The organism is Pseudacidovorax intermedius, from assembly GCF_003350475.1.
Taxonomy (GTDB): domain Bacteria; phylum Pseudomonadota; class Gammaproteobacteria; order Burkholderiales; family Burkholderiaceae_C; genus Xenophilus; species Xenophilus intermedius.
The window spans coordinates 167,202-224,144 of record NZ_QQAV01000001.1 but is presented as its reverse complement, the minus strand read 5'-3'; the positions used below and the strand labels follow the sequence as shown (position 1 = coordinate 224,144).

The 56,943-nt window shown below is 68.5% G+C and carries 50 protein-coding genes (2 of these 50 running past the window's edge); 36 read left to right on the top strand and 14 right to left on the bottom strand.

Annotated elements, in window-relative coordinates; translation table 11 throughout:
* Positions 1-65, top strand: the final stretch of a protein-coding gene (locus DFR41_RS01010; RefSeq protein ID WP_114801396.1) for a DUF1840 domain-containing protein. It extends 265 nt beyond the left edge of the window; only the last 65 of its 330 coding nucleotides appear in the window; the start codon falls outside the window, past its left edge; the stop codon is at positions 63-65.
* Between the two features lie 72 nt (positions 66-137).
* Here the strand turns inward: DFR41_RS01010 and DFR41_RS01005 are convergent, their stop codons facing one another.
* Positions 138-1,148, bottom strand: coding sequence for a Bug family tripartite tricarboxylate transporter substrate binding protein (locus DFR41_RS01005; RefSeq protein WP_114801395.1), 1,011 nt, complete (start codon positions 1,146-1,148; stop codon positions 138-140).
* A gap of 267 nt (positions 1,149-1,415) precedes the next feature.
* Between DFR41_RS01005 and DFR41_RS01000 the strand changes: the two genes are divergently transcribed.
* Positions 1,416-1,853 carry a hypothetical protein gene (locus DFR41_RS01000; RefSeq protein WP_114801394.1) on the top strand — a complete coding sequence of 146 codons (438 nt, stop codon included), beginning with the start codon at positions 1,416-1,418 and terminating at the stop codon, positions 1,851-1,853.
* A gap of 102 nt (positions 1,854-1,955) precedes the next feature.
* Here DFR41_RS01000 and DFR41_RS00995 read toward each other — a convergent pair whose 3' ends face one another.
* The 3 genes from DFR41_RS00995 to DFR41_RS00985 all read right to left on the bottom strand — a co-directional run bounded on the left by DFR41_RS00995 (position 1,956) and on the right by DFR41_RS00985 (position 5,348).
* Entirely contained in the window at positions 1,956-2,957 is a 1,002-nt protein-coding gene (locus DFR41_RS00995; protein ID WP_425326674.1) for an alpha-ketoacid dehydrogenase subunit beta, read from the bottom strand.
* Positions 2,948-3,940 carry a thiamine pyrophosphate-dependent dehydrogenase E1 component subunit alpha gene (locus DFR41_RS00990; RefSeq protein WP_114802130.1) on the bottom strand — a complete coding sequence of 331 codons (993 nt, stop codon included), beginning with the start codon at positions 3,938-3,940 and terminating at the stop codon, positions 2,948-2,950. Before DFR41_RS00990 ends, DFR41_RS00995 begins: the two co-directional genes overlap by 10 nt.
* A 208-nt stretch (positions 3,941-4,148) precedes the next feature.
* The gene (locus tag DFR41_RS00985; protein ID WP_114802129.1) at positions 4,149-5,348 is read right to left on the bottom strand and encodes a helix-turn-helix domain-containing protein; all 1,200 of its coding nucleotides are present in this window, start codon (positions 5,346-5,348) and stop codon (positions 4,149-4,151) included.
* A 148-nt stretch (positions 5,349-5,496) separates the two neighbouring features.
* Between DFR41_RS00985 and DFR41_RS00980 the strand changes: the two genes are divergently transcribed.
* Positions 5,497-7,578 carry a PQQ-dependent dehydrogenase, methanol/ethanol family gene (locus DFR41_RS00980; RefSeq protein ID WP_114801393.1) on the top strand — a complete coding sequence of 694 codons (2,082 nt, stop codon included), beginning with the start codon at positions 5,497-5,499 and terminating at the stop codon, positions 7,576-7,578.
* 146 nt (positions 7,579-7,724) lie between these two features.
* Here the strand turns inward: DFR41_RS00980 and DFR41_RS00975 are convergent, their stop codons facing one another.
* Positions 7,725-8,699, bottom strand: a complete 975-nt coding sequence (locus tag DFR41_RS00975) for a tripartite tricarboxylate transporter substrate-binding protein (RefSeq protein ID WP_114801392.1) — start codon at positions 8,697-8,699, stop codon at positions 7,725-7,727.
* A gap of 158 nt (positions 8,700-8,857) precedes the next feature.
* On the opposite strand from DFR41_RS00975, the gene DFR41_RS00970 reads away from it, so the two are divergent.
* Positions 8,858-9,652: a type III pantothenate kinase gene (locus DFR41_RS00970; protein ID WP_017760190.1), complete on the top strand. Its 795-nt coding sequence runs from the start codon at positions 8,858-8,860 to the stop codon at positions 9,650-9,652.
* Between the two features lie 69 nt (positions 9,653-9,721).
* Here the strand turns inward: DFR41_RS00970 and DFR41_RS00965 are convergent, their stop codons facing one another.
* A complete protein-coding gene (locus DFR41_RS00965; RefSeq protein WP_017760191.1) occupies positions 9,722-10,816 on the bottom strand; it encodes a M14 family metallopeptidase in 1,095 nt (364 codons plus the stop codon).
* A complete protein-coding gene (locus DFR41_RS00960) occupies positions 10,816-12,021 on the bottom strand; it encodes a M20 aminoacylase family protein (protein ID WP_017760192.1) in 1,206 nt (401 codons plus the stop codon). Before DFR41_RS00960 ends, DFR41_RS00965 begins: the two co-directional genes overlap by 1 nt.
* A 153-nt stretch (positions 12,022-12,174) precedes the next feature.
* Here DFR41_RS00960 and argE point away from each other — a divergent pair, with 153 nt between their 5' ends.
* From argE to DFR41_RS00940, 4 genes are all read left to right on the top strand, one after another.
* On the top strand, positions 12,175-13,356 hold the full coding sequence (argE, locus tag DFR41_RS00955) for an acetylornithine deacetylase (RefSeq protein ID WP_017760193.1): 1,182 nt from the start codon (positions 12,175-12,177) through the stop codon (positions 13,354-13,356).
* Between the two features lie 11 nt (positions 13,357-13,367).
* Positions 13,368-14,621, top strand: a complete 1,254-nt coding sequence (locus DFR41_RS00950) for a DUF445 domain-containing protein (RefSeq protein ID WP_244917611.1) — start codon at positions 13,368-13,370, stop codon at positions 14,619-14,621.
* A 78-nt stretch (positions 14,622-14,699) separates the two neighbouring features.
* Positions 14,700-16,772, top strand: a complete 2,073-nt coding sequence (locus DFR41_RS00945; RefSeq protein ID WP_114801390.1) for a molybdopterin-containing oxidoreductase family protein — start codon at positions 14,700-14,702, stop codon at positions 16,770-16,772.
* 104 nt (positions 16,773-16,876) lie between these two features.
* Positions 16,877-17,929 (top strand): aminopeptidase, encoded by a 1,053-nt coding sequence (locus DFR41_RS00940; protein WP_114801389.1) that lies wholly within the window; start codon positions 16,877-16,879, stop codon positions 17,927-17,929.
* A gap of 64 nt (positions 17,930-17,993) precedes the next feature.
* On the opposite strand, the gene DFR41_RS00935 is transcribed toward DFR41_RS00940, so the two are convergent.
* From DFR41_RS00935 to DFR41_RS00925, 3 genes are all read right to left on the bottom strand, one after another.
* Positions 17,994-18,254 carry an acyl-CoA-binding protein gene (locus DFR41_RS00935; RefSeq protein ID WP_017760979.1) on the bottom strand — a complete coding sequence of 87 codons (261 nt, stop codon included), beginning with the start codon at positions 18,252-18,254 and terminating at the stop codon, positions 17,994-17,996.
* Between the two features lie 62 nt (positions 18,255-18,316).
* Positions 18,317-19,123, bottom strand: coding sequence for a tetratricopeptide repeat protein (locus tag DFR41_RS00930; protein ID WP_052383645.1), 807 nt, complete (start codon positions 19,121-19,123; stop codon positions 18,317-18,319).
* Between the two features lie 14 nt (positions 19,124-19,137).
* Positions 19,138-19,812 (bottom strand): TetR/AcrR family transcriptional regulator, encoded by a 675-nt coding sequence (locus DFR41_RS00925; protein ID WP_017760977.1) that lies wholly within the window; start codon positions 19,810-19,812, stop codon positions 19,138-19,140.
* A 236-nt stretch (positions 19,813-20,048) separates the two neighbouring features.
* On the opposite strand from DFR41_RS00925, the gene rfbB reads away from it, so the two are divergent.
* The 10 genes from rfbB to DFR41_RS00875 all read left to right on the top strand — a co-directional run bounded on the left by rfbB (position 20,049) and on the right by DFR41_RS00875 (position 31,771).
* Positions 20,049-21,125 (top strand): dTDP-glucose 4,6-dehydratase, encoded by a 1,077-nt coding sequence (gene rfbB, locus DFR41_RS00920; RefSeq protein ID WP_114801388.1) that lies wholly within the window; start codon positions 20,049-20,051, stop codon positions 21,123-21,125.
* Positions 21,122-22,012 (top strand): dTDP-4-dehydrorhamnose reductase, encoded by an 891-nt coding sequence (gene rfbD / locus DFR41_RS00915; protein WP_114801387.1) that lies wholly within the window; start codon positions 21,122-21,124, stop codon positions 22,010-22,012. Before rfbB ends, rfbD begins: the two co-directional genes overlap by 4 nt.
* Positions 22,013-22,087: 75 nt before the next feature.
* Positions 22,088-22,978, top strand: coding sequence for a glucose-1-phosphate thymidylyltransferase RfbA (rfbA, locus tag DFR41_RS00910; RefSeq protein ID WP_017757208.1), 891 nt, complete (start codon positions 22,088-22,090; stop codon positions 22,976-22,978).
* Complete coding sequence (rfbC, locus tag DFR41_RS00905; RefSeq protein ID WP_114801386.1) at positions 22,975-23,523, top strand: dTDP-4-dehydrorhamnose 3,5-epimerase; 549 nt, start codon at positions 22,975-22,977, stop codon at positions 23,521-23,523. Before rfbA ends, rfbC begins: the two co-directional genes overlap by 4 nt.
* A 60-nt stretch (positions 23,524-23,583) precedes the next feature.
* Positions 23,584-26,808 carry a glycosyltransferase gene (locus DFR41_RS00900; protein ID WP_280525147.1) on the top strand — a complete coding sequence of 1,075 codons (3,225 nt, stop codon included), beginning with the start codon at positions 23,584-23,586 and terminating at the stop codon, positions 26,806-26,808.
* Positions 26,805-27,857 carry a GHMP family kinase ATP-binding protein gene (locus DFR41_RS00895; RefSeq protein WP_114801385.1) on the top strand — a complete coding sequence of 351 codons (1,053 nt, stop codon included), beginning with the start codon at positions 26,805-26,807 and terminating at the stop codon, positions 27,855-27,857. Before DFR41_RS00900 ends, DFR41_RS00895 begins: the two co-directional genes overlap by 4 nt.
* Positions 27,842-28,438, top strand: a complete 597-nt coding sequence (locus tag DFR41_RS00890) for a D-sedoheptulose 7-phosphate isomerase (RefSeq protein WP_425326683.1) — start codon at positions 27,842-27,844, stop codon at positions 28,436-28,438. The genes DFR41_RS00895 and DFR41_RS00890 overlap by 16 nt, the downstream gene beginning before the upstream one ends.
* Positions 28,438-29,151: a nucleotidyltransferase family protein gene (locus DFR41_RS00885; RefSeq protein ID WP_114801383.1), complete on the top strand. Its 714-nt coding sequence runs from the start codon at positions 28,438-28,440 to the stop codon at positions 29,149-29,151. The genes DFR41_RS00890 and DFR41_RS00885 overlap by 1 nt, the downstream gene beginning before the upstream one ends.
* The gene (gene gmhB / locus DFR41_RS00880) at positions 29,148-29,717 is read left to right on the top strand and encodes a D-glycero-beta-D-manno-heptose 1,7-bisphosphate 7-phosphatase (RefSeq protein WP_114801382.1); all 570 of its coding nucleotides are present in this window, start codon (positions 29,148-29,150) and stop codon (positions 29,715-29,717) included. Before DFR41_RS00885 ends, gmhB begins: the two co-directional genes overlap by 4 nt.
* A 122-nt stretch (positions 29,718-29,839) precedes the next feature.
* Entirely contained in the window at positions 29,840-31,771 is a 1,932-nt protein-coding gene (locus DFR41_RS00875; RefSeq protein ID WP_147284302.1) for a hypothetical protein, read from the top strand.
* On the opposite strand, the gene DFR41_RS00870 is transcribed toward DFR41_RS00875, so the two are convergent.
* A complete protein-coding gene (locus DFR41_RS00870) occupies positions 31,768-32,499 on the bottom strand; it encodes an ABC transporter ATP-binding protein (RefSeq protein WP_114801380.1) in 732 nt (243 codons plus the stop codon). The two genes, DFR41_RS00875 and DFR41_RS00870, sit on opposite strands and share 4 nt — an antisense overlap.
* A 7-nt stretch (positions 32,500-32,506) precedes the next feature.
* Positions 32,507-33,313 carry an ABC transporter permease gene (locus DFR41_RS00865; protein WP_017757218.1) on the bottom strand — a complete coding sequence of 269 codons (807 nt, stop codon included), beginning with the start codon at positions 33,311-33,313 and terminating at the stop codon, positions 32,507-32,509.
* A gap of 154 nt (positions 33,314-33,467) precedes the next feature.
* On the opposite strand from DFR41_RS00865, the gene DFR41_RS00860 reads away from it, so the two are divergent.
* The 3 genes from DFR41_RS00860 (at position 33,468) to DFR41_RS00850 (ending at position 38,417) form a co-directional block, all read left to right on the top strand.
* Positions 33,468-35,489 (top strand): acyltransferase family protein, encoded by a 2,022-nt coding sequence (locus tag DFR41_RS00860; protein WP_114801379.1) that lies wholly within the window; start codon positions 33,468-33,470, stop codon positions 35,487-35,489.
* Between the two features lie 289 nt (positions 35,490-35,778).
* Positions 35,779-37,377: a glycosyltransferase family 2 protein gene (locus tag DFR41_RS00855; protein ID WP_244917666.1), complete on the top strand. Its 1,599-nt coding sequence runs from the start codon at positions 35,779-35,781 to the stop codon at positions 37,375-37,377.
* 74 nt (positions 37,378-37,451) lie between these two features.
* Positions 37,452-38,417: a glycosyltransferase gene (locus DFR41_RS00850; RefSeq protein WP_244917610.1), complete on the top strand. Its 966-nt coding sequence runs from the start codon at positions 37,452-37,454 to the stop codon at positions 38,415-38,417.
* 47 nt (positions 38,418-38,464) lie between these two features.
* On the opposite strand, the gene DFR41_RS00845 is transcribed toward DFR41_RS00850, so the two are convergent.
* On the bottom strand, positions 38,465-39,238 hold the full coding sequence (locus tag DFR41_RS00845; protein ID WP_114801377.1) for a glycosyltransferase: 774 nt from the start codon (positions 39,236-39,238) through the stop codon (positions 38,465-38,467).
* Between the two features lie 71 nt (positions 39,239-39,309).
* Between DFR41_RS00845 and DFR41_RS00840 the strand changes: the two genes are divergently transcribed.
* From DFR41_RS00840 to DFR41_RS00775, 14 genes are all read left to right on the top strand, one after another.
* Positions 39,310-40,407 carry an MraY family glycosyltransferase gene (locus tag DFR41_RS00840; protein WP_114801376.1) on the top strand — a complete coding sequence of 366 codons (1,098 nt, stop codon included), beginning with the start codon at positions 39,310-39,312 and terminating at the stop codon, positions 40,405-40,407.
* A gap of 49 nt (positions 40,408-40,456) precedes the next feature.
* Entirely contained in the window at positions 40,457-41,350 is an 894-nt protein-coding gene (gene argB / locus DFR41_RS00835; protein WP_114801375.1) for an acetylglutamate kinase, read from the top strand.
* Between the two features lie 80 nt (positions 41,351-41,430).
* On the top strand, positions 41,431-42,108 hold the full coding sequence (slmA, locus tag DFR41_RS00830) for a nucleoid occlusion factor SlmA (protein ID WP_114801374.1): 678 nt from the start codon (positions 41,431-41,433) through the stop codon (positions 42,106-42,108).
* 213 nt (positions 42,109-42,321) lie between these two features.
* Positions 42,322-44,565 carry a catalase/peroxidase HPI gene (gene katG, locus DFR41_RS00825; protein ID WP_114801373.1) on the top strand — a complete coding sequence of 748 codons (2,244 nt, stop codon included), beginning with the start codon at positions 42,322-42,324 and terminating at the stop codon, positions 44,563-44,565.
* A gap of 120 nt (positions 44,566-44,685) precedes the next feature.
* Positions 44,686-45,534, top strand: a complete 849-nt coding sequence (locus tag DFR41_RS00820) for a fumarylacetoacetate hydrolase family protein (RefSeq protein ID WP_114801372.1) — start codon at positions 44,686-44,688, stop codon at positions 45,532-45,534.
* 129 nt (positions 45,535-45,663) lie between these two features.
* The gene (locus tag DFR41_RS00815; protein ID WP_017757123.1) at positions 45,664-46,344 is read left to right on the top strand and encodes a TetR/AcrR family transcriptional regulator; all 681 of its coding nucleotides are present in this window, start codon (positions 45,664-45,666) and stop codon (positions 46,342-46,344) included.
* Between the two features lie 73 nt (positions 46,345-46,417).
* Positions 46,418-48,214 carry an acyl-CoA dehydrogenase C-terminal domain-containing protein gene (locus tag DFR41_RS00810; RefSeq protein ID WP_114801371.1) on the top strand — a complete coding sequence of 599 codons (1,797 nt, stop codon included), beginning with the start codon at positions 46,418-46,420 and terminating at the stop codon, positions 48,212-48,214.
* Between the two features lie 44 nt (positions 48,215-48,258).
* Positions 48,259-48,693, top strand: a complete 435-nt coding sequence (locus tag DFR41_RS00805; protein ID WP_017757121.1) for a DUF2147 domain-containing protein — start codon at positions 48,259-48,261, stop codon at positions 48,691-48,693.
* 129 nt (positions 48,694-48,822) lie between these two features.
* Positions 48,823-51,234 carry a 3-hydroxyacyl-CoA dehydrogenase/enoyl-CoA hydratase family protein gene (locus DFR41_RS00800; RefSeq protein WP_114801370.1) on the top strand — a complete coding sequence of 804 codons (2,412 nt, stop codon included), beginning with the start codon at positions 48,823-48,825 and terminating at the stop codon, positions 51,232-51,234.
* 17 nt (positions 51,235-51,251) lie between these two features.
* Positions 51,252-52,451 (top strand): acetyl-CoA C-acyltransferase, encoded by a 1,200-nt coding sequence (locus DFR41_RS00795; RefSeq protein ID WP_114801369.1) that lies wholly within the window; start codon positions 51,252-51,254, stop codon positions 52,449-52,451.
* A gap of 120 nt (positions 52,452-52,571) precedes the next feature.
* On the top strand, positions 52,572-53,402 hold the full coding sequence (locus DFR41_RS00790; RefSeq protein WP_114802126.1) for an acyl-CoA thioesterase: 831 nt from the start codon (positions 52,572-52,574) through the stop codon (positions 53,400-53,402).
* Positions 53,403-53,437: 35 nt separating this feature from the next.
* The gene (locus DFR41_RS00785) at positions 53,438-54,181 is read left to right on the top strand and encodes an SDR family oxidoreductase (protein WP_114801368.1); all 744 of its coding nucleotides are present in this window, start codon (positions 53,438-53,440) and stop codon (positions 54,179-54,181) included.
* Between the two features lie 73 nt (positions 54,182-54,254).
* On the top strand, positions 54,255-54,857 hold the full coding sequence (locus tag DFR41_RS00780; protein ID WP_114801367.1) for a 2-hydroxychromene-2-carboxylate isomerase: 603 nt from the start codon (positions 54,255-54,257) through the stop codon (positions 54,855-54,857).
* Between the two features lie 25 nt (positions 54,858-54,882).
* Positions 54,883-55,647: an enoyl-CoA hydratase gene (locus DFR41_RS00775; protein ID WP_114801366.1), complete on the top strand. Its 765-nt coding sequence runs from the start codon at positions 54,883-54,885 to the stop codon at positions 55,645-55,647.
* 79 nt (positions 55,648-55,726) lie between these two features.
* Here DFR41_RS00775 and DFR41_RS00770 read toward each other — a convergent pair whose 3' ends face one another.
* Entirely contained in the window at positions 55,727-56,149 is a 423-nt protein-coding gene (locus DFR41_RS00770) for an acyl-CoA thioesterase (RefSeq protein ID WP_017757113.1), read from the bottom strand.
* Positions 56,150-56,226: 77 nt separating this feature from the next.
* Between DFR41_RS00770 and DFR41_RS00765 the strand changes: the two genes are divergently transcribed.
* Positions 56,227-56,943 carry the 5' end (the start) of an ABCB family ABC transporter ATP-binding protein/permease gene (locus tag DFR41_RS00765; protein ID WP_114801365.1) on the top strand. It continues 1,173 nt past the right edge of the window, so 717 of the gene's 1,890 nt are visible here — the first part of the coding sequence; the start codon lies at positions 56,227-56,229; its stop codon lies beyond the right edge, outside the window.

The window sequence follows — 56,943 nt, the reverse complement described above, 5'->3', positions numbered from 1 at the left end:
CGCCGCTGCTGCACATGCTCAAGGAGTCGCACGGCGAGGGCAAGGACATCGTCTGGGGCGCCTGAGCCCGTTCGATCCCCCACTCACAGGAAATCGGGCCGCATGCATCGCATGCGGCCTTTTTCATGGCGGCGCGATCAGTCGACCTTGGCGCCCGAGGCCTTCACCACCTGGGCCCACTTCACATGCTCGCGCTCGATGTGCTGCGCGAAGGCCGCAGGCGTGTTGCCGCCAGGGATGGCACCCTGGGCCAGCATCTTCTCCTTGACGGCAGCGGTGGCCAGCGACTTGGCGACTTCCTGCTGGATGCGCTGGACGATGTCGGGGGAGGTGCCCGCCGGCGCGAGCAGGCCGAACCAGGAACTGGCTTCATAGCCTTTGAGCGAGGGTCCGCCAGCCTCCTCCACGGTCGGCACGTCGGGCAGGGCGGCCGAGCGCTGGCTGCTGGTCACAGCCAGCGCCTTGAGCTTGCCGGCCTTGATCTGCTGCATGGACGAAGGCAGGTTGTCGAACATCACGTCGGCATTGCCGGCCACCATGTCGAGCAGCGCGGGGCCGGAGCCCTTGTACGGGATGTGCGTCATGAAGGTGCCGGTCATGCTCTTGAACAGCTCGCCGGCCAGATGGATGGAGGTGCCGCTGCCGCTCGAGGCCATGTTGAGTTGCCCCGGATGCGAGCGCGCATAGCGGATGAAGTCCTGCACGTTCTGGATGCCGTACTGCCTGGCCTTGTCGGCGTTCATCTCCATGACGTTGGGCACCGAGGCCACCAGCGTGATGGGCACGAAATCCTTGATCGGGTCATAGGGCAGCTTGGGATACAGCGCGCGGTTGATGCCGTGGGTGCCCACGGTGCCCATCAGCAGCGTGTAGCCATCGGGCGCGGAGCGGGCCACGATCTCGGCACCGACGTTGCCGCCCGCGCCGGCGCGGTTGTCCACGATGAACTGCTGACCGAAAGCCTTGGAGAGTTCCGGGGCCACGGCGCGGGCCAGGATGTCGGTGGTGCCGCCCGGTGCGAAGGGCACGACGATGCGCACCGTCTTGGTGGGCCACGTGTCCTGCGCCTGGGCGATGCTGCCGGCGCCAAGCAGCGCTGCAGCGAGGGAGGCCACGGCCACGAGGCGCCGACGCGGAATGGAATGCATGAAGAATGTCTCCTGACGGGGGAAGCCCGGGGGCCGCCTGCGGGATGAGCAGCTGCTGCACGCCTTCATGCGAAGGCGCAGTCCCGGGAAAAGGTCAAGACCTGGTTTTAACTGCGCAAGATCTTGCCTCGATGGGTGAAAACCCCTCTCGCCTGCGTCGTGAATACGCGTCGGCTCGCCAGGAGTCGGCACAATCTCGGTCTTTCGCCCGCATCCCTTTCCGGCCGGCCCCATGCCGCAGCGACTTTGCTTCCGAATTCCCGCTCGATGACCGTTGCCTTCCGCCTTCGCGCAGTCGCCGCCTGCCTGCTGGCCGCCGCCTCCTGCCTGTTGGTGGCGGGGTGCATGGACGGTTATCCGACCGAGGATGTGATGGCGCTCGACGCCATGGGGCCCGCCGAACATGTGCAGGCCCTCAACCGGCGCCTGGGGGAGGGCGGCGGCTCTCCGATGCGCGTGGCGATGAGTGCCGACTGCCGGCTGCAATGGCAGGGCGCGGCGGAACCCGCCTCATTGGCGCTGCCGGCGATCTCGGTGCGTTTCGACACCGACCCCGACACCGGGCGCTATCTCGTGCTGGTGGCCGAACAGGCGGGGCAGCCGCCCCGCACGGCCTTCGAGGTCAGGGACTGGGTGGCGGCGGTCGCCTTCCGCTCGCATCTGCAGCAGCTGCAGCACCTGTGCATGGCGCAGGCCGACGCCTGATCCGCGGGCGATCGCGCGGCCCGTTGCTTCCGGGCGCGTCGTGCGTCCGCCCTGAGTCCACGCAACCCGCCCGCCCGCTCGCACGACCGCGCCAGGAGCGCTTCAAGCGACTCGGCCCACCAGCAGAAGCGCCGCCGCCTCGATCGCCTCGGCCCCCACCCGGGACTGCGCCTCCAGCACAGGCGCATAGCCCACTGGGATGCGCGGCGCCCCGAGGCGCGCGATGCGACAGCCCGTCGCCTCGGCCGCCGTGGCGGCGACTTCCGCGCCGAAGCCGGCCGCCTGCACCGCCTCGTGCACCACCAGCAGCCGTCCGGTGCGGCCACAACTGTCCAGCACCGTCTCCCGGTCCCAGGGCCAGAGCGTGCGCAGGTCGATCAGGTCGACGGCGACGCCTGCGGCCGCGAGGCGGGCGCAGGCGGCTTCGCACACCTGGACCTGTCGGCTCCAACTCACCATCGTGAGGGCGTCCCCATGGCGCCGGTGCGCCGCGCGCCCCAGCGGAACGGCCAATTGCGGATCGACGGCGCCGCGCTGGCCCCACAGCGTCTTGTGCTCGATGTAGACCACCGGGTCGCCGCAATCCAGGGCCGCGCGCAGCAATGCATGGTTGTCCTGCGGCGTGGAGGGGCTCACCACCACCACGCCCGGCAGGTGCGCGAACCAGGCCTCGAGGGACTGCGAGTGCTGCGCCGCGGACGCATCCCAGATGCCGCCGGGCATGCGCGCCACCAGCGGCACGCGGCCCTGGCCGCCGAACATGAAGCGGTTCTTGGCCGCCTGGTTGACCAGCTCGTCCATGCCGCAGAGCGCGAAGTCCACCACCCGCATTTCGACCACCGGCTTCAAACCCGCCAGCGCCATGCCGACGCCGGCGCCCATGATGGCAGCCTCGCTGATTGGCGTGTCGATCACGCGCTGCGCGCCGAAGCGCTGCTGCAGGCCCTGGTACTGGCCGAAGATGCCGCCCCGCCCCACGTCTTCGCCGAGCACCACCACGCGTGCATCGTCGGCCATCGCCTGGCCCAGTGCGTGCGACGCGGCCTGGGCATAGCTCCAGTCGTGCATCTCGTTCGCCGTCGAATCGTCCGTCGTCATCGCCATTGGCCGGCTCCCGTGGTCTGCACATCGGTGAATGCAGCGGCAGCCTCGGGCCAGGGCGCGGCGTCGGCGGCGTCGAGGGCCGCCTGAACCTCGGCCAGAGCCTCGCGTTCGATGTGTGCGAGCCGCGCCTCTTTGATGCCATCGGCCCGCAGGCGGGCACGCGCACGGGCGATGGGATCGGTCTCCAGCGCGGCGGCCAGTTCGGCGGGGTCGCGGTAGGTGGCCACGTCCACCGACACGTGGCCTTTCACGCGGTAGGTGAGGGCATGCAGCAGCCGTGGACCCTGGCCGGCGCGCACCTCGGCCACCAGCCGGCCGGCGGCCTCGTGCACGGCGAAGACGTCGTTGCCATCCACCGGCGTCGCGGGAATGCCCAGTGCCAATGCGCGGGCGGAGGCACCGTCGCCGGCCGTCATCGGCCCGCTGGCGGTGGTGGCGCTCCAGCGGTTGTCCTCGCAGACGAAGAGCACCGGCAGGCCGTACACCTGCGCCCAGTTGAGCGCTTCGAGGAAAGGCCCCCGGTTGATCGCGCCGTCGCCGAAGAAGCACACGGTGATGTCGTCGCTGGCGCTGCCGTCGGGCCGCAGGCTGCGCAGCTTCTGCGCATGCGCCGCGCCCACCGCGATGGGCAGGCCGGCCGCCACCACGCCGTTGGCGCCCAGCATGCCCACCGAGAAATCGGCGATGTGCATGGAGCCGCCCTTGCCGCCATTGAAGCCGGTGGCCTTGCCGAAGAGCTCGGCCATCATCCGCGCCAGGTCGGCGCCTTTGGCCAGCGTGTGGCCGTGGCCGCGGTGGGTGGAGGTGAGGTAGTCGCTGGGCCGCAGATGGGCGCAGACGCCGGCGGGTACGGCTTCCTGGCCGGTGGACAGGTGCAGCGGGCCGCGCACGCGGGCGGCGCCGCCGGCTTGCTGGCCATAGGCGCTCACGCCACCCTGGCTGGCCGTTTCGGCCGCGTTCTCGAAGGCACGGATGCGCTGCATGGTGCGATACAGCGCCAGGGCCACGGGGCCGCTGGTCGTGGATGTCACGGGGCTTGTCTCCTCTTGCTTCTGCTGATCCGGCTCGGGCGGCCGGTCGGGGCATGCTAGCGTGCGCGCCCCACGCGCAGGGGACGCTGCGGCGACAGCTGGGGTGAGACCGCAGGGCTCGCGAACCTGCCCGCCCGGCCGTCCGCTGCCGCGACGCCCGTCAGCCGGGCGATGGCCGCTGGCGCAGCCGTCGGTACAGCGTGCCGCGCGACACGCCGAGCTGGCGCGCGGCGCGGGCGATGTTGCCGCCGTTCTCCTGCAAGGTGCGCTCGATCAGGTCCTGCTGCAGGCCGCGCAGCGTGGCGGGCGTGGGCTCGGTGTCTGCTTCGGCAGGTTGGGGCGCCGGCGCCATGGCACGGCCGGGACCTGACAGGGCCACGCCATGGCGCAGGTTCAGCCCGTCGCTGCCGGGTAGCCGCACCTGCACCCATACGCCCAGGCCGCTTGTGAGGCGCAACGGCCTGGCACCCTCGCCACCGGCGAGCCGCAGCAGCCCGTGCAGGTCGCGGCCGAACAGGCGCACGGCCGAGCGCGCCAGCGGATCGCGCGGCAGCGGCCCGAGAAGGCGCGAGGCTGCCGTGTTCAGCCAGGCCACGCGTCCGTCCTGCGTCACGCCGGCCATGGCCTCCAGCGGCGTGCCCAGCAACGCGGGACTGGCCTGGAAGCGCAGCACCAGGTGCTCCGTGGACTGGCGTGCCAGCAACCGGTTTTCGATGACCGTGGCATAGAGGCCCACCATCGAGCCGGCATCGAAGCCGAAGCGGCGCGATTCCACCGACAGGTCCAGTACGCCAGCCAGGCGGCCGTCGACGCCGCGGATGGGCGCCGCGGCGCAATGCACCTGGTGGAGCGTGTCGAAGTAATGCTCGCCGCCTTCCACCGTGCTGGCCTGCCCGGTGCACAGCACGATGCCCGGCGCCGTGGTGCCCACCACCGATTCGGCCAGGTTCACGCCCAGCCGTGCCGTGCGGCCCAGCACGGGCTGCTGCGGCGCCATGGGATGGTGCGTGACATGCAGCAGCACGCCCTCGCGGTCGGTGAGGATGACGCGGCAGTCCGTGCCCGACAGGGCACCTTCCATCGCCGCGAGTTCGGCGCCCGCGGCATCGAGCAGGGCGCGGTTGCGCGACAGCGCGCCATGCAGCCGGCTGGGCGTGACCGGGTCGAAGGCGATTGTGCGGGTCGGGTCCTCGTGCCGGCGGCGGCAGCGCATCCAGGACTGCAGCACGTCTTCGCCCACCAGGCCCGAGGGCCGGTCGCCCTCGTCGAAGAAGCGGGCTCGCGCCTGCGCGGTGCGCTGCTCCGGGGTGGTGGCGAAGAGCTGGCGCAGCGTGTGCGCGCCGGGGTCCTGGGCTTGCAGCAAGAGGCATCTCCTTCGGCTGCGGCTGACTGTGTTCCGCAATGGAACAGCCCAGCACCCGGGAATTCCCGAAGGTGAAGGCCGCCCCCGTGAGGCGGCATCCTCGATGGGCCTTGCTTCAACAAAGAACCCGATAAGGAGACACACGATGAGGCTTCTTGCGCTCGCGGCACTGGCCGCCTGGGCCTGCCTGGCCCAGGCCCAGACGCCCGCCCCCAAGGCGGCACCCGCCGCCAAGGTCGACGGCAACTTCATCCGGGCCAATGCCCAGAAGACGCCCGAATGGCCCAGCGTCGGCCTGGACTACGCCGAGACCCGCTACAGCCGGCTCGACCAGCTCGACACCGGCAACGTGGGCCAACTGGGCCTGGTCTGGTCGTACAACCTCGAATCCACGCGCGGCGTCGAGGCCACGCCGCTGGTGGTCGACGGCGTGATGTACGTGACGGCCTCCTGGAGCGTGGTGCATGCCATCGACGTGCGCACCGGCCAGCGGCTGTGGACTTTCGATCCGCAGGTCGATCGCGCCAAGGGCTACCGCGGCTGCTGCGACGTGGTCAACCGCGGCGTGGCGCTGTGGAAGGGCAAGGTCTACGTTGGTGCCTTCGATGGCCGGCTGATCGCGCTGGACGCGGCCACGGGCAACAAGCTGTGGGAGAAGGACACGCTCATCGACCATGCCCGCAGCTACACCATCACCGGGGCGCCGCGGGTGTTCAAGGGCAAGGTCATCATCGGCAACGGGGGCGCCGAGTACGGCGTGCGCGGCTACATCACTGCCTACGACGCCGAGACCGGCGACCAGAAGTGGCGCTGGTTCACCGTGCCGGGCGACCCGTCCAAGCCGTTCGAGGACGAGGCCCAGGCCCGGGCCGCCAAGACCTGGGACCCGGCCGGCAAGTGGTGGGAAAGCGGCGGCGGCGGCACGGTGTGGGACACCATGGCCTTCGACCCTGAGCTCAACACCATGTACATCGGCACCGGCAACGGCTCGCCGTGGGCGCGCAGCAAGCGCAGCCCGGCCGGCGGCGACAACCTGTACCTGGCGTCCATCGTGGCGCTGGACCCGGACACCGGCAAATACAAGTGGCACTATCAGGAGACGCCGGGCGACAACTGGGACTACACCTCCACACAGCCGATGATCCTGGCCGACATCAAGCTGGACGGCAAGCCGCGCAAGGTGATCCTGCATGCGCCCAAGAACGGCTTCTTCTTCGTCATCGACCGCACCAACGGCAAGTTCATCTCGGCCAAGAACTTCGTCGAGGTGAACTGGGCCACTGGATACGACAAGAACGGACGGCCGATCGAGGTCGCCGCCGCCCGGGACGGCACCAAGCCGAACGATTCGATCCCGGGCCCCTTCGGTGCGCACAACTGGCATCCCATGTCCTTCAATCCCAAGACGGGCCTGGTCTACCTGCCGGCGCAGCATGTGCCGATCACGCTGATGGACGACAAGGACTGGAAGTTCAACGAGAACGCGCCACTGCGTCCCCACTCGGACCTGGGCTGGAATCTTGCGAAGTTCGCCAATGCCGAGCCGCCCAAGAGCAAGCCCATGGGCCGCCTTGTGGCCTGGGACCCGGTCAAGCAGAAGGAGGCCTGGGGTGTCGAGCATGTCTCGCCGTGGAACGGCGGCACGCTCACCACGGCCGGCAACCTGGTCTTCCAGGGGACGGCCGACGGGCGCCTGGTGGCCTACGACGCCCGCGATGGCAAGAAGCTGTGGGAGACGCCCACCGGCACCGGCGTAGTGGCGGCCCCGTCCACCTACATGGTCGATGGCAAGCAGTACGTGTCGGTGGCCGTGGGCTGGGGCGGCGTGTACGGCCTGGCGCAGCGTGCCAGCGAGCGGCAGGGGCCCGGCACCGTCTACACCTTCGCGGTGGGCGGCACCGCCAAGATGCCGGAGTTCGTGCAGTACCGCATGGACAAGCTGCTGCAGGGCGTGAAGTACGACCCCGCCAAGGTGCAGGCCGGTACGGGGCTGTACGTGAGCAACTGCGTCTTCTGCCACGGCGTGCCGGGCGTGGACCGGGGCGGCAACATTCCCAACCTGGGCTACCTGGGGGCGCCGTACATCGAGAACCTGGACAAGTTCGTCTTCAAGGGGCCGGCCATGTCGCGGGGCATGCCGGACTTCACCGGCAAGCTGAGCATGGAGGACGTGGAGGCGATCAAGGCCTTCATCCAGGGCACCGCTGACGCCATCAGACCAAAGTAAGAAGCCTCCCCCAGGCTGCGCGGTTCGCGCTCCGCCACCCCCTCCGGAGGAGGGGGCACATCCTGCGGCCCGGCGGAGCGTCGATGCGCCATGACGAAAAAGGCCCGCCATCGCTGGCGGGCCTTGTCGTTGGTGCGGGCCTGTGATCAGTCGGCGTAGACGCCGGCTTCCTTGATCACGGGGCCGAAGCGGGCGACTTCGGACTGCACAAACTTCTTGTGCTCGGCCGGGTCGCTGCGCTTGTCGCTCACCACCACGGCGCCCAGCGCTTCCTCGCGACGGATGAAGTCCGGGTCCTTCAGCGCGGTCTTGAGCGCGTCGTTGAGCTTCTTGAGCACCGGGGCGGGCGTGCCCTTGGGCGCGTACAGGCCGTGCCAGATGGTGACCTGGAAGTTCTTCAGGCCCTGCTCGTCCAGCGTCGGAATGTCCTTCAGCGCCGGGGTGTTCACGCGCTTGAGCGTGGTCACGCCATAGGCCTTGACCTTCTTGGCCTCGATCTGCCCGGTGGTGTTGGTGGTCTGGTCGCACAGCAGGTCGATCTGGCCGCCCATCAGGTCGGCGATGGCCGGCGCCGTGCCCTTGTAGGGCACGGTGGTCATCTCGGCCTTGAGCGCGCTCTGGAACAGCAGGCCGCACAGGTGCGAGGCCGAGCCGATGCCGGCGTTGCCCAGGTTGACCTTGCCCTTGTGGGCGGCGATCCAGGTCTGCAGTTCCTTGAAGTTGTTGGCTTCGAGCTGGGGCTTGCCGATCAGCGTCATGGGCACGTCGTTGATCATGCCCAGGTACTCGAAGTCGGTTTCGTAGTTGTAGCTGAGCTTGCGGTAGAGCACCGGCGTGGTGGCCATGCCGACGTGGGTGACCAGCAGGGTGTAGCCGTCGTTCTTGGCGCGGGCCACCTTGGCATTGCCGATGGTGCTGCCGGCGCCGGCGGTGTTGTCCACCACGATGGTGGCGCCCAGGGCCTTCTGCATGGCCTCGGCCAGGTCGCGGGCCACCTTGTCGGTCGGGCCGCCGGCCGCGAAGGGCACCACGAAGGTGATGGTCTTGCCATCGGGGAAGTCGGCAGCCTGCGCGCCGAAGGTGAGGGCGGCAAGGGCGGCCAGGGCGATGGTCTTCTTCATTCGAAACTGCTCCGACAGAGGGTGAAAAGGACCTGAATGGTAGGGACCGGACTTGTCCGGGAAATTCCGGATTTCCCTAGTAGGACGGCTGCAGTGCGGTCCTTCTGATCCGGCGCCAGCCGGGGCGCGGTCAGGCGGCGGGGCAATAATCCCGCCCCATGCCTTCCCTTCTCGCACTCGACATCGGCAACACGCGGCTCAAGTGGGCGCTCTATGCCCAGGCCCAGCCAGGCAGCGTGCCGCTGGCCTCGGGGGCCGAGTTCCTGGACCACATCGACCGCCTGTCCGAAGGGCCCTGGGCCTCGCTGCCCCTGCGGCCCGAAGCCATGATCGGCTGCGTGGTCGCGGGCGACGCGGTGCGCCGCCGCACCGAGGAGCAGGTGGAGGAGAGCTTCGACTTCGAGCCACGCTGGGTCGTGTCGAGCGCGGCCGAGTGCGGCATGGTCAACGGCTACGACCATCCGACGCGTCTGGGTGCGGACCGCTGGGTGGCCATGATCGGCGCCCGCCATCGCATGCTGGCGCAGGTGGCCGACGGCCTGCCGCGGCCGATGGTCGTCGTGATGGTGGGCACCGCGGTCACGGTCGAGGCCATCGATGCCGAAGGCCGGTTCCTCGGTGGCCTGATCCTGCCGGGCCACGGCATCATGCTGCGGGCACTGGAGTCCGGCACCGCCGGCCTGCATGTGCCCACGGGCGAAGTGCGCGAGTTTCCGACCAACACCAGCGATGCGCTGACCAGCGGCGGCACCTATGCCATCGCCGGCGCGGTCGAGCGCATGGTGCAGCACGTGCGCCGCCACTGTGGCGCCGAGCCGGCCTGCTACATGACGGGCGGTGCGGGCTGGAAGATGGCGCCGTCGATGTCGGTGGAGTTCGAGCTGGTGGAGTCGCTCATCATGGACGGCCTGCTGGTCATTGCCGGGGACCGCGCCGCGCGCATCGCGGGCTGAGCCGCCGGCCTCCCGTCGCCGACAGTTTTCCACGCGTGCGGGCGTTGACCCGCCAACGGGTGGGTCAACTCAGCCGCACAGGCCGCCGACCGCCTGGAACAGCGCCTCGCGCGCCTGCTCGACGATGCGCCGCTTCCACGCATCGGTGTCGGTATAGAAGGCCGTCCGCATGCGCTGGCGGATCGCCTGCGCCAGTTCCGGGGCAGCCTCGGGGTGCAGGTGCAGCCAGTGGTCCCCGCGCATGGCCGTGAGCACTTCCATCAGCGGCTCGGTGCCGTATTCCATGGCGATGCCGGTGAACTCGGACTGCGGGCATTCCTCGTAGACCGAGTTCCACATCAAGCCGGTGAGCAGCGCCGAGGCCGAGCTGCCGTCGTAGATGGAGGTGACCGGCGTCGCGCCGTCCCCACCCCACCAGGCGCTGGCGCGGGCGTAGGCGGCGGGGTCATTGCGGCCCGCGAAGATGCGCTCGCCCAGGCCGCTCGGTCCCAGCCCGGTGTGCAGGTCGATCCACGCCAGGCGCCTGGCGCGGCCGGCATGTTGGCGCAGCACCTGCCGCAGCGTGCGCTGGCTCCAGGTGGGCGCCTTTCCGCCGAAGAACATGCCACCGGCGAAGGCGTACTGGCCCTGCGTGACCGCAGTCTGGAACTCGCCCATGCCATGCTTGGCGATCCAGTGCTCCAGTGCCTCCTGGTCGCGCGGCGACGGTGGCCACTGCGGCGGCAGCAGCAGTTCGTGCAGCTTGGCATAGGGCTTGTTGACGGGCAGCGGCGCCGAGAAATCCTGGAAGTTGCGGTTGAGGTCCACGTTCTCCTGCGTGACCCGCCGGCCATGCGAGAAGCCATGCGGATTGAGCGCGTGGATGTAGACCACGGCTAGGCCGGCCTCGCGCGCCGCCTTGCGCCAGGCTGCGTCGTGCAGCGCGTGCACCTGCACGCCGCTGCCGCAGTGGCCTTCCACGCCATGGCAGGCGCTGGTCACGATCAGCACCCGCTCGGCATCGGCCGGCCCATCGCGCGCCACGTCCATGGCCAACGCCTCTCCGTCGGCGCCGGGCAGGGGCAGAGGATGGGTCTCGACCGGGATGCCGGCCGCCACGCAGGCCGCCAGGAATTTCTGCCGCGCCAGCGCATAGCTGGGCGAGAAGGCCTGCGCGGCGTCCATCACTTCTGCGCCGGCGCGGGCTGGGCCAGGAACTCCTCGGCCAGCTTCACCCACACGCTGGCGCCCAGCGGGATCAGATCGTCGTTGAAGTCGTAGCTGGCGTTGTGCAGCACGCAGGGCCCCTCGCCATGCAGATGAGGGCGGTGGCTGCCATCGCCGTTGCCGATGAAGGCGTACGCACCGGGCTTGGCCTGCAGCATGAAGGCGAAGTCCTCGGAGGTCATGGCCGGCTCCTGACGCAGCACGTTGGCCTCGCCCACCACGCCGGCCATCACTTGCCTGGCGAAGTCGGCCTCGGGCGCGGTGTTGATGGTGGGCGGGTAGTACCGAACGAACTCGAAGTCGCACTCGGCATCGTGCGCGGCGCAGATGTGCTCGGCGATCTTGCGCATGCGCGCCTCGATCATGTCCAGCACCTCCACCGAGAAGGTGCGCACCGTGCCGGTCAGCTCGCAGTCGTTGGGGATGACGTTGTTGGTGTCGCCCGCATGCACCGTGGTGACCGAGATGACGGCCGAATCCAGCGGCTTCATCTTGCGCGTCAGGATGGTCTGGAAGGCCTGCACCATCTCGCAGGCGATGGGGACTGGGTCCACCGTGGTGTGGGGCAGGGCGGCATGTCCGCCCTTGCCGCGCACGGTGACGTAGAACTTGTTGCCCGAGGCCATGACCGGCCCGGGGCTGACGGCGAACTGGCCGGCCGCCATGCCGGGCCAGTTGTGCATGCCGAACACGGCCTCCATCGGGAATTTCTCGAACAGGCCGTCGTCGATCATGCGCTTGGCGCCGCCGCCGCCTTCTTCCGCCGGCTGGAAGATCAGGTAGACCGTGCCGTCGAAGTTGCGGTTCTTCGCCAGATGCTGGGCCGCGGCCAGCAGCATGGCGGTGTGGCCGTCGTGACCGCAGGCGTGCATCTTGTTGGCATGCTTGCTGGCGTGGTCGAAGGTGTTCAGTTCGTTGATGGGCAGGGCGTCCATGTCGGCGCGCAGGCCCACGGCGCGGTCGCTGCTGCCGTTCTTGACGATGCCGACCACGCCGGTGGTGCCCAGCCCGCGGTGGATGGGAATGCCCCATTCGGTGAGGCGGGCCGCCACGACATCGGCGGTGCGCACTTCCTCGTAGGCCAGTTCGGGATGGGCATGCAGGTCGCGGCGGATGGCGGCGATCCCGGCCGCCTGGGTGACGATCGAGTCGATGAGCTTCATGGAAGGCAGTCTAGTGGGGGCGGGCCGGCGCAGGCTGACACGCCCGGGATGCCGGTGCAAGCAATACGGATGCCCGCGGCAGGGGCAAGCCCGCCGTCCGGCCTTGCCGCAGGGCGGGATGGGGACAAGGCGGCGCGGCCACAATCCGGCCCCATGAGCCAACTCCCGCTTTCCGACCGCGCGCTGGCCTTCGCCCAGGCGCTGGTGCGCATGAACACCATCAGCGACCGCAGCAACCTCGAACTGATCGGGTTCGCGCGCGATCACCTGGCCAGCCTGGGCGTGAAGAGCCGGCTGACCTGGAACGCCGAACGCACCAAGGCCAACCTGTTCGCCACGCTGGGCGAGGGCAAGCCGGCCGGCGTGATCGTCTCGGGCCACACCGACACCGTGCCGTGGGAGGGCCAGGCCTGGACGGTCGATCCGCTCTCCGCCATCGTGCAAGACGGTCCCGAGGGGCTGTCGCTCTTCGGCCGCGGTTCGGCCGACATGAAGAGCTTCATCGCCATCGCATTGGCCAATGCCGAGCGCATCCTGGCCGGCAACGCGCCCTTCGCGGTGCACTTCGCCTTCAGCTACGAGGAGGAGATCGGCTGCTTTGGCGTGCGCGAACTCATCGCCGACATGCGCGACGCTGGCGTCAGGCCTCTTGCCTGCATCGTGGGCGAGCCCACGTCCATGGTGCCTGCCATCGCGCACAAGGGCGTGTGGCGCTACCGCTGCTGCGTGCGCGGCAAGGAGGCGCATTCCTCCCTCACGCCGCATTCTGTCAATGCCATCGAGATGGCGGCGCGGGTGGTAGGCAAGGTGCGCGACATGGCCGAAGCCTTCGAGCGTGAGGAGCCGCGCTACGACGGCTTCGACGTGCCCTTTTCCACCGCCAGCGTGGGCCAGTTCCACGGCGGCATCGCCGACAACGTGGTGCCGCGCGACGCCGAGTTCCGCTATGAATTCCGCGACCTGCCCACGGCCGATGCACGCGCCATGCAGCAGCAGGTGGTCGACTATGCGCGCGGCCTGGAGCCCGGCATGCAGCGCGTGGCGCCCGATGCGGGCTTCCGCTTCGAGACCATCTGCGAGATCCCGTCCTTCCTCGGCGGACGGGATGACCCGGTCACCCGTCTGGCGCAGCGTCTGGCCGGCGAAGCGGGCACCACGCTGGTCGCCTTCGGCACCGAGGCGGGTCTGTTCAAGAACGCGGGCATTCCCACCGTGGTGTGCGGCCCCGGCAGCATCCAGCAGGCGCACCAACCCGACGAGTACGTGACGCTCGCGCAGTTGGCGCGCTGCGAGGCCTTCATGCACGGCCTGGCCGACAGCGCCGAGATCGGCTGACGCCTTTTTCCATGGCGGCGGCGACGGGCCCCGGCCCGATGAAGCGGATGGCGCTGGCGCTGCTGGTCGGCGCCGCGCTGCTGTATGCGCTGGCCACCTGGCAGGAAGGGCGCGGCGGCCACGCCGGCTGGGGCTGGCTGGCGGCCTTCGCCGAGGCGGCCATGGTGGGCGCCATCGCCGACTGGTTCGCGGTGGTGGCGCTGTTCCGCCATCCGCTGGGTCTGCCGATTCCGCACACGGCCATCCTGCCGCGCAGCAAGGCGCGGCTGGGCGCCAACCTGGCGCGCTTCTTCTGCGACAACTTCCTGGGCACGGCGCAGGTGCTGGCCAAGCTGCGCGCCTTCGATGCGGCTGGGCGTCTCGCGGCGTGGCTGTCGCGCCCCGCGCAGGCCGAACGGCTGGGCCGCCTCGGCGTGGCAGCTGCCGGCCAGGTGATGGAGGCCGTCGACGACCAGCGGTTGCGCGACTTCCTCGGCCGCGCCGCGGCGGCGGGCCTGCGGCAGCTGGACTTCTCGCGCACCGCCGGCCAGGTGCTGGAGACACTGACGGCCGAAGGCCGCCACCAGGCCATGCTCGACGCGGTACTCGGCCATGCCGCGCAGTGGCTCGACGACGAGGCGCTGCAGGACCAGCTCACCGAATCCATCGCGCAGGAGGTCAAGGCCCTGCGCTACGTCGGCCTGGACCAGGTCGCGGCGCGCCTGGCCACGCGCAAGCTGGTGGCCAGCATTGCGCGGGCGCTGGGCGAGACGGCGGCCGACCCGGCCCATCCGCTGCGCCAGCGCTTCGACACCTACATGCAAGGCTTCGTCCAGCGCCTGCAGCAGGACCCGGCCTTCGTCGCCCGCGGCGAACGGCTGCGCGACGAGTTGCTGGCCCACGATGGCCTGCGGAACTACCTCGACGGCCTGTGGCAGCAGCTGCGCGACTGGCTGCAGGCCGACCTCGCGCGGCCCGATTCGGCCATCGGCCAGCGCATCGCCCGCCTGGCGGCTTCGCTGGGCGAGCGGCTAGCGTCCGATGCCGCCATGCGCGCCTGGCTCAACGAACAACTGGAACAGGCGGCACCCGCCGTCATCGAACGCTGGCGCGAGGACATCCGCCGCTACATTGAAGAGCGCGTGGCGGCCTGGGACACCGACGAGCTCGTGGCCGAACTGGAGCAGCACGTGGGCCGCGACCTGCAGTTCATCCGCATCAACGGCACGGTGGTGGGCGGGCTGGTCGGCGTGGCCATTCATGCGCTGACCTTGATGCTGAGATGAACAAAACGCGATGGCGCGGTGCGCCACGCACTCCTAGACTCGCCCTTCCACGTGCCCCGCGCCACCGACGCCTCCGCGATGACCATGACTGCCGCCATGCCCACCCCCGACACGCACACCGTCCTCGGCGCCTGCCCGCACGACTGCCCCGACACCTGCGGCCTGGTCACGACGGTGCAGGACGGCGTCGCCATCAAGCTGCAGGGCAACCCGGCGCACCGCCACACCGGCGGCGTGCTGTGCACCAAGGTGTCGCGCTACCTGGAGCGCAATGCGCATCCCGAGCGGCTGACCCAGCCGCTGCGCCGCGTCGGCCGCAAGGGCGAGGGCCGCTTCGAGCCGGTGAGCTGGGACGAGGCGCTGGACCACATCGCCGCCCGCCTGAAGACCATCGCCGCCGATGAGCCGCAGGCCATCCTCCCCTACAGCTACGCCGGCACCATGGGCCTGGTGCAGGGCGAATCGATGGACCGGCGCTTCTTCCACAAGCTGGGCGCCTCGCTGCTGGACCGCACCATCTGTTCCACCGCCGGTGGCGAAGCGCTGGGCTACACGCTGGGCGGCAAGGTGGGCATGCGCATCGAGCACTTCGCCGAGTCGAAGCTGATCTTGATCTGGGGCAGCAACGCCATCGCCAGCAACCTGCATTTCTGGCGTCATGCCCAGGCCGCCAAGCGGGCCGGCGCGCGGCTGGTGTGCATCGATCCGCGCCGCACCGAGACGGCCGACAAGTGCGACGAGCACATCGCCCTGCTGCCGGGCACCGACGGCGCCCTGGCCCTGGCGCTGATGCACGAGTTGATCGTGCACGACTGGCTGGACCACGACTACATCGCCCGTCACACGCTGGGCTGGGAACAGCTGCGCGAGCGCGCCCTGCAATGGCCGCCCGCCCGCGCCGCCGCCGTGTGCGGCGTGCCTGCCGCGCAGATCGAGGCCCTGGCGCGCGATTACGGCACCACGAAGCCTGCGGCCATCCGCCTCAACTACGGCATGCAGCGCGTGCGCGGCGGCGGCAATGCGGCGCGCGCCGTGGCCTGCCTGCCGGCGCTGGTGGGCGCCTGGCGGCATCGGGCAGGCGGCCTGTTGCTCAGCGCCTCGGGCCAGTTTCCGGCAGACCGCGCCACGCTGCACCGGCCCGACCTGCTCGCGGGTCGCCAGCCGCGCACGCTCAACATGAGCAGCATCGGCGACGTGCTGACCGGCGGCGCCACGGTCCTGGCCGGCGGCCCCGCGGTGAAGGCCGTGGTGGTCTACAACAGCAACCCGGTGGCGGTGGCCCCCGAATCGGCCAAGGTGGCCGCCGGCTTCGCACGCGAGGACCTGTTCACCGTGGTGCTGGAGCAGTTCCAGACCGACACCGCCGATTACGCCGACTACCTGCTGCCCGCCACCACGCAGCTGGAGCACTGGGACATCCACTTCAGCTACGGCCACACCGACGTGATGCTCAACCGCCCGGCCGTGGCGCCGCGCGGCCAGGCGCGCAGCAATGCCTGGGTGTTCCGCGAACTGGCGCGGCGCATGGGCTTCACCGAGCCCTGCTTCGCCGACGACGACGAGACGCTTTGCCGCCAGGCCTTCCGCCCCGAGGCCATCGACTGGGCCGCGCTGGAGCGCGACGGTTTCGCCACCCTGCCGCTGCCCGAGGCGCCCTTTGCCGAGGGCGGCTTTCCCACGCCCTCGGGCAAGTGCGAGTTCTTCAGCGCCCGGCTGGCCGCGCAGGGCCTGGACGGGCTGCCGGACCACCTGCCCAACTACGAGCCCGCGGGCAGCTCGGCCGTCTATCCGCTGGCCATGATCTCGCCGCCGGCGCGCAACTTCCTCAACTCGACGTTCGTGAACGTGACCAGCCTGCGGTCCATGGAAGGCGAGCCGCTGGTGGAGATCCATGCCGACGACGCGGCGGCGCGCGGCATCGCCGACGGCGCCATGGTGCGGGTGTTCAACGCGCGCGGCGAGCACCGCTGCCGCGCCGAGGTCTCGCGCCGCGCCCGGCCCGGCGTGGTCAACGGCCTGGGCATCTGGTGGCGCAAGCTGGGTGTGGACGGCACCAACGTCAACGAGCTGACCAGCCAGCGCCTGACCGACCTGGGCCGCGGGCCCACCTTCTACGACTGCCTGGTGCAGGTGGAGGCCGTGGCGGCGTGAGCGGGCCCGCCGCCGGCCCGGATGGCGTGCGCACCCCGGGCGATGTTGCAGGGACGCCGGCGCGGCCGAGGCGGCGGCGCCTGGTGTTGGCCACCGGCGGGGCCATGGCGGCGCTGCTGCTCGCCGGCTGCGGGCCGCTGGGCTACTACGCGCAATCGGTGGGGGGCCACCTGGCCATCCTGCATGCGGCGCGCCCCGTGCCCGAGGTATTGCAGGACGCCACGCTGTCCGAAGGCCTGCGCCGCAAGCTCACGCTGGCCCAGCACATCCGACGCTACGCCAGCGACCGGCTGGCGCTGCCCGACAACCGCAGCTACACGGCCTACGCCGACCTGCACCGCGCCGCCGCCGTCTGGAACGTGGTGGCGGCCCCCGCCTATTCGCTGCAGCTCAAGACCTGGTGCTACCCGGTGGCCGGCTGCGTGGGCTACCGCGGCTACTACGACGAGGCCGAGGCCCAGGCGGAGGCGGCGCGCCAGCGGGCCGAGGGCCTGGAGGCCGCCGTCTACCCGGTGCCCGCCTATTCGACGCTGGGCTGGCTCAACTGGCTGGGCGGCGATCCGCTGCTGTCGACCTTCATCGGCTATCCGGACGGCGAGCTGGCACGTATCGTCTTCCACGAATTGGCGCACCAGCGCTTCTATGTCTCGGGCGATACGGTGTTCAACGAGTCCTACGCCACGGCGGTCGAGCGCCTGGGCAGCGCCCAGTGGCTGCGCGACGAGGCGGACGCGCCGGCCCGCGAGGCCTATGCCCGTTTCGACCAGCGCCGCCGCCAGATGCAGGTGCTGATGCTCTCCACCCGCGAGGCGCTGGCACGGGCCTATGGCTCGCCGGCCGCCAAGGCGGGGGACTGGGCGCAGGTCGAGGCGATGAAGCAGGCCGCGATGCGCGAGTTCCGCGAGCACTACGCCCAACTGCGGGCCGGATGGCCGGCCGACGGCCGCCAGGGCGCCTACGACGCCTGGGTGGCCCGGGCCAACAATGCCACCTTCGGGGCCCAGGCGGCCTACGACCAGCTGGTGCCGCAGTTCGAGCGGCTGTTCGCACGCTGCAACGGGGACTGGTCGCGCTTCCATGCCGAGGTCGAGCGCATCGGGCGGCTGCCGACACACGAGGCCAGGGTGGCGGCCCTGGATTCGGCCCCCGCCCCCTGAACGGCCCGTCGACCGGGCAACAAAAAGCCGCTCCGGGGAGCGGCCTGGTCATGGGCCGACCTGTTCAGGCGGCGTGCAGGGCGTCGATCAGGTCGATGTACTTCTGCTTCGCCTCATCGGCGGAGACGCCTTTGTGCGAGTTCCAGGCGTCCCACTTGGCGCGCGCGACGATGTCGCTGAAGCTGGGCTTCTTCTCGGTGTTGTCGCCGACGGTGGCCTGCTTGTAGAGGCCGTAGATCTTCAGCAGGGTGGGGTTGTCGGGGCGCGAAGGCAGCAACTTGGACCGGGCTTCGGCGGCTTCGAAACGGGCTTGGAGGTCGGACATGGCGGGGGTTTGCGAAAAAAGCACGATTGTGCGCTTTTTGTTTGCGCCGGCTCTGGCCAACATCAATCCGCCATGCAGGCCAGCGCCACCTCCCGGTCCAGAAACTGCCGCGCATCGATGGGCTCGATGGCGGCTGCGTCTTCGTACAGCTGCTGCACCTGGGCGAGCGCGGGATCGCCCCGCAGTGCCACCAGCGCGCGGGCGTACTCGACGCGACCGGTGGCCGAGGAGGGATGCAGTGCCAGCCCCTGCTCGAAGAGTTCGATCGCCCGTTCGGGTCGCACGCCGTAGGTCATCCGGGCCACGAGTTCGCCCACCTTGTCGATCACCTCGGCGTGGAAGGCGCCGAGCGCAAAGTGCGCGTCGGCATGGTCGGGTTGCAGCGTGATGATCCGCTCCAGCGTGTCCTTGAGGCGTCCGCCCAGCCCCTGAGCCAGGGCGCGCGCGACGCTCACCGCCTGCGCATGGCGTCCCAGCGCATAGGCGTGCCAGTACAGGGCCTGAACGTCGTCCGGGTTCGCCTCGTGCCGCACCAGGGCGCGCTCACCCACTTGGCGCAGCAACGCCAGCCGCCGCTCCTCGTCGGGCTCCACATAGTTGGCATAGATGGCGGTGGCCTGGTCGGCCACCGCGGCTCCCTCACGCCCGCCGATCCGCTGCCCGGCCTGGACCGACGCCGCGAAATCGCCGGCGTGGTACAGCGCCCACGCGCCTGCAAGCGCCGGGCTGGTTGGTGGCGGGAGAGGCTGGCCGACATGCAATGCTTTCCACTGTGCCAGAACCCGCGCCTCATCGAAGGGAAAGCGGCCCAGGCAGTCAGCGGCGGCCCAGTTATCGGGCGGCGGGGGTGTGCACAGGACAGGCGGCATGGCGAAGGGCTTTCTCAGGTGGACAGGGCGTCTTCCTCGGGCGCCGGCGCACTCGCCAGCCGGACCAGCTCGGCACGCTGGCCAGCACCCAGGTACGGCACGACCAGTTGCAGGGTGTGGCGGGTGCCGCGCAGCATGGCGTCGCAGATGGCCGAGGGCTCCAGCGCCTCGCGAGGATTGCACACGAACTCGTAATTGAGCCAGTAGGTCGCCAGCACCACCATGCTGCGCGCCAAGGATTCGCGCTCGGAGGCTTCCAGCCGCAACAGTCCCGCACCGCCCAGGCCCGCGAGCATGGCCTGCATGGCCGTCTCCTTGCGGGCGAGGGCCTCGCGCAGTCGGGTCTCCAGGTGATGGTTATTGCTGAGCAGGTCGTTCATGTCCCGGTAGAGGAAGCGGTAACGGCCCATCAGCTCGAAGAGTTCGCGCACGAAACGCCAAGCGCCCGCCAGGTCGCGCACGTCGGCGGCCTGGGCGAGCAAGGCGTCGAGGCCAGCCTCGAAGTCCTCATGCAGGCGGTTGATGAGCACTTCTTTGGCCGGAAAGTGGTAGTAAAGGTTGCCCGGGCTGATGCGCAGCTCCGTGGCCAGGAGCGTGGTGGAGACGTTCGGTTCGCCAAAGCGGTTGAACAGCGCCAGGGCGGTTTCCTGGATGCGCTGGGCGGTGCGGCGCGGCGCTTTCCTTGTCATGGGCAGCCTCCGTTGTCTCTTGTGTTCTGTGCTGGTTCACTCTACCCCATGTGTCAGGGGCGACCATGCTGCACTGCGGCATTGCGCGCTGCCGTTGACACACTGTCACAGTGCATCGGTCTTGCATGCGTTCTGTAGCGTTTGGTAGAGGGTCATCCAAGGACCCCGTGGATAATCGCCCCCCGCGGCGCACTGCCCCCCCGGTGCCCGATTCCAACGATTCCTGCGAGAGATACATGATCCTTGTGACAGGCGGCGCCGGCTTCATCGGCGCCAACTTTGTGCTCGACTGGCTGGCTGGCGCCGACGAGCCGGTCGTCAACCTCGACAAGCTGACCTACGCAGGCAACCTCCAGACCCTGGCCTCGCTCGATGGCGACAAGCGCCACGTCTTCGTGCAGGGCGACATCGGCGACAGCGCCCTCATCGAGCGCCTGCTGGCCCAGCACCAGCCCCGCGCCGTCGTCAACTTCGCCGCCGAGTCGCATGTGGACCGCTCCATCCACGGCCCCGAGGACTTCATCCAGACCAACGTGCTGGGCACCTTCCGCCTGCTCGAAGCCGTGCGCGGCTACTGGAGCCAGCTGCCGGCCGAGCGCAAGGCGGCCTTCCGCTTCCTGCACGTCTCCACCGACGAGGTCTACGGCACCCTCTCGCCCACCGACCCGGCCTTCACCGAAGAGAACAAGTACGAGCCCAACAGCCCGTACTCGGCCAGCAAGGCCGCCAGCGACCATCTGGTGCGCGCCTGGCACCACACCTACGGCCTGCCGGTGCTCACCACCAACTGCTCCAACAACTACGGGCCCTTCCACTTCCCCGAGAAGCTGATCCCGCTCATGATCGTCAACGCCCTGGCCGGCAAGCCGCTACCGGTCTACGGCGACGGCATGCAGGTGCGCGACTGGCTCTACGTGAAGGACCACTGCAGCGCCATCCGCCGCGTGCTGGAGGCCGGCCAGCTGGGCGAGACCTACAACGTGGGCGGCTGGAACGAGAAGCCCAACATCGAGATCGTCAAGACCGTGTGCGCGCTGCTCGACGAACTGCAGCCCCGCGCCGACGGCAAGGCCTACGCCGAGCAGATCACCTACGTCACCGACCGCCCCGGCCACGACCGCCGCTACGCCATCGACGCACGCAAGCTGGAGCGCGAGCTGGGCTGGAAGCCGGCCGAGACCTTCGACACCGGCATCCGCAAGACGGTGGAGTGGTACCTGGCCAACCAGGAGTGGGTGCGCAACGTGCAAAGCGGCGGCTACCGCGACTGGGTGGCCAAGCAGTACGGAGAGCAGCCGAAGGCGGCGGCATGAAGGTCCTGCTCTTCGGCAAGGGCGGACAGGTCGGCTGGGAGCTGCAGCGCAGCCTGGCGCCGCTGGGCGAGCTGGTCGCGCTGGACTTCGACAGCACCGAGCTGCACGGCGACTTCAGCCGCCCCGAGGCGCTGGCCGCCACGGTGGAGGCCGTGCGCCCCGACGTCATCGTCAATGCCGCGGCCCACACGGCCGTGGACAAGGCCGAGAGCGAACCCGACTTCGCCCGCGCCCTCAACGCCACCGCTCCCGGCGTCGTGGCCCAGGCGGCGCAGAGGATCGGCGCGCTGATGGTCCATTACTCCACCGACTATGTCTTCGACGGCAGTGGCGAGACGCCCTGGCGCGAGGACGACGCCACCGGCCCGCTGTCGGTGTACGGCGCCACCAAGCTCGAAGGCGAGCAGCTCGTGGCCGCCCACTGCGCCAGGCACCTCATCTTTCGCACCAGCTGGGTCTATGCCGCGCGTGGCGGCAACTTCCCCAAGACCATGCTGCGCCTGGCCAAGGAGCGCGAGCGCCTGACCGTCATCGACGACCAGTGGGGCGCCCCCACCGGCGCCGAGCTGCTGGCCGACGTCACGGCCCTGGCCATCCGCGAGACGCTGCGCGATCCGGCCAAGGCGGGCCTGTACCACCTGGTGGCCGGCGGCACGACCACCTGGAACGGCTATGCGCGCTTCGTGGTCGAGGAGGCGCTGCGCCGTGGCGTCGAGCTCAAGACCACGCCCGATGCCGTGGAGGCGGTGCCCACCAGCGCCTTCCCCACGCCCGCCAGGCGTCCCCACAACTCGCGGCTGGACACCTCCCGCATCCGCAACACCTTCGGCATCGAACTGCCGCACTGGCAGACGGGCGTGGCCCGGATGCTGGCAGAAACACTCTGACGGTTGGCCCAACACCCATCCATCGCAGCCACCTGCGCGGATCGACCGTCCGTCCCTCTTTCCAGGAAGCCAACGATGACCCAGAACAGAAAAGGCATCATCCTCGCCGGAGGCTCCGGCACGCGCCTGCACCCGGCCACGCTGGCCATCAGCAAGCAACTGCTGCCGGTCTACGACAAGCCGATGGTGTATTACCCGCTGAGCACGCTGATGCTCGGCGGCATGCGCGACGTGCTCATCATCAGCACGCCGCAGGACACGCCGCGCTTCCAGCAACTGCTGGGCGACGGCAGCCAGTGGGGCATGAACCTGCAGTACGCCGTGCAGCCCAGCCCGGACGGGCTGGCCCAGGCCTTCATCATCGGCGAGCAGTTCCTGGCCGGCGCCCCCAGCGCGCTGGTGCTGGGCGACAACATCTTCTACGGCCACGACCTGCAGCAGCTGCTGGGCGCGGCCGATGCGCAACCCAGCGGCGCGACCGTCTTCGCCTACCACGTGCACGACCCCGAGCGCTACGGCGTCGTGGAGTTCGACAAGGCCGGCCGCGCGGTGAGCATCGAAGAGAAGCCCGCCCAGCCCAAGAGCAGCTACGCCGTCACCGGCCTGTACTTCTACGACCAGCAGGTCGTGGACATCGCCAAGGCCGTCAAGCCCAGCGCGCGCGGCGAGCTGGAGATCACGGCCGTCAACCAGGCCTATCTGGAGCAGGGCAGCCTGAACGTGCAGATCATGAAGCGCGGCTATGCATGGCTGGACACCGGCACGCATGAAAGCCTGCTGGAGGCCGGCCAGTTCATCGCCACGCTGGAGCAGCGCCAGGGCCTGAAGATCGCCTGCCCCGAGGAGATCGCCTGGCGGGCGGGCTTCATCGACGCGGCCCAGGTCGAGAAGCTGGCCGCACCGCTCAAGAAGAACGGCTACGGCCAGTACCTGCTGCGCCTGCTGCGCGAGGAGTACCGGGGATGAATGTCACGCAGACCAAGCTGGACGGCGTGCTGATCCTGGAGCCGAAGGTCTTCGGCGACGAGCGCGGCTTCTTCATGGAGAGCTTCAACCAGCGCGTGTTCGACGAAGCGGTGGGCCGCCACATCGAGTTCGTGCAGGACAACCATTCGCGTTCGACCAAGGGCGTGCTGCGCGGGCTGCACTACCAGTTGCAGCAGGCCCAGGGCAAGCTGGTGCGCGTGACGCGCGGCGCGGTGTTCGACGTGGCGGTGGACATCCGCAAGAGCTCGCCGACCTTCGGGCAGTGGGTGGGCGTGGAGCTGAGCGAGAGCAACCACCGGCAACTGTGGATCCCGGCCGGCTTTGCGCACGGCTTCGTGGTGACCAGCGACAGCGCGGACTTCCTGTACAAGGCCAGCGACTACTACGCGCCGGCGCACGAGCGCAGCATCCTGTGGAGCGATCCGGACATCGGGATCGAATGGCCGGACTTCGGGGGCGAACCGAAGGTGTCTGCCAAGGATGCGGCAGCTTTGCACTTGGCTCAGGCGGATGTCTTTGGCTGACGACTCCAGCCTTTTTGCCAGAGCCGAAGCGCGGCCCGATGCCTGCTGCGCGTCGAAGCGGTGCAGTCAAATCAGACCAAGCAGAAGAGCGCGATGATGGAATTCACAGGGGAGCGGTACATGCCCACCGAAGGGGGCGAATTGCGGTACGAGCACATGCATCGCTACGCATGGGCAGCGCAATACGCCGCAGGCAGGGCAGTATTGGATATCGCATGCGGCGAGGGGTACGGATCGGCACTGCTCGCCGCGCACGCGCGTTCCGTCACGGGGGTCGATGTTTCGGAGGATGCCGTGGCGCACGCGCATGTGGCGTACGCGGATATCCCGAACCTGAAATTCCGGCAAGGCAGTGCCGACGCCATTCCGTTCGAGAGCAGCCACTTCGACATGGTCGTCTCGTTCGAGACCATTGAGCATCTTTCGACGCAGAGGGAAATGATCGCGGAGATTCGGCGTGTTCTGAAGCCGGACGGCGTGCTCATCATTTCGTCCCCAAACAAGAAGACCTACTCGGACGACCGCAACTACGTCAACGAATATCACGTCAAGGAACTGTACTTCGACGAGTTCGATGCGCTGCTGAGGACGCAGTTCTCCAGCGTCTCCTACATGGGCCAGCGCTTTCTGACCTTGTCGGCATTGCTCCCGCAGGACGCATCTGAGGCCGGTGCGGTTTACAAGGCCTTGTCGCTGAGCGGCAGCGATGCGTTGGATCGCACGGCCTCCGGGATCGAGCCCCTGTATTTCGTGGCGATTTGCGCGCAGTCCGGCTCCAGTCAAGTGCCGCGTCCTGAAGCGTCAGCCTTTTTCGAGCCGTCGTTCGACATATATCAGCGACAGCAAGCCGTCCTGCAGTGGGCGTCGGGGGTGGATAACGAAAGGGCAGCGCACGCCAAGCACGCGGCCGAGGCCGACGAGCGAACACGACAGGTTCGTGCTGAGCTATCCAAGGTCGAGTTGGAATTGCGGACGCAGCGCTTGATTTGGGAGCAGCGGGTTCGTCACGCGGATGGTCGCGCGGACGTACTCGCAGCGGAGGTTCAGGCGCTTCGCACCTCTTCATCTTGGCGCTTGACGGCCCCTTTGCGCCTGATCATTGATGTCATTCGCGGGCGAGGCATAGCAGACCGCCATGTGATCAAGCAGCGCTTGCGGCATGTTGCGTATCGTGCACACGAGGCGATGCCGCTGCCCGAGTCAGTCAAAAGCATCTTGGTTTCCGCCGCCTTTCGCATCGGGGGGCCACTGTTTGCCGGTGCCCCGCGGTATCAAGCATGGCAACGCAAAAGACGCATGCCAGAGTTGTTGGCGACATTGCGCTTTGATCCGCCGTCCGAGCCACAGGTCTCGGTCGTCATCCCGGCCTACGGCAACCTCGAGATGACGCTGGCCTGCGTGGCCTCCATCGCGAAGCACCTGCCCAAGGCGCCCATCGAGGTCCTCGTGGTCGAGGACGCTTCCGGCGATCAGGACATCCTGAAGCTCGCGCAGGTGCCGGGCCTGAGGTTCCACGTCCATCCGCAGAACCTCGGCTTCCTGCGCTCCTGCAACGCGGCGGCGAAGATGGCCCGGGGCCGGTACATCTGCTTCCTCAACAACGACACCGAGGTCGAGGCGGGCTGGATCGACACCATGCTCGAACTCTTCGAGCGCGACCCGAAGTGCGGCATGGTGGGCTCCAAGCTGCTCTATCCAGACGGCCGCCTGCAGGAGGCCGGCGGCATCCTCTGGCGCGACGGCAGCGCCTGGAACCTCGGCCGGCTGGATGACCCGGATAACAGCCGCTACAACTACGTCAAGGAGGTCGACTACTGCTCGGGCGCCTCCATCCTGCTGGAGCGTACCCTCTTCGACGAGCTGGGCGGCTTCGACGAGTACTACCTGCCGGCCTACTGTGAGGATTCCGACCTGGCCTTCCGCATTCGGGCCCGGGGCCTGAAGGTCCTCTACCAACCCGCGTCGCGCGTCATCCATCACGAGGGGCTGTCCCACGGCACCGACACCGGCTCGGGGGTCAAGGCCTACCAGGTGGCCAATCAGCGCAAGTTCCTCCAGCGATGGGCGCAGGTGCTGGAGCGCGAGCATTTCGCCAACGGCGAGCATGCCCTGCTGGCGCAGGACCGCGCCAATCTGTGCAAGACGATCCTCATCATCGACCACTACATCCCGCAGCCGGACCGGGATGCGGGGTCGCGCTCGATGAACGCCTTCATCGACGTCCTGTTGTCCATGGGGCTGCGCGTGAAGTTCTGGCCCCACAACCTGCAGCCCGATCCGGTGTACGGGCCCCAGTTGCAGCAACGGGGCGTGGAGGTCATCTACGGTGCCCGCTATCACCAGGGCTTCGAGGCCTGGATCCGCGAGATGGGCCGGGACCTGGACTATGTCCTGATCAGCCGGCCGGATGTCGCCGCGGCCTTCCTGCCGGCGCTGTGTGCATACAGCCCGGCGAAGCGGCTCTACTACGGCCACGACCTGCACTACGAGCGTGAGCTCGCGAGCGCGCGGCTGAGCGGGGATGCCACGGCCGCCGAGGCGGCCGAGCGCATGCGGCAGCTGGAGCTGAGCATCTGGCTGCAGGTGAGTACGATCTACTATCCCTCGCCCACCGAGACGGCGGCGGTCCAGTCCCATCCGGGCGTGGGCATGGCCCGCACCCTGCCGCCGTACTGTTTCGAGCCCCGCCCGACGGCGCCCCTGGAAGGGCGCGAGCGGCGGCGGCTGCTCTTCGTGGCCGGCTTTGCGCACCGTCCCAACGTGGACGCCGCCGTCTGGTTTATGGCGCAGGTTTTTCCGCTGGTGCTGGCCGCCGAGCCGGACGTGCAGCTGATGCTGGTCGGCTCAAATCCCTCCCCCGATGTGAAGGCGCTGGCGAGTGAACGTGTCGAAGTCACGGGCTATGTCACCGACGCTGAGCTCGAGGCGATCTATGCGCGCGTCGGCCTGGCGGTGGTGCCGTTGCGCTTCGGCGCCGGCATCAAGGGCAAGGTCGTGGAGGCCATGCACCACGGCGTGCCCCTGGTGACCACCTCGGTCGGCGTGCAGGGCCTGAGCAGCACCGGCGATGCCGCCAGCGTGGCGGACGAGCCGCAGCAGATGGCGCACGAGATCCTGCGCCTGCTGCGGGACGACGCCGCCTGGCGGCAGTCCGCCGCAGCGGGCCCGGCTTACGTGGCCGCGCATTTCTCGGCCGCGGCGATGGAAGCTGTCCTGGTGCAGGACATCGATGCCCGGCCCTACACCGACTACACGCGCTCTGCGATCAAGGAGACGTTTGCATGAAGGCAATCATTCCTTCTTCCACGGTCGTGGCCCGCGCCAGGGCGCCGCTGCGGCTCGGCCTGGGCGGCGGGGGCACCGATGTCTCCCCCTACTGCGACCAATACGGCGGCGAGGTGCTCAATGTCACCATCGACAAGTACGCCTATGCCACGGTGTGCGCGGCCGAGCACGGCACGGTCCGCCTGACGGCGGCCGACAGCGGACGTGTGTGGCAGGGTGTGGCCGAGCCCGTGCTCCAGCGACAGCAGGGCCTGGACCTGCACGTTGGCGTCTACAACCGGGTCGTGCGCGACTTCATGGGCGGCCAGCCGCTCGCCGTGGACGTCATCACCCATTCGGAAGCGCCCCCCGGCTCGGGCCTGGGCTCCTCGTCCACCATGGTGGTGGCGCTGCTCCAGGCCTTCTGCGAGTACCTGTCCCTGCCCCTGGGCGAATACGACATCGCCAGCCTGGCCCACGACATCGAGCGCGTGGACTTGGGCATGGCCGGCGGCAAGCAGGACCAGTACGCGGCCACCTTCGGCGGCATGAACTTCATGGAGTTCTACGCCGACCGCGTCATCGTCAATCCGCTGCGCATGAAGGCCGAACTCAAGGCGGAGCTGGAGTCCTCGGTGGTGCTCTTCTACACCGGTGTTTCGCGCGAATCCGCTGCGATCATCGCGGAGCAGACGGACCACATCCGCCGCCGCGACAGCGCGCCGCTGGAGGCGATGCATCGTGTCAAGGCCGAGGCCCGCGCCATGAAGGAGGCCGTGCTCACCGGCAACCTCGAGGCCTTCGCCCAGTCGATGCGGACTGGCTGGGAAGAAAAGAAGAAGCTGGCCCGCAGCATCAGCAATGCGGCCATCGACGAGGTCTATGACGCGGCCATGGCGGCCGGGGCGCTCGCCGGCAAGGTCTCCGGCGCCGGAGGCGGCGGCTTCATGATGTTCGTGGCAGAACTGTCGCGGCGTCCTGAAGTCATGCGCTGCCTGCAACGCTTCAATGGCCAGGTCTTCACCTGCAATTTCACCGAGCGTGGCGCTCATTCCTGGAGAAAGAATTGAAATCCATCATCGAACAGCAGATCGACGCCACCCTGGCCTGCCTGCGGGCCGTACGCGAAGACACGGCCCTGCTGAGCCGGGTCGAGAAGGTCGTCGAGGTCATCGTGCAGGCCTTGCAGCGCGGCAACAAGCTGCTGCTCGCGGGCAACGGCGGCAGCGCGGCCGACGCCCAGCACATCGCCGGCGAGTTCGTCAGCCGCTTCATGTACGACCGGCCCGGGCTGCCGGCCTTCGCGCTCACGACGGACACGTCGATCCTGACCTCCGTGGGCAACGACTACGGCTTCGAGAGGGTGTTCGAGCGCCAGGTGCAGGCGGTGGGCGTGCGCGGCGACGTGCTCTGGGTCTATTCGACCTCGGGCAAGTCGCCCAACATCCTGCGCGCCATGCGTCAGGCCCGGCAGGGTGGCCTGACGGTGATCGGCTTCACGGGCGAGCGCGGCTGGGTGGAACCGGACCTGTGCGACATCGAGATCGCCGTGCCGTCGCCCGAGACGCCGCGCATCCAGGAAGGCCATGCCATGCTGGGCCACATCATCTGCGGGCTGGTGGAGGCCCGGATCTTTCCCCGTACCAGCTGATGAAGCCCGCAATTATCCTGGCCGGCGGCTTCGGAACTCGGCTGCGTAGCGTGGTTTCCGATGTGCCTAAACCTCTGGCGCCAGTCGCCGGGAAGCCCTTCTTGTGGTGGTTGCTGGGGGCGCTCGAGTCGCAGGGTGTTCGCGAGGTCCATCTGTGCACCGGCTACAAGGCCGAAATGGTGGAGAAGGCTTTTGGGGACCGTTTCGGCGAGGCGGCGCTGCACTACAGTGTCGAGCACGAACCTCTCGGGACCGGCGGTGCAGTCTTGCAGGCAATGCGCGCGTTGAAAGGAGTCGACAGCTTCTACGTGCTGAACGGCGACACTTTTGCTGTTGCAGATTTGGTCGGTTTGCAGCATGAAGCGGATCGAACGCCCGAAGCGGATGCATGGCTCTGCGGCGCACCCGTCCCGGATGCCAGTCGGTATGGGACGCTTCAACTGGATGATCGACAACGCATCGTGGGCTTTCATGCCAAGGGCCGGCAAGGCCCCGGAGTCATAAGTGCCGGCATTTATCTGCTGCGCAGACAGGTGCTGGAGCGGGCCGAACTCCCCAGGCAGTTTTCCATCGAGCAGGACTTCTTCGAGGCCCATCTTCCGCGGCTCCATCTTCAGGTGGCCGCGATGGCCAGCGACTTCATCGACATTGGCGTTCCGGAGGACTACGCGCTGGCCCAGAGCAAGATTCCGGCGTTGGCTGGGCACCCATGAGGCTTGCTCTCTTTCTTGATCGCGATGGTGTCATCAACGTCGATCACGGGTACGTGCACACGCCCGAGACCACAGACTTCGTTGCCGGCATCTTCGACTTGGTGGCGACCGCCAACCGTCGCGGCTGGCTCGTGGTGGTTGTGACCAATCAAGCGGGCATTGCACGTGGCTACTACGACGAGCAGCAGTTCAACACCTACATGGCTTGGGTGCGTGCCCAGTTCGAAACCCGTGGCGCGCATATCGACGCGATCTATTTCTGCCCCCACCATCCTGAACATGGCCTGGGTGACTATCGCCAGCAATGCGACTGCCGCAAGCCGGCACCGGGAATGTTCCAGGCAGCCATTCGTGATCTCGGGATCGATCCTGGATCCTCTGTCATGGTCGGGGACTCGGCGACAGACATGCAGGCGGCCGATGTGGCGGGTGTCGGGACATTGCTGCTGCTCGGGAGCGAACAAGTCGGGCCGCGCAGCACAAATGTGCGGAGGATCACTGACTTGGCGGAGGTGATCGACGCTCTGACTCCGGCTTCCGGAGGTCGGGCCGGGTCGGTGCGCTAACGATGAAAAGTGCAGGGGCGGGACGTCGCGAAAGTGGGATGAGGGATCAAGAGGAGCACCGGCAGGGGGGGCGTCGTCCAAATTTCCTTCGCCTTGGCGTGGCTGGGTTAGGCATTGCAGTCGTGATTGCCATCTTTGCGGCTGGCGTCGCCTGGAACATGGGGCTGCCGGGCCTGTACATGGACGCTGTCAATCCAGACTATCTGGTGGTGCGCATGCTTGCTGACGCGCCGTGGCGTCTTCCGGCATGGGTGCTGCCAGGCAATCTCCTCGGGGATCGCTGGCCGGTATTAACTTCTCTCTATCACGGCACGCTTCACGCATGGACGTTGTTGCCGCTCTATGCAGCCTTCGGCTCCAGCCTTGAGCTTCTGCGTGCGTCGCATGCACTTTGGGGCGTGGCAATCCTCTTGGGGCTTTGGACATGCCTGCGACGAAATGGTGGGGGCCCATGGATCAGCATAGCCGTGCCACTGTTGCTCGCGATTGATCCGGCTTTCATCTTTGCCTTCCGGACGCAGCTCTACATCACTCTGGCGCCGATGCTATTCACGCTGCTCGCGATGCAGTCTGCGCAGCGGGAAAAGGATGCTCGTACGAGGGGGCAGCATTTCAGTGCTGCGCTTTTGACGGGCCTGTTCAGCGGCTTGGCCATCTATGGCTACTTTGTGTACGCGTTTTTTCTGCCCGGAATGATTGCGTGGCTGGGTCTCCAGTACTTCGCCAATCGTGCTCCTGACCGTGGTGCCGGTGTTCCCTGTATTGCCGCCGGGCTGGCTCTGGGGCTGGCTCTTGGCGCGTTAGGCTATCTGGTCGGTTATGGCCTCATCCTCCATGAAGAGGGCGGGTGGGCCGGCCTGCTTGCCTACCTGCATGCCCGAAGCGCCGAACTCAAAGCATTTCAGGCGAGCTATTCGTTCTTCGAGGTGACATCGTTTTTTATCCGCGTTCTGCGCGACGTTGTCAGCGGCCAATGGCAGGCTCAGCTGATGCTCGGAGAGCATGTCCCGTTTTTCGGCCAATATCTGAAGCCGGCATTGATGTTTGCAGTGACTGGCATCGGCTCGATGATGCTTACTTGGCGGGGCAAGGGCTCCATGTGGTTGTGCGGAGTTTGGCTCCTCATGCTGAGCTTTGGGCTAGGGGCATTGTGTTTCGGGGAGCGCCTGAGCGGCCATCACTTCGCGCCGTTCATTGTCCTGGCCTATATGGCTGCTGCATTCACCGTCGTCGGGATTTCGGAGCTTGCGCCGCGTGCTGCGCCTTGGTTTGCGGGGCTGGCTCTTCTCTCTGCGGGGATATCCCTCGCCGGCCAGACTGCGATTCAGCAGCGGCTGGTTGCGACCGGCGGCCGTCTTTTGTACTCGGAGGCGATCATGCAGTTTTCGAATGATGCGGCCCGATTGCACTCCAACGCGCTCTACGTTCTTCCTGACTGGGGACTGTTCATGCCTCTTCAGTTGCTGACGGGGGGACGTGTTGACCATGTCCTTTCCATCGACGATTCAGCCCAGCAGGCGCTTTGCTCGGGCCGCGATCTTGTAGTGGCGCTGATTGGCGCGGACGCGCCACAACGTTTAGAGGAGCAGCAGCGGCGTTTCGGATGGAAAGAGGTGCGGGTGCAGCAGTATCTGGATCGCGAGAAAAATCTGGTGATTTCCGCGGGGCTGGTGACGCCTGCAGATGCGAGAGACAGGTGCGCGGCCTTAGCAGAGGCTCGGGCCGAGGTTGCGAAGGCGAATGCCCTTGCAGAGAAACGCGGGGTTCGTGTGGTTCCTCCCTTAGTGGGCAGTTGCCGGGCTCAGGCCGTGACGCTGACTTGGGATTTCCTGGATCTGCCCGCCGGCGCAAACGTCGAGGTCAAGGTTAAGCAACAAGACGCCGCCGCTTTCCAGCTTTTTAAAGTGGGCAGTGCAGCAGACGGCGCAGAGACAGGGCCTTGGGTCAAAGTGGGCACACAGTTTTGGTTCGCTGACCCTCGGTCCGGCGACGTTCTGGCGACGATGACGATGCTGCCCGATGAGCGAGATTGCCAGGCAGCAGGTACTCGCTAGCTATCGAGTGCAGACAGCTGCGGCGGCTCGGTGCTCACCACCCGCCCGTGCTCCAGCCGGATGAACCGGTTGCATTCCTTCAGCAGCAACTTCGGCGAATGCGAGGCCAGCACCAGGATGCCCGACTTGGCCACCATCTCGGTCATGCGCTGCTCGGCCTTGGCCTGGAAGTCGGCGTCGCCGACCGAGAGCCATTCGTCCATCAGCAGGATGTCCGCCGTCATGCTGGTGCAGATGGCGAAGGCCAGGCGCATCACCATGCCGGTGGAATAGGTGCGCACGGGCATGTTCACGTATTCGCCCAGGCCGCTGAACTCGCAGATCTCGGGCGTCATGGCCTCGATCTGGCGGCGCTTGAGGCCCATCGAGAGGCCGCGCAGCATGATGTTCTCGACGCCGCTCGCATCGCGTTCGATGCCCATCGACGGGTCGATCAGACTGGCCACGCTGCCGATGCGGGCGAACTCGCCCGAGGTGGGCTCGTAGACGCCGGCCAGCAGGCGCAGCAGGGTGGACTTGCCGGCGCCGTTGTGGCCCAGGATGCCCAGGCGGTCGCCGGCCTTGAGCTCGAGGTCGATGTCCGACAGCGCCTGCACCACCGTCACGCCGGTTTCCTTGCCCACGCGGCCACCGGTGACCGAGGCGGCCAGCGTCTTCTTGAACGAGGTGGCGCTGGCGCCGTAGATCGGAAAGCCCAGGCTGACGTTCTTGAGCGAAAGGGAGGTCATGGGCGACTCAGAGCCAGAAGACGATGCGGCGGCGATAGCGCGCGAAGAGGATGCAGGCCACGGTGATGTTGATCACCGTCCAGATGGCCATGCCCGCCCAGTTGTGCCAGTGCGCGACGCCGCCCATCAGCGGCGTGCGCAGCAGATCCAGCATCTGCGCCAGGGGGTTCCACAGCATGTACTTGGCCCGGTCGGGCAGGTTCTCGGGCAGCCAGAACACGGGCGTGAGGAACATGAGCATCTGCATGACGCTGGCGATGATCTGGGCCACGTCCCGGAAGCGCGTGCACAGGATGCCCAGGCCGATGCCGATGCAGTGGGCATTGACGATGAGCAGGGCGAAGGCCGGAATGACCATCAGCGCCGGCCATGACAGCGAGATGCCCGTCCACAGGGCCACCGGCACGAACAGGATGATGTGGTGGGCAAACTGGATGACGCTGCGCGCCTGGGTGCGCCAGACGAACATGCTCACCGGGAAGTAGCCCTGCTTGAGGTAGTTCTGCGCATTGATGAAGGCGTCGCCCGAGTCGATCACCGTCACCGAGAAGAAGGTCCAGAAGATGATGCCCAGCGCCAGGTGCGGGAAGAACTTCGACAGCTCGGTGCCGAACAGCGACGCGTACAGCGGCCCCATGCCGCCGATCATGGCGCCCATGCTCAGGGTCAGCCACAGCGGCCCGAGCGTCGAGCGGCGGTAGCGCAGCACGATGTCGAACCAGGCCAGGGTCCACCAGATGTCGATGCGGCGGGTGCCTTCCCACCAGTCCTTCCACGCGCTTCTGTGCAGGTTGGAGTGGACGGTGGTTGTCATGCGTTGGGGGCCTGAAGGGAAGCGCGGGATTCTATCCGGGGGCTTTTCCCGGTGGGTTTTCCGGGCAGTCCGCGCCGCAGGGGCGTCGGACGGGCATGGATAATCCGCGGTCCTGTTCAGCACAGTGTGGCCAAGCGCCACCCGGCCGCACCGCATGCCGCCCAGCCCCGCGACCCCGCCTTCACTCTCCCACCCGGCCTACCGACCCGACATCGACGGACTGCGCGCGATCGCGGTGCTGTCGGTCATCATCTTCCATGCCTCGCCGCGCTGGCTGCCCGGCGGTTTCGTGGGCGTGGACATCTTCTTCGTCATCTCGGGCTTCCTGATCTCCACCATCATGTTCGGCAGCCTGGCCGGCGGCGGGTTCAGCTATGCCGAGTTCTATGCCCGGCGCATCCGCCGCATCTTCCCGGGCCTGGTTCTGGTGCTGATCGCCACGCTGGCCTTTGGCTGGTGGGTGCTGCTGGCGGACGAGTTTCGACAACTGGGCAAGCACGTGCTGGCCAGCGCGGGCTTCGTGGCCAACCTGGTTCTGTGGGGCGAGGCCGGCTACTTCGACACCGTGGTCGAGACCAAGCCGCTGCTGCACCTGTGGTCGCTGGCGGTGGAGGAGCAGTTCTACATCTTCTGGCCGCTGCTGCTGACGCTGGCCTGGAAGCGCCAGCACCTGCTGCGGTGGATGGGCGTGGCGGTGGGCCTGTCCTTCCTGCTCAACGTCGGGCTGGTGGTGCGCCATCCGGATGCCGCCTTCTACATGCCGTTCACGCGCGTGTGGGAGCTGGGCGCGGGCGCGATGCTGGCCTGGGTCGCCTGGCGCCGGGGCCCCGGCGCCGCGCCGCTGCCCGGGCACCAGCTCATGGGGGCGGCCGGGCTCGCCTGCATTGTGGCGGCCCTGGGCCTGCTCGACCGGTACAAGGCCTTCCCGGGCTTCTGGGCCGTGCTGCCGGTGCTGGGCGCCTGCCTGTGCATCGCGGCCGGACCGCAGGCCTGGTTCAACCGGCGGCTGCTGGGTTCGCGACTCTTCGTCTGGTTCGGCTTGATCAGCTATCCGCTGTACCTGTGGCACTGGCCGCTGCTGGCCTATGCGCGTGTGCTTCAGGAAGGCTTTCTCGATCCGCCGCGGGTGCTGCGCTTCGGTGCCCTGGGCGCGTCGGTGCTGCTGGCCTGGCTGACCTTTCGCTTCGTGGAGCGTCCGTTGCGGCGGGGTGGGCGCGGCGTGGTCGCGGGCCTGGCCGGAGCCATGGTGGTGCTCGCGCTGGTGGGCGCGGCGGCGCAACTGCGTTGGCTGCTGCCGCGCAACGACGATCCGAGCATCCAGGCCATCATGAATGCCAGTGCCGACTGGGTGTACCCGGAGGCGCTCAAGCCTTTCACCTTCGAAGGCCAGGGCTTCGAGCGTATCGACGGCGGCGAGCGCGAGGTGCTGCTGATCGGCGACAGCCATGTGGAGCAGTACCGTGCCCGTGCCCTGGCGCTGGCCGAGCGCAAACCCGATGAAGTGTCGACCCTGCTCTTCGCGACGAGGGGCGCCTGCCCGCCGATTCCCAACCTGATCGAGGACCGCGATCCGATCTGTGGCGAGCGGCTGTCCGCCGCACTGGACCTGGTCCGAACGCCCGCCGTCAAGGCGGTGGTGATCGGCGGCTGCTGGGGCTGCTACTTCGACGTGGACCAGTCGCCGCCGGCCGCCAGTGCCCCGCCGCCGCCCGACCATTACTACTACCGCGACACCCAGGGCCAGCGTCATATGCTGCGAGGCGGCGACGGCGTGGACCAGTCCATCGCCGCGCTCGGCCGCCTGCTGGCCGAGATCCGGGCGATGGGCAAGACGCCCTACCTGCTGCTCAACATCCCCGTGGGCGCCGACTTCGAGCCGCGCAGCCGCCTCACCGGCAACCGCCTGGAGCGGATGACCGCCGCGCCCGTCACGCCCATGGCTCCCTTGCCGCCCTCGCAAGCCGCGTTGCACGAGCGGCTGCGGCAACTGGCACTGGCCAACGGCGCGATCCCGCTGGATCCGATGGCCGGCCTGTGCCGTCCCGACGGCCAATGCGTGCGCGCGGACGGGCAGGGCGATCCGGTCTACAAGGACGCGACGCACCTGCGCGCCGCCTATGTGCGCGAAGCAGCGACCTTCCTCGACACGGCGCTGCTGGCGCCGGCCAGCCGGTGAACCCCTGGTATGACGCCTTCAGGAGCCTGAATTGACGAATCGATGGTGGCGGCTCGCCCGCCTGGCCGTGACGCAGGGGCCCCGGCTCGCCACCCGGCTGCCGCAGGCCTGGCGTGTCTGGCGCAAGGCGGGCTGGCGGGGGGTGGACTGGGAGTTCCGCCGCAAGCTGCGGCCCGGCAACGACTATGGCCGCTGGGTTCGCGAGCACGACACGATCACGCCGCAGCAGCGCGAGGCCCTGCGCGCCCGCGCCGCAGCGCTGGCCGATGGCCCGCTGATCTCGGTGTTGATGCCCTGCTACAACCCCGATCCGCAGTTCCTGCGTGCCGCCATCGCCTCGGTGCAGGCCCAGCTCTACGGCCGCTGGCAGCTGTGCATCGCCGACGACGCCTCGCCCGCGCCCGAGGTGCGCCAGGTGCTTGAGGCCTGCCAGGCCGAGGACCCGCGCATCCAGGTCGTCTTCCGTCCGAAGAACGGCCATATCTCCGCGGCCTCCAACAGCGCACTCGATCTGGTGCAGGGCGAATGGATCGCCCTGATGGACCACGACGACCTGCTGCCCGAGGACGCCCTGCTGCGCGTGGCCGAATGCGTGCGCGACCATCCCGATGCGCAGCTCGTCTACTCGGACGAGGACAAGGTCGACGACCAGGGCCAGCGCTCCGACCCGTACTTCAAGCCCGATTGGAACCTCGACCTCTTCCGTTCGCACAACATGTTCAGCCACCTGGGCGTGCTGCGTACGGCGCTGGTGCGCGAGGTGGGCGGCTTCCGCCAGGGCCTGGAAGGCTCGCAGGACTGGGACCTGGTGCTGCGCTGCGTCGAGCGCATCGCGCCCTCGCAGATCGTGCACATCCCGCGGGTGCTCTACCACTGGCGCATCCATGTGCAGAGCACGGCCAAGTCCATGGATGCCAAGCCCTATGCGGCCGTGGCCGGCGAGCGGGCGCTGGACGAGCACTTCCAGCGCCTGGGTATCCAGGCCAAGGCCGAGTACCTCGGTTACGGCTACCGCGTGCGCTATGCGCTGCCCAGCCCGCCGCCGCTGGTGACGCTGATCATCCCCACGCGCAATGCGCTCGCACTGGTGCGCCAGTGCATCGAGTCGATCCAGAAGCGCACCGAGTACCCGAACTGGGAAATCATCCTGGTGGACAACGGCTCGGACGATCCGGCCGCGCTGGCGTACTTCGAGCGGCTGGCGCAGCAGCCCAATATCCGCGTGCTGCGCGACGACCGGCCCTTCAACTATTCGGCGCTGAATAACCAGGCGGTGGCGCTGGCGCGCGGCGAGCTGGTGGCGCTGGTCAACAACGACATCGAGGTGATGTCGCCCGGCTGGCTGTCCGAGATGGTGAGCCTGGCGATGCAGCCCGGCGTGGGCGCCGTGGGCGCGCGGCTGTGGTACCCCGACATGACGCTGCAGCATGGCGGCGTGATCCTGGGGCCAGGCGGCTGCGCTGTGCATGCGCACAAGGCGCTGCCGCGCGGCCTGAACGGCTACGCGGGGCGGGCCGCGCTGGTCCAGTCCTTCAGCGCCGTGACGGCGGCCTGCCTGGTGGTGCGCAAGTCGCTGTACGAGCAGGTGGGGGGGCTGGACGAGGTGAACCTCACCGTGGCCTTCAACGACGTGGACTTCTGCCTGCGGCTGCGCGAGGCGGGCTACCGCAATGTGTGGACGCCCTATGCCGAGCTGCTGCACCACGAATCGGCCACCCGGGGCGAAGACGTGGCGCCGGAGAAGCGCGAGCGCTTCGAGCGCGAGTTGGCCTTCATGCAGCAGCGCTGGGGTGCGCTGATCGACCATGACCCGGCCTACAGCCCGAACCTCACGCTGCTGCTCGAGGACTTCAGCCTCGCGTGGCCGCCGCGCCGCACGGACGCATGACCGAGGCCGTGCCGATTCCGTCAACCGCCGCTCCGGCGTGGCCCGCGGCATCTGTCGCGCAGGCCGATGTCTCCGTGGCCCTGTGCACCCGCAATGGCGCGCGCTACCTGCCCGCGCAGGTGGCCAGCATCTGCACGCAGGACCTGCTGCCGCGCGAGATCGTGCTCTCCGACGACGACTCGTCCGACGACAGCGTCGCCGTGGTCGAGCGCACCTTGGCCGAACATGGACTTGCCACGCGCATCCCGCTCACCGTCATGCGCAATCGCCCGCCGCTGGGCGTCACCCGCAATTTCGAGCAGGCCATCCGGGCATGCCGCGGCGAGCTGATCGCCCTGTGCGACCAGGACGACGTGTGGCACGCAGGGCGGCTGCGACGCATGGTGGCCGAGTTCGAGCGCCGGCCCGAGCTGCTGCTGCTGCATTCCGACGCGCGGCTGGTGGATGGCGAGCTCAAGCCCCTGGGCCAGACCCTGCTGCAGGCGCTGGAGACCCGCCCGGGCGAACTGGCCGACATCGCAGCCGGCCGGGCCTTCGCGGCCCTGATGCACCGCAACCTGGTGACCGGCGCCACCACCATGCTGCGCCGGACGCTGCTCGACACTGCCTTGCCCATCTCGCCGCTGTGGGTGCACGACGAATGGCTGGCCACCGTGGGCGCCGCCATCGGCCGCATCGACCTGCTGGCCGAACCGTTGATGGACTATCGCCAGCACGGCAACAACCAGATCGGCGCCCAGCGCATGACGCTGCGGCAGAAGATCGACAAGGCGCTCGGCGAACGAGGCGACAAGTACGCCCATCGCGTGCGGCGGTCCGAGGCCTTGCTGGCCTTCCTGCAGGGGCTCGGCCCGCGGGTGGCCGGAGAGACGCTGGCGATGGCACAGGGCAAGCTGGAGCATTTCCGCTTTCGGGCGGGACTGCCGCGCTGGCGTCCTGCCCGTGTGCTGCCCGTGGCCCTGCAGGCGGCACGAGGCCGTTACGCCCGCTTCGACCGCGGCCTGCCGGCAATCCTCCAGGATCTGATGGAGCGCGGCTGACGTCGCCCGACTCGCGGCAGCGCGGTCGGCGCAATCGCGCAGCCGGATCACCCGGGCCGCGACGCCTGCGCAGCCTCGCGCGCCAGCAGCGCCCGATAGCGCCAGAAGGCGCGCGAGCCCCACACCTTCAGCAGGCTGCTCACATGCCACCACAGGTGCCGCAGGCGCGTGCGGCTGGCACGCTGGGCCTCGTGCCGCGCCCGCTGGTCCTCGGCGATCTGGATGCGCCAGCCGGCCAGTCGCAGGCGGGCGCAGATGTCGAAATCCTCGCCGTACATGAAGAAGCGCTCGTCGAAGCCGCCGATCTGGCGGTAGGCCTCGCTGCGAAAGAGCATGAACAGGCCCGGGATCCAGTCGGGCACGGCCGGGATGCCGTAACCGGGCTTGCGGCGCTGGAGGATCTCGGTCGGCGTGAGGAGCGCGCGGTGCTGCTCCGGCGCCGCCTTGCCGGGCTCCAGGATGCGCGGCGCCAGCAGGCCGGCGCCGGCCGCGGCCTGGGCCAGCAGCGGCGAGAGCACGTCATGGTCCAGCCGGATGTCCGGGTTCAGCACCAGGAACCACGGGGTCTCGCAGTGGCCGAAGGCCTGGTTGTTGTTGGCGCCGAAGCCCATCGGGGCCGGGTTGTCCAGCCGCAGCAGCGGCAGGCCGGGCGGCGCGTCGCCCAGGAGGTCGGGCTCGGGAATGTTGACCGTGAGCACCACGCGATGGATCAGCGGGCCGCAGAAGCGGGCGAGCTGATGCAGCAGCGGCAGGATCAGCGCCTGCTGTCCGTGGCTCACGATGGAGATGGTCAGCGGCGGGCGGTCTGTCAGCTCAGGCATGGTCTAATTTCGCACGGGATTCTAGGAGGCTGCCCCGTGGCCTCGCGCCTGGCGCGTCCCGCTCCCCCGCCATGATTGCCCTGATCGTCATCAGCTTCCTTGTTTCCGCCTTCACCGTGCTCGTGCTCATGCGCCGGGCGCGGCGCCATGCGCGGCGCTATGCCGCCGACATGCCGCAACGCTTCCACAAGGGCCACATTCCGCGTCTGGGGGGCGCCGGCATCCTGGTGGGCACCGGCGCGGCCTGGGTCGCTTCGGGCATCACGGGCAACGACCCGTTCAACCTCAACTGGCCCTTTGGAACGGCGCTGCTCACCTTCGCCTGCATCCTGCCGGCGGTGCTGGGCGGCATCACCGAGGACGTGACCCAGCGCGTGCCGGTGCGCATCCGCCTGGCGCTGACGACGGTGTCGGGCGTGCTGCTGTGCTGGCTGCTGGGCATCGGCGTGCACCGCCTGGGCATTCCCGGGCTGGACGGCTGGCTGCAGGCCACTCCACTGGTCGGCGCACTCATCGCCGTGCTGGGCCTGGCCGGCCTGCCGCACGCCTTCAACATCATCGACGGCTACAACGGCCTGGCCGGCACCGTGGCCGTCCTGGTGGGCTTGGCCATCACCCACGTGGCGCTGCAGCTGGGCGACCGGCAACTGGCCGGCATGGTGGTCTGCCTGGTGGGCGCGACGATGGGCTTCCTGCTGTGGAACTACCCGCGCGGCAAGATCTTCGCCGGCGACGGCGGGGCCTATGTCTGGGGCATGGTGCTGGGGCTGTCGTGCGTGCTGCTGGTGCAGCGCCACTCGGCGGTCTCGCCCTGGTTCCCGGTGCTGCTGCTGATCTACCCGGTGTGGGAGACGCTGTTCTCCATCTACCGCAAGGCCGCCCGCGGCCAGTCGCCGGGCACGGCGGACGCGCTGCATTTCCACCAGCTCATCTTCCGCCGCATCGTGCGCGTGGCCTTCGAGGACAACGAGGCGCGCCAGCTGCTGGCCCGCAACAACCGCACCTCGCCCTATCTGTGGATGTTCGCCGCCATGTCGGTGGTACCGGCCGTGCTGTTCTGGAACAACACGCTGATGCTGGCCTTCTTCTGCCTGCTGTTCGCCGTCACCTACGTGGCGGCCTACCTGATGATCGTGCGCTTCAAGGTGCCGCGCTGGCTGCGTCCATAGCCGGCACCTGCGTCAATTCCTTTTCCCTTCTCATGTCACGAGGCCAGCCATGACCGACCCCGTCCTGAACATCCCCCCGCGCGACAAGGCCGAGATCCTGGCCCAGGCGCTGCCCTACATCCGCAAGTTCCATGGCAAGACCATGGTCATCAAGTACGGCGGCAATGCCATGACCGATCCGGCCCTGCAGGCCGACTTCGCCGAGGACGTGGTGCTGCTCAAGCTGGTGGGCATCAACCCGGTGGTGGTGCACGGCGGTGGTCCGCAGATCGAGGCCGCCCTCAAGCGCCTGGGCAAGACGGGCCAGTTCATCCAGGGCATGCGCGTGACAGACGCCGAGACCATGGAAGTCGTCGAATGGGTGCTGGCCGGCGAGGTGCAGCAGGACATCGTGGGCCTGATCAACCAGGCCGGCGGCAAGGCCGTGGGCCTCACCGGCCGCGACGGCGGGCTCATCCGCGCGCAGAAGCTCAAGATGGTCGACCGCCACGACCCCAGCCTCTTCCACGACGTGGGCCAGGTGGGCGACATCGTCTCCATCGACCCGGGTGTCGTGCAGGCGCTTCAGGATGACGCCTTCATCCCCGTCATCAGCCCCATCGGCTTCGGCGAGGACAACGAAAGCTACAACATCAACGCCGACGTGGTGGCCGGCAAGCTGGCCACGGTGCTCAAGGCCGAGAAGCTCGTGCTGCTGACCAACACGCCCGGCGTGCTCGACAAGACCGGCAAGCTGCTCACCGACCTCAGCGCCCGCGAGATCGACGATCTCTTTGCCGACGGCACGATCTCGGGCGGCATGCTGCCCAAGATCGAGGGCGCGCTCGATGCCGCCAAGAGCGGCGTCAACGCGGTGCACATCATCGATGGCCGCGTGCCGCACGCCATGCTGCTGGAGATCCTGACCGAGCAGGCCTTCGGCACGATGATCCGCGCCCGCTAAGGCACCGGGGCCGGCCCGGCGCCGGGCCCATACCGCCGACGGCAGAATTGGCGCTTTACAAGAACTGGGGCAGCGCAGCGATGGAGAACGAGGAGCCGCTGGGTTCGGAAGCCATGTCGGAGCCGGCCGCCAGCCCGGCCGCCCCGCCGGCGCGCAAGCGGCCACGGCCGGGCGAGCGCCGCGTGCAGATCCTGCAGGCCCTGGCGGCCATGCTGGAGCAGCCCGGGGCCGAGCGCATCACCACGGCGGCGCTGGCCGCACGGCTGTCGGTGAGCGAGGCGGCCCTGTACCGGCACTTCGCCAGCAAGGCGCAGATGTTCGAGGGGCTGATCGACTTCATCGAGCAGAGCGTCTTCTCCCTCGTGCAGCAGATCGCCCAGCGCGATCGTCCGCCGGCCGAGCAGGCCGCGCAGCTCATGCACATGCTGGTGCAGTTCGCTGAGAAGAACCCGGGCATGGCGCGCGTGATGACGGGCGATGCCCTCGTCTTCGAGCATGAGCGGCTGCAGCAGCGCATGAACCTCTTCTTCGACAAGCTCGAAGCGCAGTGGCGGCAACTGCTGCGCGACGACGCCGCAGCCGCCGGCTCGGCCACGCCCACCGCCGATGCGCAGGTGCGCGCAGCCGCACTCGCGGCCTTCGCCATGGGCCGGTTGCAGCGCTACAGCCGCTCGGGCTTCCGGCGCCTGCCGTCGGAGCAGCTCGAGGGCTGCCTGGCGTTGCTGCTGCAGGACTTGTCGCCCTCCGTCGCCCACTGAGCCGGCGTCGTCTCGCGTTGATCAAACCCCCAATGTCCATGGGGGCTGATCCGAGTGCAGGCTGCGTTCGTAGTCGGTTTCATGATCGCCTCTTGACCCCGTCGCCTATGGCCGGGATAGGCGTTGTTGGCTCGCCGTGTGCGAGCCATCTGCAGAGAATCCACGGCACCGTTTCCCCCACCCCTCGTCCCGAGAAAGCACAAGGAGCGCCCCATGGCCAACGACAGCTCGCAGAGCAAATGCCCCTTCCACCAGGCTGCCAGCAGCGGCACCACCAACCGCGACTGGTGGCCCCAGCAGTTGCGCCTGGACATGCTGCACCAGCATTCGGCCAAGTCGAACCCGATGGGCGAGGACTTCGATTACGCCGAGGCCTTCAAGAGCCTGGACCTGGACGCCGTCAAGCGCGACCTCACCGCGCTGATGACCGACTCGCAGGACTGGTGGCCGGCCGACTTCGGCCACTACGGCGGCCTGTTCGTGCGCATGGCCTGGCACAGCGCCGGCACCTACCGGACCGCCGACGGACGCGGGGGTGGCGGCCGCGGGCAGCAGCGCTTCGCGCCGCTCAACAGCTGGCCCGACAACGTCAGCCTCGACAAGGCCCGCCGCCTGCTGTGGCCCATCAAGCAGAAGTACGGCAACAAGATCTCCTGGGCCGACCTGATGATCCTGACCGGCAACGTCGCGCTCGAATCCATGGGCTTCAAGACCCTGGGTTTCGGCGGGGGCCGTGCCGACACCTGGGAGCCCGACCAGGACGTCTACTGGGGCCGCGAGACCAAGTGGCTGGGCGGCGACGTCCGCTATTCGCAGGGCTCGCCGGGCGTCGAAGGCCGCGGCGTGCTGGTCAAGGACGATGACAGCAAGGTGCCCGAGAGCCGCGACCTGGAGAACCCGCTGGCCGCCGTGCAGATGGGCCTGATCTACGTGAACCCCGAAGGCCCGGACGGCAAGCCCGACCCGGTGGCCTCGGCCCGCGACATCCGCGACACCTTCGGCCGCATGGGCATGGACGACGAGGAGACGGTGGCCCTCATCGCTGGCGGGCACACCTTCGGCAAGACGCACGGTGCGGCTCCGGCCGACAACGTGGGTGCCGAGCCCGAGGCGGAAGACCTGGCCTCGCAAGGCTTCGGCTGGCACAACAAGCATGGCTCCGGCAAGGGTGCGGACGCCATCACCAGCGGGCTGGAAGTCACCTGGACGCGCACGCCGACCCAGTGGAGCAACGACTACTTCGAGTTCCTGTTCGGCCATGAGTGGGAGCTGACCAAGAGCCCGGCCGGTGCTCACCAGTGGGTGGCCAAGAATGCCGAGCCCAGCATCCCGCATGCCTTCGACGCCGGCAAGAAGCTGCTGCCGACGATGCTCACGTCCGACCTGGCGCTGCGCTTCGATCCGGCCTACGAGAAGATCTCGCGCCGCTTCCTGGCCAACCCCGACCAGTTCGCCGATGCCTTCGCCCGCGCCTGGTTCAAGCTGACCCACCGCGACATGGGCCCGCGTGCCCGTTACCTCGGCAAGGACGTGCCCGCCGAGGAATTCGTCTGGCAGGACCCGCTGCCCGCCGCGGGCTATCCGGTCATCGGCGAGCAGGACGTCGCCGCCCTCAAGGCCAAGGTGCTGGCCTCGGGCCTGACGGTGCCGCAGCTGGTGGCCACGGCCTGGGCCTCGGCCTCCACCTTCCGCGGCGGCGACAAGCGCGGTGGTGCCAACGGCGCCCGCATCCGCCTCGCGCCGCAGAAGGACTGGGCCGTCAACCAGCCCGAGCAGCTGGCCCAGGTGCTCAAGACGCTGAAAGGCATCCAGGCCGAGTTCAACGGCGCGCAGAAGGACGGCAAGAAGGTGTCGCTCGCCGACCTGATCGTGCTGGCCGGCGGTGCCGCCATCGAGAGGGCCGCGGGCCAGAGCGTGACCGTGCCCTTCACCCCGGGCCGCACCGACGCCAGCCAGGAACAGACCGACGTCGAGGGCTTCGCCGTGATGGAGCCCTTCGCCGACGGCTTCCGCAACTACGTCAAGACGGCCTCGGCCGTGCCGGCCGAAGCGCTGCTGGTCGACAAGGCCCAGCTGCTGACGTTGACCGCGCCCGAAATGACGGCGCTGGTGGGTGGACTGCGCGTGCTGGGCGCCAACACCAACGGCAGCCAGCACGGCGTCTTCACCGACCGCGTCGGCACGCTCAGCAATGACTTCTTCGTCAACCTGCTGGACATGGCCACCGAATGGAAGGCCACTTCGCCCGCCAAGGACCTGTACGAAGGCCGCGACCGCAAGACCGGCGCCATGCGCTGGACGGGCACCCGCGCCGACCTGGTGTTCGGCTCGCATGCCCAACTGCGCGCCATCGCCGAGGTCTACGGCAGTGCCGATGGCCAGCAGAAGTTCGTGCGCGACTTCGTGGCGGCCTGGACCAAGGTGATGAACCTGGACCGCTTCGACCTCGTGGCCTGATCGTCCTTGCTCTCGCGTCCTCCGGTGCTGCCGGAGAGGGCGTGGAAGAATGCGCCCGCCCGCCGCCGTCCCCACGGCCGGGCGGGCGCTTTCGTTCACGTCACAGAAAAAGGATCCTCCATGAAGCTCGTCCGCTACGGCAACCCCGGCAAGGAAAAGCCCGGACTCATCGATGCCGAAGGCCGTCTGCGCGACCTGAGCGCCGTCATCCCCGACCTGGGCGCCGCCCAGCTCGATGACAAGGTCATGGCCAAGCTGCGTCGCCTCAAGCCCGACACCCTGCCGCTGGTGCGCGGCAAGCCGCGTCTGGGCTGCCCCGTGGCGCAGGTGGGCAAGCTGGTCGCCATCGGCCTGAACTATGCCGACCATGCGGCCGAGGCCGGCATGCCGGTGCCCAAGGAGCCGATCATCTTCCTCAAGGCCACCACTTGCATCCAGGGCGCCAACGACCCGGTGATCCTGCCCAAGGGCTCGGTCAAGACCGACTGGGAGGTGGAGCTGGGCGTGGTCATCGGCCGCCAGGCCCGCTACGTGTCGCAGAAGGAGGCGCTGGACCATGTGGCTGGGTACTGCGTGGTCAACGACGTGAGCGAGCGCGAGTACCAGATCGAGCGCGGCGGCACCTGGGACAAGGGCAAGGGCTGCGACACCTTCGGCCCCATCGGCCCCTGGCTGGTCACCCGCGACGAGGTGCCCAACCCGCAGCGCCTGTCGCTGTGGCTGGACGTGAATGGCGAGCGCATGCAGACCGGCAGCACCCGCACCATGGTCTTCGGCGTGGCCAAGATCATCAGCTACGTCAGCCAGTTCATGACGCTGATGCCCGGCGACGTGATCGCCACCGGCACGCCGCCCGGCGTGGGCATGGGCATGAAGCCACCGCGCTTCCTGCGCGCCGGCGACACGATGACGCTGGGCATCGACGGCCTGGGCGAGCAGGTGCAGCCGGTCGTTGCGTTCAGGCGCTGAAGCATGCGGCGCACCCGCCCACGGGTGCCACAAGACCCCCGGCGGTGCCGGGAATTTCGCAGGCTTGACGCCATCGGGTGACAGAATAAAAATGCACGACCGTTCGTTTTATTTTGTCCATCCCGAGCCATGAGCACTTCCAGCGCCGTCAAGCCTGCCCGCCAGGCCGCCAAGGGCCAGCAGACCAAGGCCGTCATCGTCGATGCCGCCCTGAACCTGGCCGCCCAGGTAGGGCTGGAGGGCCTGTCGATCGGCGCGGTGGCCGAACTCACGCAGATGAGCAAGTCGGGCGTGTTCGCCCATTTCGGCTCGCGCGAGGAATTGCAGATCTCGGTGGTCCGCGAATACCACCACCGCTTCGAGCAGGAAGTGTTCTTCCCGGCGCTCACCCAGCCGCGTGGCCTGCCGCGACTGCGGGCCATGTTCGCCAACTGGATGAAGCGCACCACCACCGAGATCGACTCGGGTTGCATCTACATCAGCGGCGCTTCCGAATTCGACGACCGGCCAGGTCCGGTGCGCGATGCGCTGGTCGAGTCGGTGAGCATCTGGCAGGCCGCGGTGCTGCGCGCCGTGCGGCAGTCGCAGGAAGAAGGCCACCTGCAGGCCGAGGCCGACGCCCGCCAGATCGCCTTCGAGATCCACGGCCTGATCCTGGCGCTGCACTACGAGGCGCGCTTCCTGCGCGTCGACGGTTCGGTGGACCGGGCCAACACCGGCTTCGACAACATCCTCGCGCGCAGCGCCACGCCCGATGCGCCGCCGGCCGCCCCGGCTGCACCCGCGCGCAAGCTGCGCACCGTGCGCTGACTGGCGCCCGTTTTCTTTTCTTCTCTTCCCTTCCTTCCTCATCAACCTTCTTCCCGAGCAGGAGACGCCTCGCATGCCCACCTACACCCCCCCGCTGCGCGACATGCAATTCGTGCTGCATGAAGTGTTCAATGTCGCCGACGAATTCAAGGCGATGCCGGCCCATGCCGAGACCGACGCGGACACCATCAATGCCGTGCTGGAAGAGGCGGGCAAGTTCGCCGCCGAGGTGGCCTTTCCGCTGAACATCGGCGGCGACACCGAGGGCTGCACGCTGGACGTGAAGACGCACGCCGTGACCACGCCCAAGGGTTTCAAGGAAGCCTATGCGCAATACGTCGAAGGCGGCTGGCCCGCGCTGTCGTGCGACCCGCAGTTCGGTGGCCAGGGGCTGCCGCACACGGTCAACCAGTGCCTGTACGAAATGCTCAACAGCGCCAACCAGGCCTGGACCATGTACCCCGGCCTGTCGCACGGTGCCTACGAGGCGCTGGTGGCCCATGGCACCGACGAGCAGAAGAAGACCTACCTGCCCAAGCTGGTGAGCGGCGAATGGACCGGCACCATGTGCCTGACCGAGCCCCACTGCGGCACCGACCTGGGCCTGCTGCGCACCAAGGCCGAGCCACAGGCCGACGGCAGCTACAAGCTGACCGGCAACAAGATCTTCATCTCGGCCGGCGAACACGACATGGCCGAGAACATCGTCCACCTGGTGCTGGCCCGCCTGCCCGACGCGCCCAAGGGCAGCAAGGGCATCAGCCTGTTCGTGGTGCCCAAGTTCAAGGTCAATGCCGACGGCAGCCTGGGCGAGCGCAATCCCATCTTCTGCACCGGCCTGGAGCACAAGATGGGCATCCACGGCAACGCCACCGCGCAGATCGCGCTCGACGGTGCCACGGGCAGCCTGGTGGGCGAGCCCAACAAGGGCCTGGCCGCCATGTTCGTGATGATGAATGCCGCCCGCCTGGGCGTGGGCAACCAGTCGCTAGGCCTGACCGAAGTCGCCTTCCAGAATGCACTGGCCTATGCCAAGGACCGCATCCAGATGCGCTCCCTGTCGGGCGTGAAGGCCAAGGACAAGGACGCCGACCCCATCATCGTGCACCCCGACGTGCGCAAGATGCTGCTGACGGCCAAGGCCTATGCCGAAGGCGGCCGCGCGCTGCAGATCTTCTGCACGCTGCTGCTGGACAAGGCGCACCACCATCCCGACGAGAAGGTGCGCAAGAACAGCGACGAGCTGGTCGCGCTGCTCACGCCCATCGTCAAGGCCTTCATCACCGACAACGGCCACATCAGCACCAATGCCTGCATGCAGGTCTTCGGCGGCCATGGCTTCATCAAGGAATGGGGCATGGAGCAGTTCGTGCGGGACAACCGCATCAACATGATCTACGAAGGCACGAACACCGTGCAGTCGCTGGACCTGCTGGGCCGCAAGGTGCTGGGCAACAACGGCGCCACGCTGAAGAAGTTCGGCAAGCTGATCGGCCAGTTGGTGGAAGAGGAGGGCGTCAACGAGAAGATGGCCGAGTTCATCAACCCGCTGGCCTACCTGGGCGACCAGATGACCAAGTTCACCACCGAGATCGGCTTCAAGGGCTTCCAGAACCCCGACGAGGTCGGCGCCGCCGCGGTGGACTACCTGCGGGTGGCCGGCCATCTGGTCTTCGCCTACATGTTCGCCCGCATGGCCCAGGTGGCGCTGCGCCAGATCGCTGCCGGCAGCACCGACCCGTTCTATACCGCCAAGCTGCAGACCGCCCGCTTCTACTTCGCCAAGCTCTTCCCCGAGACCGCGACGCTGATGCGCACCGCACGTTCGGGCAGCAAGGCGCTGATGGACACCGACGCCGCGCTGGCCTGAGCGCCTCCGCCCTTCCTTCCCATCCACCACGACCGGAGACCTCCATGCTGCTTCGTGCATCTCTCGCCCTCTCGCTGGTGCTGGCCTCGTCGGCCGCACTGGCGCAGATGAGCCCCGCGGGCCTGTGGCGCAACGTCGACGACAAGACCGGCGAGACCAAGGCCGAGATCCGCATCACCGACAACGGCGGCCAGCTCTCCGGCCGCATCGAGAAGGTGCTGAAGAAGGACGGCTCCTCCACCTGCGACCAGTGCACCGACGATCGCAAGGGCCAGCCCATCGTGGGCTTGGAGATCGTGCGCGGCGGCAAGAAGGCCGACGGCAAGGAGGTGTGGGAGGGCGGCAAGATCCTCGATCCCGAGAACGGCAAGGAATACCGCGCCAGCTATACGCCGGTCGATGGCGGCAAGAAGCTGGAGGTGCGTGGCTACCTGGGGCCGTTCTGGCGGACGCAGACATGGCAGCGAGCCAATCCCTGACCCGCCCCCAGCCTCGCCGCACTGCGTGCGGCTCGGACACCCCCTCACGGGGACATCGCCCGCGGCCCGGCGGAGCCGGTTCCGCGGCGATTCCCGCCTGAACACTTTTTCACCCTAGGGTGCAGAGACATGTCCCGATTCCAAGTCAAGAAAGTCGCCGTGCTCGGCGCAGGCGTGATGGGCGCGCAGATCGCGGCCCATCTCGTCAATGTGCGCGTGCCGGTCATCCTGTTCGACCTGCCCGCGAAAGAGGGGCCCAAGAGCGGCATCGTGCTCAAGGCCATCGACAACCTCAAGAAGCTCAAGCCCGCCCCCCTGGGTGTGGCCGAGGACGCGGCGCTGATCCAGGCAGCCAATTACGAGGAGCACCTCGGCCTGCTGGGCGAATGCGACCTCGTGATCGAGGCCATCGCCGAGCGCATGGACTGGAAGCTCGACCTCTACAAGAAGATCGCACCCCACGTCGCGCCGCATGCCATCCTGGCCTCCAACACCTCGGGCCTGTCGATCACCAAGCTGGCCGAGGCGGTGCCCGAGAGCATCCGTCCGCGCTTCTGCGGCATCCACTTCTTCAACCCGCCGCGCTACATGACGCTGGTGGAGCTGATCCCCACGCCCACCATCAACGCGCAGGTGCTGGACGACCTGGAGGCCTTCGCCGTCACCGCGCTGGGCAAGGGCGTGGTCCGCGCCAAGGACACGCCCAACTTCATCGCCAACCGCATCGGCATCGCCGGCATGCTGGCGACGATGAAGGAGGTCGAGAAGTTCGGCCTCTCCTTCGACGTGGTCGATGACCTCACGGGCAAGCGCCTGGGCCGTGCCAGCTCCGGCACCTTCCGCACCGCCGACGTGGTGGGCCTGGACACCATGGCCCACGTGGTCAAGACGCTGCAGGACAACCTGAGCGAGGCCACCGATCCGTTCTACCCCAACTTCGCCACGCCGCCGGTGCTGGCCAAGCTGATCGAGCTGGGGCGCCTGGGCCAGAAGACCAAGGGCGGCTTCTACAAGAAGGCCGGCCGCGACATCCTGCGCTTCGACCTCGAATCGGGCGATTACGTGCCCGCCGGCCAGAAGGCCGACGAGGTCTACGGCCGCATGCTCAAGAAGCCGGCGGGCCAGCGGCTCAAGCTGCTGCGCGAGAGCGAAGGGCCGCAGGGCCAGTTTCTGTGGGCGATCCTGCGCGACGGCTTCCATTACGCGGCGCTGCACCTGGCCGACATCGCCGAGAGCGCGCGCGATGTGGACCTTGCCATGCGCTGGGGCTTCGGCATGAAGCAGGGCCCCTTCGAGCTGTGGCAGGAGGCCGGCTGGTCGCAGGTGGCGCAGTGGATCCAGGAGGACATCGACGCCGGCAAGGCGCTGGCCAAGGCGCCGCTGCCGAAGTGGGTGTTCGACGGCCCGGTGGCCGAGGCCGGCGGCGTGCACACGCCCGAGGGCTCGTGGAGCGCCGCCGAGCAGCGCTTCGTGCCCGAGCGCCGCCTGCCGGTGCATGCGCGCCAGCTCTTCCCGGAAAGCGTGCTGGGCAGCGGCGCCAAGGCCGCCGAAGAGTCCGGCACGACGATCAGCGACGAAGGCGACGTGCGCGTCTGGACGCTGGACCGGCCGGGCTACGAAGGCGTGCTGATCGCCAGCATCCATTCCAAGATGAACGCCATCAGCCCCGACGTCGCCGAGGCACTGGCCGAGGCCGTGGCGCTGGCGGAGCGCGAGTACCAGGGCCTGGTGATCTGGTCGCCGTCGGACAAGTTCTCCGTCGGCGCCGACCTGCAGGCCATGCTGCCCGCCTTCGTGGTGGCCGGCGTGGGCGCCATCGAAGGTGCGGAGCAGGCGCTGCAGGACGTGATGCTGCGCATCCGCTACGCCAATGTGCCCGTGGTCTCCGCCGTGCGCGGCATGGCCCTGGGTGGCGGCTGCGAGTTGGCGGTGCACAGCGCCCGCCGCGTGGCCGCGATGGAAAGCTACATCGGTCTGGTCGAAGTGGGCGTGGGCCTGGTGCCCGGCGCCGGCGGACTGACCTATATCGCCCGCCGCGCGGCCGAGAACGCCGCCGCCTCCACCGGCACCGACCTGCTGCCCTTCCTCACCGAAGGCTTCACCGCCGCGGCCATGGCCAAGGTGGGCACCAGCGCGCTGGAGTCGAAGAAGCTGGGCTACCTGGTCGAGGGCGACGTGATCGTGCCGCACAAGGACGAGCTGCTGCACGTGGCCATCGGCCAGGTCAAGGCCATGAGCGATGCCGGCTGGCGCCCGCCACTGAAGAAGCCCTTCCGCGTAGCCGGCCGCAGTGGTGCGGCCACCATCAAGGGCCAGCTGGTCAACATGCGCGACGGCGGCTTCATCAGCGCCCACGACTTCCACATCGCCAGCCTGATCGCCCACGTGGTGACGGGCGGCGACGTGGACCCCGGCACCCTGGTGACCGAGGAGTATCTGATGCGCCTGGAGCGCGACGCCTTCTGCGCGCTGGTCCAGCACCCCAAGACGCAGGAACGGATCATGGGCATGCTGTCCACTGGCAAACCCGTCCGGAACTGAACGACGAGAACACGACCATGAGCAAGCAAGTTCAAGACGCCTACATCGTCGCCGCCACGCGCACCCCCATCGGCAAGTCGCACCGCGGCTTCTTCCGCAACACCCGGCCGGACGACCTGCTGGCCACCACGCTGAAGGCAGCGCTGGCGCAGGTGCCGCGGCTCGATCCGCAGACCATCGAGGACATCGTCTGCGGCTGCGCCATTCCCGAGGCCCAGCAGGGCCTGAACGTGGCGCGCATCGGCGCGGTGCTGGCGGGCCTGCCCACCAGCGTGGGCGGCATCACCGTCAACCGCTTCTGCGCCTCCGGCCTGTCGGCCGTGCAGATGGCGGCCGACCGCATCCGCGTCGGTGAGGCCGAGGTGATGATCGCCGCGGGCGTCGAAAGCATGAGCATGGTGCCGATGATGGGCAACGCGCCCTCGCTGTCGCCCTCCATCTTCGAGCGCGACGGCGACGTGGGCATCGCCTACGGCATGGGCCTGACGGCCGAGAAGGTGGCGCAGCAGTGGAAGGTGAGCCGCGAGGCGCAGGACGCCTTCGCACTCGAATCGCATCGTCGCGCCGTCGCCGCCCAGCAAGCCGGCGAGTTCGCCGACGAAATCACGCCCATCGAGGTGACCGACCGCGGCTTGGACGCCGCCACCGGCGAGACCATCGCCAAGACCCGCACCGTCAGCCTGGACGAGGGCCCGCGCCCCGCCACCAGCCTGGAGGGCTTGGCGAAGCTGCGCACCGTGTTCGCCGCCCGCGGCTCGGTGACGGCGGGCAACAGCTCGCAGACCTCGGACGGCGCCGGCGCGCTGATCCTGGCGAGCGAGGCCGCCTGCCAGAAGTACGACCTGCAGCCGCTGGCGCGCTTCGTGAGCTTCGCCAGCAAGGGTGTGCCGCCGGCCATCATGGGCATCGGTCCCATCGAGGCGATCCCGGCCGCGCTGCGCTATGCGGGCCTGAAGCAGGACGACATCGACTGGTTCGAACTGAACGAGGCCTTCGCCGCCCAGTCGCTGGCCGTGATCAACACGCTGGGGCTGGACGCCGCCAAGGTCAACCCGATGGGCGGCGCCATCGCGCTGGGCCACCCGCTGGGTGCCACCGGCGCCATTCGCGCGGCCACCGTCGTGCATGCGCTGCGCCGCAAGCAGCTCAAGTACGGCATGGTGACCATGTGCGTGGGCATGGGGCAGGGCGCGGCGGGCATCTTCGAGCGCGTCTGAATCGGCACCGCAGCCGGCCGGCGCCGGGCCGGCTGGCCGCCACGGGCTGCGGGTTCCTACCGAGGCTCGAGCGTCCCGCACACGACTCGCGCGCCAAGTCGCTTTATGCACACTGCCGCCATGAACGACCACCCGCTCGATCGTGCCCTCGCGCTGTCGCACAGCGACATCCAGTCCGGGCTCTTCACCGGGGCCACCAGCCCCGACTACTGGAACATGGTCGGCCCCTTCGGTGGCACGACCGCGGCGCTGCTGTTGCAGGCCGTGATGCAGCATCCTGACCGACTGGGCGAGCCGGTCGCGCTCACGGTCAACTACGCCGCGGCCGTGACCGAAGGCGCGCTGCAGGTGCAGGCGCTGCCGGTGCGCACCAACCGTTCCACACAGCACTGGACGCTCACACTCAGCCAGGCGGACGACGACGGCAAGTCCCAGCTCAACACCACCGCCACCGTCGTCACCGCACTGCGGCGCCAGACCTGGAGCACCACCGATGTCGCCATGCCCAAGGTGCCGGCCCCGGCCGACGTGGCGGGCATGGGCACCGGCCCCAAGGGCGTGGCCTGGGTCGGCCAGTACGACATGCGGCCCATCAGCGGCGGCATTCCGCGCGAGTGGAACGATGCCGGCGACCACAGCGAGACGCTGATGTGGGTGCGCGACGCAGTGCCGCGCACGCTGGACTTTCCGGCGCTGGCGGCGATGAGCGACGTGTTCTACCCGCGCGTGTGGCTCCGTCGCGCCCGGCCTGTGCCGGCGGGCACGGTGTCCATCACCACCTACTTCCACGCCGGCGCGGCCGAACTCGCGGCCGTGGGCGAAGGCTTCCTGCTGGGCCGGGCGACCGGCCAGCAGTTCCGCAACGGCTTCTTCGACCAGACCGCGCAGCTTTGGAGCGAGGCCGGGCTGCTGCTCGCGACCAGCCATCAGATCGTCTACTACAAGGAATAGCGCGATTGCGCGTTCCTTTGTCCTCAGGAGCCACCATGCCCCAACCTGCCGCCCTGATCGTCGGCGCCGGTGACGCCACCGGCGGTGCCATCGCTCGCGCCTTTGCCCGCGAGGGCTATGCCGCCTGCGTCACCCGCCGCAGTGCCGACAAGCTGACGCCGCTGGTGGCGCAGATCCAGGCCGATGGCGGCACGGCCCAGGCCTTCGGCAGCGATGCGCGCAAGGAAGAGGAGGTCGTCGCCCTGGTCGAGCAGATCGAGGCCACCGTCGGGCCCATCGAGGTGATGGTGTTCAACATCGGCGCCAACGTGCCCGAGAGCATCCTCACCGAGACGGCGCGCAAGTACTTCAAGGTCTGGGAGATGGCCTGCTTCTCGGGCTTCCTCAACGCCCGCGAGGTCGCCAGGCGCATGGTGGCCCGGCCGCTGCCGGCGGGCGGGCAGCGCGGCACCATCCTGTTCACCGGCGCCACGGCCTCGTTGCGCGGGGGCGCCAATTTCGCGGCCTTCTCGGGCGCCAAGATGGCGCTGCGCGCGCTGGCCCAGAGCATGGCGCGCGAGCTAGGGCCGCAGGGCATCCACGTGGCCCATACCATCATCGATGGCGCCATCGACACCGAGTTCATCCGCAGCAACTTCCCGGAGCGCTATGCGCGCAAGGCGGAGGACGGCATCCTGAACCCCGATCACATCGCCGCGGCCTACGTGATGCTGCACCGCCAGCCGCGCGATGCCTGGACCCACGAGCTGGACCTGCGGCCGTGGATCGAGAATTTCTGAGCGCCGGCTGCGCAGCGACCGGGCCGGCCCGGCATCATTGCGGCCTTCCCACGAGAACGACTGGAGACCCCCCATGACCGCTCCCGCCCGCGTCGAATGCTTCTTCGACTTCGGCAGCCCGGCCGCCTACCTGGCCTGGATGCAGCTGCCCCATGTGTGCGCCGACACCGGCGCCGAACTGGTATGGCGGCCCATGCTGCTGGGCGGCGTGTTCCAGGCCACCGGCAACCGTTCTCCGGCCGAGGTCGAGGCCAAGGGTCGTTACATGCGCGAGGACCTGGCGCGCTTCGCCCGCCGCGCCGGCGTGCCCTTCGAGCACAACCCGCACTTCCCCATCAACACGCTGACGCTGATGCGCGGCGCCACGGCGATGCAGATGCACCGGCCCGAACGCTTCCAGGGCTATGCGCAGGCCGTGTTCGACGCCATGTGGGCGCAGCCGCGCAACCTGGGCGATGCGGGCGAGCTGACGGCCGTGCTCACCGCTGCCGGCTTCAACGCCGCCGAGTTCATGACGCTGCTGGGCCGCCAGGACGTCAAGGACCAGCTCAAGACCACCACGCAGGAGGCCGTGGAGCGTGGCGTGTTCGGCGCGCCGACGATGTTCGTCGGCGACCAGATGTTCTGGGGCCAGGACCGGCTGGACTTCGTGCGCGACGCCCTCATCTCCCGTTGATTTTTCTCTTCACCTCACCAACACCATGAGCGACATCCTCGTCCACACCGAAGCGGGTGTGACCACCCTGACCTTCAACCGCGTCGACAAGAAGAACTCCATCACCAGCAGCATGTACGCCGCGTTGGCCGACGCGCTCGACGCCGCGCGCGACGACGCGGCCGTGCGCTGCGTGCTGATCCAGGGCGATGCCACCATCTTCTCGGCGGGCAACGACATCGGCGACTTCCTCAACAAGCCGCCCTCGACGCAGGACTCGCCCGTGTTCCGCTTCCTGCGCGGCATCGCGGCCTTTCCCAAGCCGGTGGTCGCGGCCGTGTGCGGCCCGGCGGTTGGCATCGGCACCACGCTGCTCTTCCACTGCGACCTGGTTTATGCCGGCGACAACGCCGCCTTCTCCATGCCCTTCGTCAACCTGGGCCTGTGCCCCGAGGCGGCGTCCAGCCTGCTGGTGCCGCAGATGTTCGGCTACCACCGCGCGGCCGAGGCGCTGCTGCTGGGCGAGCCCTTCATGGCCGAGGCGGCGCTCGAAGTCGGCCTGGTCAACCGCGTGCTGCCGCCCACCGAGTGCAATGCCTACGCGCAGCAGCAGGCGCGCAAGCTGGCCGCCAAGCCGCTGTCGGCGCTGATCGAGACCAAGCGCCTGCTCAAGAAGACGCAGACGGCCGCCGTGGTCGAACGCATGGACGAGGAGGGCGCGAGCTTCGGCCGCATGCTGCGCGAACCCGCGGCGCGCGAGGCCTTCACCGCCTTCATGGAAAAGCGGCGGCCGGACTTCAGCAAGGTCTGAGGCCGAGCCGTCCTGGCTGGCAGCGCGGGGCGCTCGGTGGCCAGGCGTGGACCGGGGAGTGGGCTGGGATCGATGGCTCTCAGCCCTTGGGCGGCACCACCGGGCGCGGCCGGCCGTTCTCGTCGATGGCCACGTAGGTGAGCGAGGCCTCGGTCACCTTCACGTACTCGCCCTGCTGGCGGATGCGCTCGGCGAAGACCTCGACCTTCACCGTGACCGAGGTGCGGCCCACACGGGTGACGGCCGCATAGAAGGACAGCAGGTCGCCCACGCGCACCGGCTGCTTGAAGATGAATTCATTGACCGCCACCGTGGCCATGCGGCCCTGCGCATAACGCGCCGGGATCACCGAGCCGGCCAGGTCGACCTGGGCCATGACCCAGCCGCCGAAGATGTCGCCGTTGCCGTTGGTATCGGCCGGCATCGGGATCACCTTGAGCACGAGCTCCATATCGGCGGGCAGGCTTTTGAGGACGGCGGGGGCGGCGGTCGGGGCGGTCATTGGACAATCCGGGAAAACAACGCCGCGGATTGTCCCGCATGCGACTCGGCCGCCGGCCCGTCGCGACACAAACCCCCATGAGACCTGCACACCCCCTGCCGCCCGCTGCCGAGCCGGGCGCGCCCGCGCCCGCGCGCAGCGATGCCGCCACGCTGCGTCGCCTGTTCCCCTACCTGTGGGCCTACAAGTGGCGCGTGCTCGCGGCGCTGCTCTTCATGGTCGGCGCCAAGCTGGCCAATGTGAGCGTGCCGGTGCTGCTCAAGCACCTGGTCGATGCGATGACGCTGCAGCCCGGCGATCCGCGCGCCCTGCTGGTGGTGCCGGCGGCGCTGCTGGTGGGCTATGGGCTGCTGCGCTTTTCCACTTCGCTCTTCACCGAGCTGCGCGAACTGGTCTTCGCGCGTGCCACCGAGGGTGCGGCGCGGCGCATCTCGCTGGAGGTGTTCCGGCACCTGCATGGGCTGTCGCTGCGCTTCCACCTGGAGCGGCAGACGGGCGGGATGACGCGCGACATCGAGCGCGGCAGCCAGGCGGTGCATTCGCTCATCTCGTATTCGCTCTACAGCATCGTGCCCACGCTGATCGAGCTGGTGCTGGTGCTCGGCATCCTGGGCGTGCGCTTCGACTGGTGGTTCGTGGCCATCACCGGCACCGCGCTGGTGGTGTACATCGGCTTCACCGTGTGGGTAACCGAATGGCGCACGCAGTTCCGCCGCAGCATGAACGAGCTGGGTGCGCGCGCCCAGAGCCGCGCGGTCGATTCGCTGCTGAACTACGAGACGGTCAAGTACTTC

Coding starts and splice junctions, on each gene's coding strand:
- DFR41_RS01005 (WP_114801395.1), bottom strand. CDS start 1,148: ATGCATTCCATTCCGCGTCGGCGCCTCGTGGCCGTGGCCTCCCTCGCT.
- DFR41_RS01000 (WP_114801394.1), top strand. CDS start 1,416: ATGACCGTTGCCTTCCGCCTTCGCGCAGTCGCCGCCTGCCTGCTGGCC.
- DFR41_RS00995 (WP_425326674.1), bottom strand. CDS start 2,957: ATGGCGATGACGACGGACGATTCGACGGCGAACGAGATGCACGACTGG.
- DFR41_RS00990 (WP_114802130.1), bottom strand. CDS start 3,940: ATGCAGCGCATCCGTGCCTTCGAGAACGCGGCCGAAACGGCCAGCCAG.
- DFR41_RS00980 (WP_114801393.1), top strand. CDS start 5,497: ATGAGGCTTCTTGCGCTCGCGGCACTGGCCGCCTGGGCCTGCCTGGCC.
- DFR41_RS00975 (WP_114801392.1), bottom strand. CDS start 8,699: ATGAAGAAGACCATCGCCCTGGCCGCCCTTGCCGCCCTCACCTTCGGC.
- DFR41_RS00970 (WP_017760190.1), top strand. CDS start 8,858: ATGCCTTCCCTTCTCGCACTCGACATCGGCAACACGCGGCTCAAGTGG.
- DFR41_RS00965 (WP_017760191.1), bottom strand. CDS start 10,816: ATGGACGCCGCGCAGGCCTTCTCGCCCAGCTATGCGCTGGCGCGGCAG.
- DFR41_RS00960 (WP_017760192.1), bottom strand. CDS start 12,021: ATGAAGCTCATCGACTCGATCGTCACCCAGGCGGCCGGGATCGCCGCC.
- argE (WP_017760193.1), top strand. CDS start 12,175: ATGAGCCAACTCCCGCTTTCCGACCGCGCGCTGGCCTTCGCCCAGGCG.
- DFR41_RS00950 (WP_244917611.1), top strand. CDS start 13,368: ATGGCGGCGGCGACGGGCCCCGGCCCGATGAAGCGGATGGCGCTGGCG.
- DFR41_RS00945 (WP_114801390.1), top strand. CDS start 14,700: ATGACCATGACTGCCGCCATGCCCACCCCCGACACGCACACCGTCCTC.
- DFR41_RS00940 (WP_114801389.1), top strand. CDS start 16,877: ATGGCGGCGCTGCTGCTCGCCGGCTGCGGGCCGCTGGGCTACTACGCG.
- DFR41_RS00935 (WP_017760979.1), bottom strand. CDS start 18,254: ATGTCCGACCTCCAAGCCCGTTTCGAAGCCGCCGAAGCCCGGTCCAAG.
- DFR41_RS00930 (WP_052383645.1), bottom strand. CDS start 19,123: ATGCCGCCTGTCCTGTGCACACCCCCGCCGCCCGATAACTGGGCCGCC.
- DFR41_RS00925 (WP_017760977.1), bottom strand. CDS start 19,812: ATGACAAGGAAAGCGCCGCGCCGCACCGCCCAGCGCATCCAGGAAACC.
- rfbB (WP_114801388.1), top strand. CDS start 20,049: ATGATCCTTGTGACAGGCGGCGCCGGCTTCATCGGCGCCAACTTTGTG.
- rfbD (WP_114801387.1), top strand. CDS start 21,122: ATGAAGGTCCTGCTCTTCGGCAAGGGCGGACAGGTCGGCTGGGAGCTG.
- rfbA (WP_017757208.1), top strand. CDS start 22,088: ATGACCCAGAACAGAAAAGGCATCATCCTCGCCGGAGGCTCCGGCACG.
- rfbC (WP_114801386.1), top strand. CDS start 22,975: ATGAATGTCACGCAGACCAAGCTGGACGGCGTGCTGATCCTGGAGCCG.
- DFR41_RS00895 (WP_114801385.1), top strand. CDS start 26,805: ATGAAGGCAATCATTCCTTCTTCCACGGTCGTGGCCCGCGCCAGGGCG.
- DFR41_RS00885 (WP_114801383.1), top strand. CDS start 28,438: ATGAAGCCCGCAATTATCCTGGCCGGCGGCTTCGGAACTCGGCTGCGT.
- gmhB (WP_114801382.1), top strand. CDS start 29,148: ATGAGGCTTGCTCTCTTTCTTGATCGCGATGGTGTCATCAACGTCGAT.
- DFR41_RS00870 (WP_114801380.1), bottom strand. CDS start 32,499: ATGACCTCCCTTTCGCTCAAGAACGTCAGCCTGGGCTTTCCGATCTAC.
- DFR41_RS00865 (WP_017757218.1), bottom strand. CDS start 33,313: ATGACAACCACCGTCCACTCCAACCTGCACAGAAGCGCGTGGAAGGAC.
- DFR41_RS00860 (WP_114801379.1), top strand. CDS start 33,468: ATGCCGCCCAGCCCCGCGACCCCGCCTTCACTCTCCCACCCGGCCTAC.
- DFR41_RS00855 (WP_244917666.1), top strand. CDS start 35,779: ATGCCCTGCTACAACCCCGATCCGCAGTTCCTGCGTGCCGCCATCGCC.
- DFR41_RS00845 (WP_114801377.1), bottom strand. CDS start 39,238: ATGCCTGAGCTGACAGACCGCCCGCCGCTGACCATCTCCATCGTGAGC.
- DFR41_RS00840 (WP_114801376.1), top strand. CDS start 39,310: ATGATTGCCCTGATCGTCATCAGCTTCCTTGTTTCCGCCTTCACCGTG.
- argB (WP_114801375.1), top strand. CDS start 40,457: ATGACCGACCCCGTCCTGAACATCCCCCCGCGCGACAAGGCCGAGATC.
- slmA (WP_114801374.1), top strand. CDS start 41,431: ATGGAGAACGAGGAGCCGCTGGGTTCGGAAGCCATGTCGGAGCCGGCC.
- katG (WP_114801373.1), top strand. CDS start 42,322: ATGGCCAACGACAGCTCGCAGAGCAAATGCCCCTTCCACCAGGCTGCC.
- DFR41_RS00820 (WP_114801372.1), top strand. CDS start 44,686: ATGAAGCTCGTCCGCTACGGCAACCCCGGCAAGGAAAAGCCCGGACTC.
- DFR41_RS00815 (WP_017757123.1), top strand. CDS start 45,664: ATGAGCACTTCCAGCGCCGTCAAGCCTGCCCGCCAGGCCGCCAAGGGC.
- DFR41_RS00810 (WP_114801371.1), top strand. CDS start 46,418: ATGCCCACCTACACCCCCCCGCTGCGCGACATGCAATTCGTGCTGCAT.
- DFR41_RS00805 (WP_017757121.1), top strand. CDS start 48,259: ATGCTGCTTCGTGCATCTCTCGCCCTCTCGCTGGTGCTGGCCTCGTCG.
- DFR41_RS00800 (WP_114801370.1), top strand. CDS start 48,823: ATGTCCCGATTCCAAGTCAAGAAAGTCGCCGTGCTCGGCGCAGGCGTG.
- DFR41_RS00795 (WP_114801369.1), top strand. CDS start 51,252: ATGAGCAAGCAAGTTCAAGACGCCTACATCGTCGCCGCCACGCGCACC.
- DFR41_RS00790 (WP_114802126.1), top strand. CDS start 52,572: ATGAACGACCACCCGCTCGATCGTGCCCTCGCGCTGTCGCACAGCGAC.
- DFR41_RS00785 (WP_114801368.1), top strand. CDS start 53,438: ATGCCCCAACCTGCCGCCCTGATCGTCGGCGCCGGTGACGCCACCGGC.
- DFR41_RS00780 (WP_114801367.1), top strand. CDS start 54,255: ATGACCGCTCCCGCCCGCGTCGAATGCTTCTTCGACTTCGGCAGCCCG.
- DFR41_RS00775 (WP_114801366.1), top strand. CDS start 54,883: ATGAGCGACATCCTCGTCCACACCGAAGCGGGTGTGACCACCCTGACC.
- DFR41_RS00770 (WP_017757113.1), bottom strand. CDS start 56,149: ATGACCGCCCCGACCGCCGCCCCCGCCGTCCTCAAAAGCCTGCCCGCC.